Below are 57671 nucleotides of genomic sequence, written 5' to 3'. Positions count from 1 at the left end.
TCGCGGTCCGCGTCCTGGCAACAATCCCTTCTCTTCCAACGCGAGCGGCATGGGCCAGCGCCCGGCGCGTCCGCCCCGTGACGGTGGGGCTCCTCCCACCCGTGACGGAGCCCCTCGTGAAGGCGGTCCCCGCGAGCCGCGCCGTGAAGGCGCCGGTCCTCGTGAGCCCCGTCGTGAGGGCGGTCCCCGCGACGGCGCGATGCCGCGTCCCCCGGGCGCTCGTTCCGGTCCTCCCGGAGCGGCCGGTCCGCGTCCGGGTCCCGGTTCCGCGGGCCCGCGTCCCGGTCCCGGTGCGGGAGGCCCCCGTCCCGGTGGCCCGCGTCCCAACCCGATGATGATGCCCTCGCGCCCGTCCGGTCCCGGTCAGGGTGGCGGCGGTGGCGGCGGCGGTCGTCCCGGTGGCGGCGGTGGCCGTCCCGGTGGCGGCGGCGGTGGCGGTCGTCCCGGTGGCGGCGGCGGTGGCGCCGGTCGTCCCGGTGGCGGCGGCGGCTTCAGCGGTCCCCGCACGGGCACCGGTGGCCGTCCCGGCGGCGGTGCCGGAGCCGGTGCCGGTGGTGGCGGCGGCGGTTTCGCCGGTCGTCCCGGTGGTGGCGGCGGCCGTGGCCGCGGCGGCACGGCGGGTGCCTTCGGGCGTCCCGGCGGCCGTCCGACCCGTGGCCGCAAGTCCAAGCGCCAGAGGCGTCAAGAGTTCGACAACATGCAGGCCCCGTCGATCGGCGGCGTGCAGGTTCCCCGCGGCACGGGCCAGACCCTGCGCCTTCCGCGTGGAGCCTCGCTGTCCGACTTCGCCGACAAGATCGGTGCGAACCCCGCGTCGCTGGTGCAGATCATGCTGCACCTCGGCGAGATGGTGACCGCCACCCAGTCGGTGAACGAAGAGACCCTGCAGCTTCTCGGCGCCGAGCTCAACTACGCCATCCAGGTCGTCAGCCCGGAGGAGGAGGACCGCGAGCTTCTCGAGGCCTTCGACATCGAGTTCGGCGAGGACGAGGGCGACGAGACCGACCTCGCGGCGCGCCCGCCGGTCGTGACGGTCATGGGTCACGTCGACCACGGTAAGACCAAGCTGCTGGACGCCATCCGCAACACCAACGTGGTGGCCCGCGAGGCCGGCGGCATCACCCAGCACATCGGCGCCTACCAGGTCGCGACCGAGCACGAGGGTCAGGACCGCAAGATCACCTTCATCGACACCCCGGGTCACGAGGCGTTCACCGCCATGCGTGCCCGTGGTGCCCAGGCGACCGACATCGCCGTGCTGGTGGTCGCCGCCGACGACGGCGTGAAGCCGCAGACCATCGAGGCGCTCAACCACGCCCACGCGGCGAGCGTCCCCGTGGTCGTCGCGGTCAACAAGATCGACAAGGAGGGCGCGGACCCGACCAAGGTGCGGGCCCAGCTCACCGAGTACGGTCTGGTGGCCGAGGAGTACGGCGGCTCGACGATGTTCGTCGACATCTCCGCGAAGCAGGGGCTCGGCATCGACGACCTGCTCGAGGCGATCCTGCTGACGGCGGACGCGGAGCTCGACCTTCGCGCGAACCCGACGATGGACGCTCAGGGCATCGCGATCGAGGCGCACCTCGACAAGGGCCGCGGCCCCGTGGCGACCGTGCTCGTGCAGCGCGGCACCCTGCGGGTCGGCGACTCGATCGTCTGTGGCGAGGCCTTCGGCCGCGTCCGGGCGATGCTGGACGACAGCGGCGCGCAGGTCACCGAGGCCGACCCGTCGCGTCCGGTGATGGTGCTCGGTCTCACGGCCGTCCCGAGCGCCGGTGACAACTTCATCGTCGTCACCGACGACCGCATGGCCCGCCAGATCGCCCAGCAGCGGGCGGCCAGGCAGCGCATCGCCGACATGGCGAGGTCCAGCCGCAGGCGCACGCTCGAAGAGCTCTTCAGCGACATGGAGAAGGGCAAGGTCGACGAGCTCAAGCTCATCATCAAGGGTGACGTCTCCGGTTCCGTCGAGGCCCTGGAAGACGCGCTGCTCAAGATCGACGTCGGCGAGGAGGTGCGCCTCCGGGTGCTCCACCGGGCCGTCGGTGCGATCACCGAGTACGACGTCAACCTGGCGATCGCGGACGACAACGCCGTCATCATCGGCTTCAACGTGCGTCCCGAGGTCCGGGCGCGCGACCTGGCCGAGCGCGAGGGCGTCGACATCCGCTACTACTCGGTCATCTACCAGGCGATCGAGGAGATCGAGGCGGCCCTCAAGGGCATGCTGAAGCCGGAGTTCGAGGAGGCCCAGACCGGCACCGCCGAGGTCAGGGACGTCTTCAAGGTTCCGAAGATCGGCAACGTCGCGGGCTGTCTGGTCCGCTCGGGCACGATCACCCGCAACAGCAAGGCCCGCATCATCCGCGACGGTGTCGTCGTGGCCGACAACCTCACCGTTTCGTCGCTGCGCCGCTTCAAGGACGACGCGACCGAGGTCCGCGAGGGCTTCGAGTGCGGTATCGGTGTCGGGTACAACGACATCAAGATCGACGACGTCATCGAGACGTTCGAGATGCGGGAGAAGCCGCGCGCCTGACGTAGGGGAACACATGATGGCGGGTGTCCGTGGGTCCGCCCCACGGACACCCCCGTCTTCCTCCGTCACCAGATCGCGGCGACAGCCATGTACATAGGTGCTCTGACTCTGGACATCCTGCTCGGCGACGTTCATTCGCTGAAGCAGAAGCGCTCTGTGGTGCGTCCTCTCATCGCCGAGGTGCGACGCCGGTTCCCGGCGGTCGCGGTGGCCGAGACCGGTCACCTCGACCTCCACCGCCGTAGCGAGATCGGCGTCGCCGTGGTGTCCGCCACGGCCGCGAACTGCGGCGAGGTGCTTGAGGCCTGCGAGCGGTTGATCGCCTTTCACCCCGAGATCGAGCTGCTGTCCGCGCGGCAGCGGCTGATCAACGAGGACGAGGAGTAGGGCCCGGGGAAGCCACCCATCCCGTGGGCCGTTAAGCGAGTAAAGCGAGCAAAGAGGGGGAGCGCGATCGTGGACGCAGCACGCGCCCGTAAACTTGCGGACCGCATTCAGCAGATTGTCGCCGAGATGCTGGAGCGCCGGATCAAGGATCCACGCCTCGGTTTCGTGACGGTCACCGATACCAAGATCACCGGTGACCTCCGTGACGCGACGGTCTTCTACACGGTCTTCGGCTCGGAGGCCGAGCGGGCCGACACCGCCGCCGCCCTTGAGAGCGCGAAGGGGATCATCCGTTCGGAGGTGGGACGCCAGACCGGCGTACGGCACACGCCGACGCTGACCTTCAGCCACGACCCGCTCCCCGACAGCGCCCGGCACCTGGACGAGCTGCTCGCCGAGGCCAAGGCCCGCGACGAGGAGATCGCCAAGAAGGCCGAGGGCGCGGTGCACGCCGGCGAGGCGGACCCGTACCGCAAGCCCGGCGAGGACGACGACGAGGGCGAGGACGACCTGCGAGGGGAGCTCGGCGCCGAGCCGTCCGACCGCGCGGGGCGTTCAGCACTGTGATGTCCGGCGTACGAGCTCCGCAGGGGCCTCCCGCGCACGTCGTGCGGGAGGCCGACTGGCTGCGGGCCGTCGAGCTGGTGCGGGACGCCGGCGAGGTCGCGCTGGTCTGCCACGTGGCGCCCGACGGCGACGCGCTGGGCTCGATGCTCGGGCTCGGCATGGCGCTCCGCCGGGCCGGCAAGCGGGTGACGGCGTCCTTCGGTGACCGCAGCTTCGCGGTGCCCCGGCTGCTGCGCTTCCTGCCCGGCCAAGATCTGCTGGTCGAGCCGGCCGCGTACCCCGAGGAGCCGGAGCTGATGATCAGCTTCGACGTCCCCACGGTCGACCGCCTCGGCCTGCTCGCCCCGAACGCCGGCAAGGCCCGCGAGCTGATCGTGGTGGACCACCACCCCTCCAACACCGGGTTCGGCACCGTCCAGCTCGTCGACTCCTCGGCGGCCTCCACCTCCGTGCTGGTGGAGGAGCTGATGGCACGGCTCGGTCTCGACGTCGACCATGACATCGCCACCTGCCTCTACACCGGCCTGGTCACCGACACCGGGTCGTTCAGGCACTCCTCCACCACGCCCGCCGTGCACGAGATGGCGGCGCGGCTGGTCGCGACGGGCCTGCGCACCGACGAGATCGCCCGCGAGCTGTGGGACCGATCCCCGTTCGCCTACCTCAAGGTCCTCGCGGCCGCCCTCGACCGGGCGACGCTCGACCGGCACGCCGCGGGCGGGCTCGGCCTGGTGTGGACCTTCGTGACCAGGGCCGACCGCGCCGCGCACTGCCTGCCGTACGACGAGTGCGAGGGCATCATCGACGTGATCCGCCGCACCGACGAGCCCGATGTCGCCGTGGTGCTCAAGGAGGACGACGAAGGGGCCTGGCAGGTCTCCACGCGCTCCAAGGGCCAGGTGGACGTAGGCCGGGCCTGCACGGCACTCGGCGGCGGCGGCCACGTCCGCGCGGCGGGCTTCACCTCGCACGACTCGCCCGAGGAGACCATGGCGAGCTTCCGCTCGCTCATCGGACCTCCGGCGTCCCCGTCCACCTGACCTTTCCGTCCGGCGACGTGCCGGCGAGCTTTCCAAGGATGTTCCGATGACCACGGCGGGCAGCAGGACCGGCGAAACGGCGAGGGCGAAGCGGCCGGCGCCGCCGAGCGGGCTGGTGATCGTGGACAAGCCCGCCGACTGGACCTCCCACGACGTCGTCGGCAAGATGCGGCGCATCGCCGGCACGCGCAGGGTCGGCCACGCGGGCACCCTGGACCCCATGGCCACCGGCGTGCTGGTGATCGGCGTCGAGAAGGCCACCCGGCTGCTCGGCCACCTGGCGCTCACGGAGAAGGGCTACGACGCCACGATCCGGCTCGGGATGACCACCAACACCGACGACGCCGAGGGCGAGACCCTCACCGAGACCTCCGCCGCCCACGTGACCGACGAGGCCGTCCACGCGGGCGTGGCCACGCTCACCGGTCCGATCCAGCAGGTGCCGCCCCAGGTCAGCGCCATCAAGGTGAACGGCGAGCGCGCGTACAAGCGGGCGAGGGCGGGCGAGGAGGTCCAGCTCCAGGCGCGCCCGGTGACCGTACACGCCTTCGAGATCACCGAGATCCGCCGCCACGGGGACGTGGTCGAGGTGGACGCGTCGGTGAGCTGCTCCAGCGGCACCTACATCCGCTCGCTGGCCCGCGACCTCGGGGCGGCCCTCGGCGTCGGCGGCCACCTGACCCGGCTGCGCCGCACCCGCGTCGGGCCGTACGACCTGTCGGCGGCCCGCACGATCGAGCAGCTCGCGGAGGACTGCGTGATCCTGCCGATCGCCGACGCCGTGGCGGCGGCCTTCCCGCGCATGGACGTGTCGGAGGAGCAGGCCAACCTGGTCGCCCACGGCGGCCGCCTGCCCTCCGCGGGGCTCGGATCCGGGCCCATCGGCGTCTTCGCCCCCGACGGCACCCTCCTCGCCCTGGTCGAGGAGCACGGCAGGACGGCCAAACCCCTCGCCGTCTTCGTCCCCTAGGTCCGCCGCCCTGGCCGGCCGGGGCGGGGAACACGGAACGCCGGGGGCGGACGTGGTGTCCGGCCCCCGGCGGGCTACCGCCTGAGTGGAGTGCTGATCAGTATTCGACCTTGACTGATGCTCCGGCGAAGGCCTGGCTCGCGTACAGGCTGATGAAGTTGTAGCCGGCGGGCGGGTTGGTGATGGTCAGGGTCTCCGCGTTGCCCGCTCCGGTCGAGCGCCGGGTGTAGGACGAGGTGGTGGCCCAGGTGCCGGAGCCGTAGTAGAGGTCGGCGTTCCCCGTGCCGCCCGACGAGGTGATGGTCAGTGTCGTGACGCCGGCCGGGAGGTTCAGGTAGAGGTAGGCGTAGTTGCCGGCGGTCGCGGACAGGTTGCTCCGCTCGCAGTTCTTCCCGAGCTGCCGGGTATCGGCGCCGGTGCATTCGGGCATGGAGGACCCGCCCGTCGACACCCTGACCTGCTGTGCGGCCGTGGCGGTCGCGCCCCCGTCGTCGGTGACCGTCAGGCTGACCGTGTAGGTTCCTCCGGCGCCGTAGGTGTGCGAGGGGTTCGCCGAGGTGGACGAGGTCCCGTCGCCGAAGTTCCACTGGCGCGAGGCGATCGTGCCGTCGCTGTCGGTGGAGGTGTCGGCGAAGGTCACGGCGAGGCCGCTCGCGGTGGAGGTGAAGCTCGCGTCGGGCGCCTGGTTGCCACCGCCGGCGCAGCTCCCGGAGGCGCACGCCGCCAGCCACGTCCACCAGTCGCCGTCGTAGCGGCTGCCGATCGTGGAGGTCAGGAAGGTGCGGGCGGCGTTCCAGTTCCCGGTCCGGTAGTTTCCGAGGACGGTGGTGACGTCCGCGAGGTGCTTCTCGAACATGTACCGCACGGCCAGGTAGCCCCAGCGGTAGATGCGGGTGGTGTCGTGGGAGTAGGTGGTGTCCCACAGCGTGCTGAGGGCGTAGGTCCGCCTGGCCGCCTCGGTGATCGCCGCGTCGTAGACGACCTTGCGGTAGGAGTAGGACACGTACTCCGCGAAGCCCTCGATCCACCAGATGGTCGGGGTGGTGACCCCGGCGTCGAAGTCGCCGTACATGTCGTACCGGCCGTCGAGGTAGTGCGTGTACTCGTGGTTGAGGTTCCAGATCTGGAAGGCCGGACGCACCCATTCGGCCTCGTAGGCGATGAAGCGCGGCTGGTTGCCGGCCGCCGAAGGGTCGCCTTCGAGGTACATGCCGCCGTTGTTGGTGTCGATGCCGAACATCGCGCCGGCGTAGGTCTGGTAGTCGGTGCTGGAGTCGAAGACGCAGACCTCGATGGTGGTGTTGTCGTCGCCGGACACCGGGCGGTTGCCGTCCTTGACGAGGTTGTGGAAGTAGGCGTCCTGGTCGGTGAGGCTGCGGCAGCTCTCCGCGAGCTGCGCCGAGGTCATGTCCTGGGCGCGGATCCTGATGCTGGAGCTGCACGCGTAGGTGACCGTGAGGACGTTCTGCGCGAGCATCCGCGCGAGATCGCAGGTGCCGTACGAGGAGCAGTTGGCCTTGTCGTAGGAGTCGGTCATCTCCGCGACGCCGACCCACAGCGGCGCGGTGGCCCCGGTGATGCCGCTGCGCGAGAGCAGGTCCTTGGCCTTCGGCCTGACCTGGGGCTGGAGCGCGGTGTGCTGGAGGAAGCGGCCGAGCTCCCGGCCCGCGTTCGAGGTGAGGTAGCCGCGGTCGGTGCCGAGCAGGCCGAGGTGGTTCAGCGCGAAGGTGTAGAGGGTGGTCAGGATGCTCGGGTCGGCCTGCACCCTGGTGACGAACGCCGGCACCTGGTGGCCGCGGAAGAGCACCGTGTAGAGGTTGTTGACCGCGTTGAGCATCCACCAGGACGCGTCGTAGGAGCTGTTGTAGCCGGTGAGCATCCGCTTGACGACGTCCAGGTACCGGTCGTTCTCCTGGGCGCTGTCGATCAGGGTGACCGCCTCGGCCAGCACCTCGCCGTTGGCGTCGCTCACCGTGTAGGCGCGTGAGCCGCCGAAGAACGCGTCGAGGCCGGCCTCGATCGCGGTCTTCAGCGCGGGGCCGTAGGCGCCGACGGTCGAGGCGTTGTACCACTGCACGTAGTAGCCGGCCCGGAGGTAGAGCACGAGCTGCGCGGTGCTCGTGCTGTTGTCCCCGGGATAGCCGGCGGCGTTGTCACGCAGGGCGTACGCGACCGTGCTCATCTGCGCTTCGCGGAAGGCGGAGTAGGCGTCGCCGCCGGTCAGGTTGAAGAGCGTGTTGACGCAGTCCGTGGTCGAGGACTTGATCTGCTGGACGAGCGCGCTTCCTGAACGGCTCGTGAAGTCGCCGGGCGCGCACGCCGCGGCCGTGCTCTGGGCGGCGCCGCGCGCCATTGACGGCCTGCGGTGCCGCGGTGCCGCGGCGGGTTCGTCGTAGTCGCTGCGCAGCGCGTCCTTGGCCGCGGACAGCGGCGGGCGGTCCTTGGCCTTCAGCGGGGACCGCTGGATGTGCCCCGTCTCCTCTCCGGCTGAACGGGCCGGGGCGGGCGGGGGTTTCGGGGCCGCGCTCGCCGCCGCCGCCAGTGGCTGGAGGAGAAGGCTCAGGCCGATGGCGAGGGCGGTCAGCGCCGTACGGCGCCTCGCTGTCCCGCGTAAGCAGGGGGTGATCGTCACGTACAACCTCCGGGGGGTCTCCATGAGCAGGCGCGAGGTTGCGCTCGGCAGCCCGCAGTCTTATCGCCAAATCGGGCTTAGAGTCATAAAGCGCCCCATAAATCTCGGCTATGGATCTCGATCCCCGCAGGGCTCCGGAAGGGCGGGGGGAGGCGGCGGAGGCGGGCGCGCCGGGAGATTCGGCTGCGTGCGGTGGCCGGTGGTGGGCGTCACCCCACCAATCCCGACGAGGTCCAGTCAGTGAGGATGAACTACCAGATAATCCTGGATGTGGACCTTGAGATCAGGCATCTCCGCATGATCTCCGCGCTGGCGGAGACGGGCAGTGTCACCCGGGCGGCGGCCCGGCTGGGGCTGTCCCAGCCGGCCATAACGAACCAGCTCCATCAGGTCGAGAGCGTCGTCGGCGGTGAGCTCTTCGTCCGCAGTCGTTCCGGGGTCGAGCCGACACCCCTGGGGCGCCAGGTCGTCGCCCGCGCGCGGATCGTGCTGTCGGAGGTCGACGCGCTCTTCGGCGACCTGCGCCTGTCCACCGGCCCGGCCGGGGTGCTGCGCCTGGGATCGGTGCATTTGGCGTGCGTGGCGAGCATCGTCGGGCGGATGGGCGAGGCGCTCCCCGGAAGCGAGATCTCGCTGCGAATCGAGCCCTCCACGGTGCTGCTGGCCGAGGCGCTGACGCGCGGCCACCTCGACGCGGCGCTGCTCGGCGTCATCGAGGGCTTCGACGTCACACTCGCCGCGCCGGTCGTCAGCCGCACCCTGGTGCCCAGGTATCCGATATTCGTCGCGCTGTCGGCGGCGCACCCGCTGGCCGGTGAGGAGGAGATCCGGCTCGCCGATCTGAAGGACGAGGCATGGATCAGCCCGCCCGGCGCCGACGACGGGTCGCTCGCCGCGCTGCGGGCGTCCTGCCGCGCCGCGGGGTTCGAGCCCAGGGTGCTCTACGACGCCCCGAGCGGGGCGGCGCGCCCGCTGGTAGTCGAGGGCCGGGGCGTGCGGCTGGTCGACCCGTCCTGGCCCCCGGCGCCCGGCACGGTCGTCCGTCCGCTCGCCGGGGAGCCGCAGGTCGCCCGACTGGTGGTGGCGTGGCGCCGCGACAGGCTGAGCGGCGAGGAGGCCGCCGCGCTCTATCGTGGCCTGGCGGACGCCTACTCCGACCACGTGGACGGCAACCCGGCGTTCAGCCGCTGGTGGCACACGCACCCCGAGGTGCATCCGCTCACGTGAGGGGCCGGTCGCCCGTCCCGGAGTCTCGCGTTACCGCGGTGCTTCCCGCGACCAGTGGGACGCGACTCCCACAGGCGCCCAGCCGGCCCCTCCACACCCGGGGGCCGGCTTTTTACGTGCCCTCCCTTGCCCGCCGTGACCGTGGTGTGGTCGTGTTGTCGCACGTCAGAGGCGGGTGATCGCATGGCTCGCTGCCGAAACGCAACATTCCAGTAATAGATTAGAAACTTATAATCTTTAGCTTTCTCGCATGAGGTCGTCTGAGTCACCGGACTCTCCATCCCCCGAACTGCCGGTGGAGATCGATCGCGGATCTCCGGTCCCCTACCACGAGCAGATCTACCGGCTGCTGCTCGACCAGATCGTGTCCGGACGCCTCGCTCCCGGCCAGAAACTCATGCAGGAGAAGGAGTACGCGGCACGTCTCGGGGTCAGCCTGGCCCCCGTGCGGCAGGCGATCCTGGCGCTCGCCAAGGACGGCTACCTGACCAGGACGCGCGGGCGTGGCACCTACGTCCGCGAGGCCAAGGTCGGCGCCGAGATCCAGCTGCTGTCCAGCTTCACCGCCACGCTCAACGCGACCGGGCTGCCCGCCGCGATGCGGGTGCTGGCGGCGGAGACGGTCCCCGCGTCCGAGCCGGTCAGTACGGCGCTCAGGATCCCGCTCGGCGCGGAGGTCTTCCGCCTGCGACGGGTGGCGTTCCTGTCGGGCGAGCCGGTCGTGCTCCTCACGGCGTCGTTGCCGGTCTCGCTGTTCCCCGGGCTCGGCGCGGCGGATCTGAGCGGATCGCTCTACGAACTGCTGCACGAGCGGTACGGCACGGTGATGACCTCCGCGCGCAACGTCATCGAGGTGGTGCGCGCTCTTCCCGAGCACGCCGGCCACCTCCAGGTGCCGGTGGGCGAGGCCCTGCTCCGTGTCGAGGCCGTGACCCACGACCAGCACGGCGTCCCGGTGGAGTTCTCGCAGGTTCTCTACCAGGCCGACCGGTTCAGGTTCGAGATAGAGAGCCATCCCCAGCACGGTGTGGGCTTCCAGCCTGATCGAACACCCCCCACGACATCCCCGACGGCATAGCCGCGCGGCCCGGCGGTCCCACGGCCGGCTCCGCGGCTCCCTAGCTCCATAGCTCCACCGCTCGACAGAGAGGGGCCATTGCCGTGGCCACATCGAGTCAAATACCGGCGTCCTCCTCCGACAGGCAGGCCGGCGTCTTCGTCCGGAACGCCACCGGACTGATCCGCGAGGTGTCCTTCTTCGACGCCTTCGTGATGAACACCTTCGGGATGAACGTCGCGGTCGGCGGCGTCTTCCTCTTCCTCCAGGCGCAGACGGCGTTCTCCGGGGGCAACATGTTGCTCGCGGTGGTCATCGGCACCCTGCTGATGGCGTTCACGCTGCTCAGGGTGTACGCCGAGTTCTCCGCCGCGATGCCGCGCTCCGGCGGCGACTACGTGTTCGTCAGCCGCACCCTGCATCCCATCCTCGGATTCCTGCTCTCCTGGAGCCAGGGCCTCTGGATGATCTTCTTCTGGATCGGGTTCAACGCCTACTTCGCGCTCACCTTCGCGGTGCCCGCCGCGCTGGCCACGCTGACGTCGGTCACCGGCCAGCCGATCTGGCTCGACATGGGCAACGCGCTCCTGGCCAAGCACGACCTGCTCGGCATCACCACCCAGTGGTGGGTGCTCGGGCTCGGCACGATCATCACCGTCGGATTCGGCGTGCTCATCGTGCTGGGCGGTCAGCGGTACTGGCGGTGGCAGAAGTTCCTGTTCGCCATCGCGGGCGTCAGCCTCCTGGTGTCCTTCGCGCTGCTGCTCTTCAACGGCGGGCACATCTCCGCCGGCTGGAACGAGTTCGCGGGCAGGAACCACGGGCTGAGCTTCGACCAGATCATCCCGGCGGCGGAGAAGGCCGGCTACACGGGCAACGGCGCGCCGTTCAGCTTCGTCGACACCCTGCTGATGCTGCCGTGGGTGTTCTTCGTGGTCGGGTACGCGCAGGGCTCCGCGCAGATCGGCGGCGAGATCAAGCGGGCGTCCAAGACGCAGTACCGCGCCATGGTCGGCGGCGTGCTGGTCAACGGCCTCGTGCTCGCCCTGCTCACGATCGTGCTCACCAGCCATGTGAGCCCCCAGTGGCTCGGCAGCCTGGGCTACCTGGCCGGGGCCGCGCCCGACACCCTCGGCCTGCCCGCGGGGCTGCCGCCCGGCTTCAACTTCCTGGCGGCGCTGCTGACCCACAACGTCTTCCTGCTCCTCCTCATCGGCGTCGGCTTCGTGATCTGGGCGGTGATGGGCACCCCGCTGTCGACGATGCAGGCGACCCGCTACATGCTCGCCTGGTCCCTCGACCGCACGGTGCCGCAGAAGCTCGGCGACGTCAGCGAGCGGTTCCACACCCCGGTGAAGGCGATCGTGCTCTGCGTCATCACCGGTGAGCTGGCCCTGATCGCACTGGTCAACTGGTCGGACGCCAGCCTGCTCGGCGCGCTGCTCGCCCAGATCCTGGCGTTCATCATCGTGTCGCTGGCCGGGGTGGTGTTCCCGTACCGGCTGCGCAACGTCTGGGAGTCGGCGGGCGGCAAGCGGGTCTTCGGGATCCCCGCGGTCGCGCTGGCCGGCGCGGGCGGGGTGCTGTCCCTGGGCGCGCTGATGATCACGTTCATCGCGGACGACACGATCAACTCCATGTTCGCGGTGACCCGGCAGCTCTCGCTGTGGTTCATGTTCGGGGTCGTCGCGACCGGAGTGGTCTGGTACGTCGCGGCCCGCCTGATCAACCGCAGCAGGGGCGTCGACCTCAGCCTGGTCTACCGGGAGATCCCGCCGGAGTGACCGGCCCCGCCCCCGCCCACCGAAGATCATGAAGGAGTTGTGCAGATGCGTTCGACCAGTACCGCGGGCCCGCGGGGCGTGCTCGTCATCGGCAACCTGACCATCGACGACGTCGTACGGTCCGACGGCACGGCCCGCATGGCCAGCCCCGGTGGCAACGCCGTGTACGCGGTGCTGGCGGCGCGGCTGTGGAACCCGGCGGCCGGCATCGTCACCAGGCGTGGAGACGATCTCCCCGGCGGCATTCTGGACACCCTCGAACGGCTGGAGGTGGACACCTCGGGCGTGCGCACCGTCGAGGGCCCCACCGTCCGCAACTGGGTGGTCTACGAGGACGACGGGCGGCGGCACTGGCTGTACCGGACTCCAAGGGAACGATCACGTGAGGTCGCGGTGCGGCCCGAGGACATCCCGGACGGCAGGCTACGGGCCGACCCCGCGCCCGTGGTGCACATCGCGGCCATGCCGCTGTCCGCGGCGGCCGAGCTGGTCGACCACATCAGGGCGACCGCCCCCGGCGCGCTGATCACGCTGGACACCCACGAGGACTGGGCCGGCGACCCCGAGGCCGTCCTGCGGCTGGCCGAGCGGGCCGACGTGTTCGTCCCCAGCAGGGAGGAGCTGGCCGAGCTGGCCGGCTACGACGACCCGCCCCGGGCGGCGGCGATGCTCCGTGGGCGGGGCGTGCCCGCGGTGGTGGTGAAGCTGGGTGCCGAGGGCGCCCTGATCGACGCCGAGGGTACGGCCGCGCCCGAGATGGTCGAGGCGTACCCGGCGAACGCCGTCGACACCACCGGGGCCGGTGACACCTTCTGCGGGGCGCTGGCCGCCGCGCTCGCCTCCGGCCTCACCCTGCCTGAGGCCGTACGGCGCGGTGCGGCCAGCGCGGCGTGGGCGATCGAGGAGTACGGCTCGCTGGCCCTCGCCGGTCTCGATCCGGAGACCGCCCGGCGGCGGTTCGCGGCCCTGTCCGCCAGGGCCGAGGCCGTGCCGTCCCCGGAGCCGTCCGAGGCGCCCGGCGCTCATTCCGCCTCCGAGGAGCCCGCGTACGACATCGACGTGATGCGCCGCGAGATCGCCATGATCCCGGACGTGATCGCCCAGCACCTGGCCGACCCCGGTGGCCACGTGGAGCGGATCGCCCAGATCCTCACCGATCGCGGCATCGAGCACCTGTTCCTGGTCGGCTGCGGCGACTCCTACTTCGCCGGGCTGGCCACGGCGCTGGCGTTCCAGCGGCACACCGGGATCTCAGCCCGAGCCGTGCACGCCCTCGACTTCGCCCGCTACCAGGTGCGGTACCTGCCGGAGCGGAGCGCGGTCGTGTGCGTGTCGTTCTCGGGCAGGGTGGGCCGCACCACCGAGGCGGTGGTGCAGGCACGCAGGTTCGGGCACCTGGCGATCGCGCTGACCAACAACGAGAGCGGCGCGCTGGCCGAGGCCGCCGAGCTGGTGCTGCCGATCGCGGTGCCGACCCTGGGCTTCTCGCCCGGCACCAGCACCTACCTCGGCATGGTCGCCACCCTGGACGACCTGGCGCTGCGCTGGGCGCGGGCGCGCGGCCGGGACGCCGCCGCCGCGCGCGCCGCGCTCACGGCCGTACCCGCATTGGCCGAGCAGACCCTGCGGGCCAACGCCGGCCCGGCGGACAAGGCGGCGCGGGCACTGGCGGGGCACCAGTGGATCACCTTCCTGGGGGCCGGCCCCAACGAGTCCTCGGCGAAGTTCGGCGCGGCCAAGCTGTTCGAGGGCCCGCAGGTCGTCGGGGTGAGCACCAACATCGAGGAATGGGCCCACGAGGAGTACTTCGTGAGCTCGGCCGGCACGCCGGTGGTCATGGTCGCGCCGTCGGGAGCCGGGGCCGACCGGGCGGCGGAGATCCTCAGCGAGCTGGACTTCATCGGGGCCTTCCCCGTCGTCGTCAGCGACATCACCCCGGAGCCCTCCGCGCTGCACCTGCCGCTGGCCCCGGGCGTGCCGGAGGAGTTCTCGCCGCTGCTGGCGGCGCTCCCGCTGAGCCTGATCGGCTTCCACCTCGCCGAGGTGCTGGGCAAGAAGAGCTACAACTTCCCCAGCGAGGCGGCGAAGACCGAGCACTACGACACGATCCACCGCGTCGTGATCGGAGAACCGGCATGAGCACTCCCGTTCCCCTGGCCGACATCGAGGCCGAGGCCGCCCGGCTCACCTCCGCGTTCGCCGCGCGCGGCCTCACCGTACGGCTCATCGGCGGCCTCGCCGTCGCCCGGCACCGGCACCGCGACGTGCCCGCCACGCTGAGCAGGGAGTACGGCGACATCGACCTGGTGATCCTCCCCAAGGAGGGCAAGGCTTTCAGGTCGGCCATGGCCGAGCTCGGCTACGTCCCCAACGTGCGGTTCAACAACATGCGCGGCGACCGGCGGATGCTCTTCGCCGACGAGCCCAACGGGCGCAAGCTCGACGTGTTCGTGGGCGGGTTCCAGATGTGCCACAGCATGGACCTCGCCGACCGGCTCTCGCTGCACCCCGAGACGCTCTCGCCCGCCGACCTCCTGCTCACCAAGCTGCAGGTGGTGGAGGTCAACCGCAAGGACCTGACGGACGCGCTGACGATCCTGCTCACCCACGAGGTGGCGGCGCCGGACGCGCGGGGGGCAGAGCCCGACCACATCAGCTCCGACCGGCTCGTGCGGATCACGAGCATGGACTGGGGCTGGTACACCACCTTCACCGACAACCTGGCCAGGCTTCCCGGCCTGGCCGCCGAGCTGCTCGGCCCGGCCGAGGCCGAGGCGGTCGGCGGCCGGGCACGCGGGCTCGGCGACGTGCTCGCCGCCGCCCCGAAGTCGCTGAAGTGGCGGGCGCGCAACGCGGTGGGCCGCCGCGTGCCCTGGTACGACCTCCCCGACGAGATTGGAGGGCCGATCGATGCGCAGTCGTGACGTCAAGATCTTCTTCGCCACCGACATCCACGGTTCGGACCGCTGCTTCCGCAAGTTCGTCAACGCCGGCAGGTTCTACGGGGCCGACGTGCTGATCATGGGCGGCGACATCACCGGCAAGATGCTGGTGCCGATCGTCGAGGGCACCGGTGGGCGGTACCGCTCCCACCTGTTCGGCCGTGACCGGGAGGTCGGGGCCGAGGAGCTGCCCGCGCTGCGCAAGCTGATCGCGGACGCCGGCTTCTACGCCTACGACACCACCCCCGACGAGATCGCGGAGTTCCGCGAGCGCCCCGAGCTGGTCGAGGAGACCTTCCGCAAGCACATGCACGAGACGCTGTCCGCGTGGATGTCGCTCGCGGAGGAGCGGCTGGCGGGCACCGGCATCATGTGCCTGCTCGCGCCGGGCAACGACGACCCTCTCTTCGTCGACGACGTGCTCGGCTCCTCGGACATGCTGATCAACCCCGAGGGGCGGCTGGTCGAGCTGCCGGGCGGCTTCACGATGATCTCGGTCGGCTACTCCAACCCGACTCCCTGGGACTCCCCGAGGGAGCTGCCCGAGGACCAGCTGGCCGAGCGAATCAACCGCGAGGCCGCCAAGATCCCCGACCCGTCCAAAGCGATCTTCAACCTGCACGTACCGCCCAAGGACACCCCGATCGACCAGGCCATGGCCCTGGACGCCGAGTTCCGCCCGGTGCTGAAGTCGGGAAGCCCCGTGATCACCGGGGTCGGGTCGCAGGCCGTACGGGACGCGATGACCACCTACCAGCCGCTGCTCGGCCTGCACGGGCACATCCACGAGTCCCGGGGCGAGGCGGGCATCGGCCGCTCCCGCTCGATCAACCCGGGCAGCGAGTACTCCGAGGGCGTGCTGCGCGGAGCCCTGATCAGCCTCTCCACCAAGAAGGGGATCCGTGGGTACCAGCTCGTCGCGGGGTGAGGCGCCGGACGTGGCGCCGGACGTGGTGCCGGACGTGGTGCCGGACGACGCGCCGGGGGCGCCCACCGTGGCGGTCATCGGATCGGCCCGGCTGGAGGCGCCCGACCCGGCCTGGCACCAGGCCCTCGCCCTCGGCGCGGCGCTCGGCGGGCGGGGCTGGCGGGTGATGACCGGCGGGTACGGCGGGCTGATGGGCGCCGCCGCCCAGGGCGCGCGCGAGGCCGGCGCGGCGGTGGTCGGGCTGCCCATGAGGGGGTGGTCCGGGCTCACCCCGAGCCCGTGGTGCACCGAGCTGCGCTGGGCCGACGACTACTCCGGACGGCTGCGCCACCTGCTCGCCGCCGACGCGGTGGTGGCACTTCCCGGCGGGGTGGGCACGCTCGGCGAGGCCGCCGTGGTGTGGTCCGCCCTGCAGACCGAGCCGGGCGCGGCCCGGCTGGTGCTGCTCGGCACGCGCTGGCGCCGGCTGCGGGAGGCGTTCGCGGCCGAGCTGGTCATCGGCGCCGACGACCTGCGGCTCGCGCCCGTGGCGCGGGACGTCGGCGAAACCCTGTCCCTGCTGGAGCGGGCCCTCGCCCACGCTCCCGTCCCGCGTCCGAGGGGCTGAGCGTGGACCTGGTGATCCACGCCCTCCGGGCGGTCACCGGCGGCCGCGAGGCGCCGGCCACGGTGGCCGTGCGCGACGGCCGGATCGCCGCCGTCGAGCCGCACGGCACGGCCTTCCCCGGCGCCGCCGAGGTGGCCGAGCTGGGCGCGGACGTCGTGCTGCTGCCCGGCCTGGTGGACTCGCACGTGCACGTCAACGAGCCGGGCCACGCCGAGTGGGAGGGGTTCGCCAGCGCGACCCGCGCCGCCGCGGCGGGCGGGATCACGACGCTCGTCGACATGCCGGTGGACAGCGTCCCCGCCACGGTCGACGTCGCGGCGCTCGCGGCCAAGCGCGGCGCCGCCTCCGGGCGGTGCCACGTCGACGTCGGGTTCTGGGGCGGCGCCATCCCCGGCAACACCGGTGAGCTGGCCGCGCTGCACCGGGCCGGGGTCCTCGGCTTCAAGTGCTTCCTGGCGGACTCCGGCGCCCCGGACTTCCCGCCGCTCACGCCGGCCGGGCTGGCCGAGGCGATGTCGGCGGTGCGGGAGTTCGACGGCGTCCTGCTCGTGCACGCGGAGAGCGAGGCGGAGCTGGCCGGGTGCCCGCCGCCCAGGGGGCCGCGCTACGCGGGCTTCCTGGGCTCGCGGCCCGCCCGGGCCGAGGAGGCCGCCGTCGCCGCGGTGATCGACGCCGCCCGGCTGACCGGAGCGCGGGCCCACCTCGTGCACCTGTCCAGCGCCCGCGCGCTGCCCCTGATCGCCGCCGCCCGCCGTGAGGGCGTGCGGATCACCGCCGAGACCTGCCCCCACTACCTCTCGCTCTGCGCCGAGGAGATCCCCGACGGCGCCACCGAGTTCGCGTGCTGCCCGCCGATCAGGGAGGCCGCCAACCGCGAGCCGCTCTGGGCCGGGCTGGCCGACGGCACCATCGACCTGGTGGTCTCCGACCACTCGCCCTGCGCCGCCGAGCTCAAGCACCGCGACACCGGCGACTTCGGCGCGGCCTGGGGCGGCATCTCCTCGCTGCAGCTCGCGCTGCCGGTCGTGTGGACGGAGGCCCGCCGGCGCGGCGTCCCCCTGGCCGAGGTCGCCCGGTGGATGTGCGAGCGCCCGGCACGCCTCGCGGGCCTGGCGGGGAAGGGCGCGATCGCCACGGGATTCGACGCCGACCTGTGCGTCTTCGCTCCCGACGAGGGCTTCACCGTGCGGGTCGAGGATCTGCACCACCGCCAGCCGGTCAGCCCGTACACCGGCCGGCGCCTGTACGGGGCGGTGCGCCGCACCTGGCTGCGCGGGCGCGACGTCGACCCGCTCCACCCCGCCGGACGGCTGCTGACCCGTACGGCGTACCGTCTGGAGGGCACCCCATGAAGATCCTCGTCGTCAACCCCAACACCTCGGAGTCCATGACCGCCGCCATCGCCGCGACGGCGCGGCGCGCGGCCTCGCCGGGCACCGAGATCCTCGCCGTGCAGCCGCTCTACGGCGCGGAGGCGATCGACTGCGCGATGGAGAGCTACCTCTCCGCGGTCGCGGTGATGGACCGGATCACCACGATCGGCGAGCCGTACGACGCGGTGGTGATGGCCGGGTTCGGCGAGCACGGGCGTGAGGGGGTGCAGGAGATCGTCGACGTCCCTGTGCTGGACATCGCGGAGTGCTCCGCCCATGTCGCGCAGCTGATCGGCCGCAGCTACTCGGTGGTGACCACCCTCCAGCGCTCGGTCGGCGCGATCGAGGACCGCCTGAGACTCGCGGGCCTCGCCGACCGGTGCGCCTCGGTCCGCTCCTGCGGGCTGTCGACCCTGGACGTCGACCGCGACCCGGCCGCCGCCATGGAGGCGATCGTGGCCGAGGCGGAGCGCGCCGTCCGGGACGACCACGCCGAGGTGATCTGCCTCGGCTGCGGCGGCATGGCGGGGCTGGACGAGGCGATCACCGCGCGGCTCGGGGTGCCGGTCGTCGACGGCGTCGCCGCGGGCGTGCGCCTGGCCGAGGCGGTCGTCGGCCTCGGCCTGCGCACCAGCAAGGTCTGTACGTACGCACCGCCGGACCCGAAGGCCATCACCGGATGGCCCCTCTCCCGGCACCTCGGCATGGAGGCCTCGTGAACCCTACCGATCCCGCCCCTACCTCGCTGGAAACGACGGGAGCGACGGGCATGACCGGCGTCGACCTGGCGTCCCGATGGCTCGGCGGGGGCGTGGTCGCCGCCAGCGACGAGTCGTTCGGCCTCAAGGAGAACCTGCTGGTCCCTGGGCCCGCCGACTTCGTGCCGGGCCGCTACGACCACCGGGGGGAGATCGTCGACGGCTGGGAGACCAGGCGGCGGCGCGGCGAGCCCGGCCACGACTGGGCGATCATCCGGCTCGGCGCGCCCGGCGTGATCACCTGTGTGGACGTGGACACCAGCTTCTTCACCGGCAACTACCCCCCGTACTGCCGCGTGGAGGCCTGCGGGATGGAGGGATACCCCGGGGTGGACGAGCTCACCTCCCCGGACGCGGGATGGGCCGAGATCGTGCCGAGGAGTCCCCTGAAGGGGGACGGCCACAACCTGTTCGCCGTGTCCGACCCCCGGCGGTTCACCCATGTGCGGCTGTCGATCGATCCGGACGGGGGAGTGGCCCGGCTGCGGGTGCACGGCGAGGTGGTGCCCGATCCGAGGCACTGGGACGGGCTGACCTTCGACCTGGCAGGTCAGGACCAGGGCGGCCTGGTGGTGGCGAGCAGTGACGCCTTCTACACCTCCGCCGAGCTGCTCAACCGCCCGGACCGGGCCCGCACCATGGGAGAGGGCTGGGAGACGAGCCGCCGCAGGGACGGCGGCCACGACTTCGCGGTGATCAGGCTGGCCGCCACTGGGCGGCCGCGGCAGATCGAGATCGACACCACTCACTTCAAGTACAACGCCTCGGCCGAGGTCGAGCTGTACGGCTGCGCGCCCGGCGACGACGCGACGCTGCCGGGGACGGACTCGCCGCTGTGGTTCCCGGTGCTGCCGCGCACGAGGATCCGGCCCGACACCCGGCACCTGTTCACCCTGCGCGAGCCAGGCGAGGCGCTGACGGCCGTGCGCGTCGACGCGTTCCCCGACGGGGGCATCTCGCGGGTCCGGCTGGTCGGCACGGTCGAGCCGTCCGCCAGGCTCCGGGCCGGGCTGCGCTGGTTCAACGCGCTGCCGGAGGGCCAGGCCGCGTACTGCCTGGCGGAGGCGGGCATGCCGGCGGCGGACGTCGCGGGCGTGCTGGCCGCCCGGCCGCTCTCCGCCGACCTTCCCGGGGGGATCGCCGGGGACGTCCTCGCGTCCCTGATCACGGGAGGCTCGCGATGACGCCTGACCTCCCGGACTACGTGTGCTCGTGCGGGCGCTCCCATGCCCCCTCGGCCGAGCGGTGGAGGTGCGACTGCGGAGGGCTGCTCGATCTCGCGCCTGCCGCGCTGACCTTCCGCCCCCGGCACGGCGACCACTCCCTGTGGCGCTACGAGGACGCCATCCCCGTGCCCGGCCGCCACTTCAGCCTGGGCGAGGGCATGACACCGCTGATCGAGGCGTCCCTGGACGGGGAGGAGGGCGTGCGGCTCAAGCTGGAGTACGCCTCTCCCACGGGCTCCTTCAAGGACAGGGGCGCGGTCGTGCTCGTGGCCCTCGCCCGGGTCCTCGGCGCCACCCGGCTGGTCGCCGACAGCAGCGGCAACGCGGGCACGGCCGTCGCCGCGTACGCGGCCCGCGCGGGCGTGGCCGCCGAGATCTTCGTGCCCTCCGGCACCAGCGAGAAGAAGCTCCTGCAGATACGAGGCCACGGGGCGAAGGTCACGGTGGTCGACGGGTCGCGCGAGGACACGGCCGAGGCGGCGGCAGAGCGGGTGGAGGCGACCGGCGCCTTCTACGCCAGCCACGTCTACAACCCCTACTTCTACGAGGGCACCAAGACCTACGCCCTGGAGGTGTTCGAGCAGCTCGGTGGGACCGCTCCCGCCACGCTGGTCCTGCCCGCCGGCAACGGCACGCTCGTGCTGGGCGCCTACCGAGGATTCGCTGAGCTCCGCGCCGCCGGGCTCACCGACCGCCTCCCGCGCATCGTGGCCGTGCAGGCGGAGCGGTGCTCCCCGGTGGCCGCCGCCTTCGCGGCCAGGAGCGACGACGTCGAGCCGGTCACCCCGGGGCGGACGGTGGCCGAGGGCATCGCCATCGCCGCGCCCGCGCGGGGCGCCCGCATGCTGGAGATCGTCCGGGAGACCGGCGGAGCGGTCGTCACCGTGTCGGAGGACGAGATCGGCGCCGCGCACGCCGCTCTGGCCGCACGGGGGCTGTGGGCCGAGCCCACGGGCGCGGTCGCGTACGCCGCCGTGCGGCGGCTGCGCGCGGGCGGCTCCCCGTTCGGGGAGGGCACCGTCGTGGCCCCGCTCTGCGGCTCCGGGCTCAAGGCGTCCATGTGACCGTGCGCGTACGGCCGCGGGGCGTGCGCGGCCGTACGCGGGAGTCGGTGGCGGGCCGGGCCGGGCGATAGGGTTGGGAAGCGCCGAAGCAGGCCGGGCGGAGCCCGTTACAAGGAGTTCGCATGAGTCCACCGGTCCGCCGCACGCCCGAGAGGGCCGAGGCCGACGACCCGCAGGCGATGGTGCCTGGCGCGTGGCTCCTGCTGATCTACAAGGTGCCCTCCGAGCCCTCGCGGGTCCGCGTGGCCGTCTGGCGCGAGCTGAAGCGGCTGGGGGGTCTCTACCTGCAGCAGGCGGTCTGCGTCTTCCCGCAGCTGGGCGCGATCGAGGACGATCTGCTGCAGATCAGGCAACGGATCGAGTCGCTGGGCGGCATTTCGTACTATTTCCCGATCAAGACGGGTGACCGCGAGCAGGACATCACGCTGGTCCAGAGCTTCCGCGACATGGCGGCCAAGGAGTACGCCGAGATCATCGAGGAGTGCCAGACCAAGTTCGTCAAGGAGATCGAGTTCGAGCGGTTCCGCGAGAACTACACCTTCGAGGAGTCCGAGGAGATCCGGCAGGATCTCGACAAGATCAGGCGATGGTTCGAGAAGGTCGTGACCAGAGACTGGTTCGGCGGCCCAGGCCGCCAGGAGTGCGAGCGGTGGCTGGCCACCTGCGAGAGCCTCCTGGAAGACTTCGAGCAGGATGTCTACGAGCGCACGGGCGGCACCGGCCGGGCGGGGGAGTGAGGCGGGGGCGTCGCCCGCCGTCCGGTCCCGCTGGGCTACCCTCGTCCCCGTGCGGTCAAATCCGATCCGCATGGCAGGCTTGGGTGAGCGCGACCATCAGCAAAAGGAACGAGGTCGAGGTGCAGGGCTGGCACGGACTCGACGACGTGCCCGGAGACTGGGGCAGGTCTGTCATCACGATCGGGGTGTTCGACGGTGTGCACCAAGGTCACCAGCGCATGGTCGAACGTGCCGTCGCCATGGCGGCCGGCCTCGGCCTTCCCTCCGTGGTGATCACCTTCGACCCCCACCCCGACGAGGTGGTGCGGCCCGGCAGCCATCCGCCCCGGCTCACCACGGCGCGCCACCGCACCGAGCTGCTGGGCAGGCTCGGCGTCGACGCGGTGTGCGTCCTGCCGTTCACGCTGGAGTTCTCCCGCATGACCCCCGACGAGTTCGTCCAGGCGGTCCTCGTCGACCGGCTGCACGCCGCAGGGGTGGTGGTCGGGGAGAACTTCCGGTTCGGCCACAAGGCGGCGGGCGACGTCGAGACGCTCCGCGAGCTCGGCGAGAAGTACGACTTCGTGGCCGAGGCGGTCCCGCTGGTCAGCAACGGCGAGGCGATCTCCTCCAGCCTGGTCAGAGAGAGGCTGGCGGCGGGCGACGTCGCGGCGGCGGCCGACGCGCTCGGCCGGCCGCACCGGGTCGAGGGCGTGGTCGTCCGCGGCCACCAGCGGGGCAGGGCGCTGCTGGGCTTCCCCACGGCCAACGTCGAGTCCCCCCCGTTCACCGCCATCCCGGCCGACGGCGTCTACGCGGGCTGGCTCGAGTGCACGCAGTCCCCCTCGCCATACCAGGGTGAGCGGTGGCCGGCGGCGATCTCCATCGGCACCAACCCGACCTTCGAGGGGGTCGAGCGCACGGTCGAGGCCTACGCCCTCGACCACGATGATCTCGACCTCTACGGGGCCCACGTCGTCGTCGACTTCGCGGTGCGGCTCCGCGACACGCTGAAGTTCGACTCCGTCGACGCGCTGATCGAGCAGATGCGCCGCGACGTCGACGAGGCCCGCCGCCTGATCGGCGGCTGACCTACCGGAGCGGTCCGCACGATCGGCGGCCCTTCGCGAGGAGCACGGAGCTGTCCACGGTGATGGCGGGGCGATGGTAGCCTGACGTGTCGGCTCGGTTTCGGCGCGCTGCGCGCTGCCCGTCGACCGGTTACGGCGACTGTAGGCACACACGGTCGTTCGTTAGCAATCATCTGACGTGTGCCCGTAGACAGTTGAAGGAGAGCCGTGTCGCTCGACACCGCCGCCAAGAAGACGATCATCAGTGAGTACGGCACCGGAGACGGTGACACCGGGTCCCCCGAGGTGCAGATCGCGCTGCTGAGCAAGCGCATCAGCGAGCTCACCGAGCACCTCAAGACCCACAAGCACGACCACCACAGCCGCCGTGGGCTGCTGCTGCTGGTCGGCCGTCGCCGCCGCCTGCTGAAGTACCTCTCCAGCAAGGACATCGCGCGCTACCGCACCCTGATCGAGCGGCTCGGTCTGCGCCGATAGTGTAGAGGGGAGCGGCATCGTGTCGCTCCCTCTCTCATATCAGGGCAAAGGCATCCCTGATATGGAGAAATCCGGTCGGCGCGTCGCAGCGCGGCGCGCGGCCGCTTCCGAGCAAACTTGCCTCTAGCAAGACAACTGAAGAGCCGAGAAAGTGCCCCGCGTCCCGCACAGCACAAACGCGCGTTCCCGTGACGCCTGCGGGCCGGTCCTCGGTAGTGGCTTCCGGATGTCGACGGCGCGAACGCCGTACAGCCCGGGTGCTTCGATCGAAGACCGGCGCTGCACATGACGGGGAGCCGGCATAACGGAGCCAGGCACCAGCGAGCCGACCGCGACGATACCGGTCGGCCGGCGAGTGCCTGAGCGTGTGCGACCACAGCACGGACGCGGGCGACGACCCAAGGAGGTCCCCCGTGGAGGGTGTCCACAGCACGGAAGCCGTGATCGACAACGGCTCATTCGGTACGCGTACCATCCGGTTCGAGACCGGGCGGCTCGCGCGCCAGGCGGCGGGAAGCTCCGTCGTCTACCTGGACGACGACACGATGGTCCTGTCCGCCACCACCGCGTCCAAGCATCCCAAGGAGAGCCTGGACTTCTTCCCGCTCACCGTGGATGTCGAGGAGCGGATGTACGCCGCGGGCCGGATCCCCGGTTCGTTCTTCCGCCGTGAGGGCCGGCCGTCCGAGGACGCCATCCTCACCTGCCGCCTGATCGACCGTCCGCTGCGCCCGTCCTTCGTCAAGGGCCTGCGCAACGAGGTCCAGGTCGTGGCGACGATCATGGCGCTCAACCCCGACCACCTGTACGACGTCGTGGCCATCAACGCCGCGAGCCTGTCGACGCAGCTGGCCGGCCTGCCCTTCTCCGGCCCGATCGGCGGCGTCCGCGTCGCGCTGATCAGCGGCCAGTGGGTGGCGTTCCCGACCCACTCGGAGCTGGAGGGCGCGACCTTCGACATGGTCGTCGCCGGCCGGGTCCTGGAGGACGGCGACGTCGCGATCATGATGGTCGAGGCCGAGTCGACCCGCGACACGCTCAAGCTGGTCAACGAGGGCGCGGTCGCTCCGACCGAGGAGACCGTTGCCGAGGGCCTGGAGGCGGCGAAGCCGTTCATCAAGGTGCTCGTCGAGGCGCAGAACAAGATCGCTCAGGTCGCCGCCAAGGAGACCGCGCAGTTCCCCGTCTTCCTCGACTACCAGGAGGACGTGTACGAGGCCGTCGCGGGCGCGGTGCGCAGCGAGCTGGCCTCCGCGCTGACGATCGCCGGCAAGAAGGAGCGCGAGGCCGAGCTCGACCGGGTCAAGGCTCTCGCGCTGGAGAAGCTGGGCCCCGACTTCGAGGGCCGCGAGAAGGAGATCTCCGCCGCCTTCCGCTCGCTGACCAAGAAGCTCATGCGCGAGCGCGTGATCAGCGAGGGCGTCCGCATCGACGGCCGCGGCACCAAGGACATCCGGCAGCTCAGCGCCGAGGTCCAGGTGGTCCCGAGGGTTCACGGGTCGGCCCTGTTCGAGCGCGGCGAGACCCAGATCCTGGGCATCACCACGCTGAACATGCTCCGCATGGAGCAGATGATCGACACGCTCAACCCCGAGCGCACCAAGCGCTACATGCACAACTACAACTTCCCGCCTTACTCCACCGGTGAGACCGGCCGCGTGGGCTCGCCCAAGCGCCGCGAGATCGGCCACGGCGCGCTCGCCGAGCGGGCGCTCGTGCCGGTGCTCCCGAGCCGCGAGGAGTTCCCGTACGCCATCCGCCAGGTGTCGGAGGCGCTGAGCTCCAACGGTTCGACCAGCATGGGCTCGGTCTGCGCCTCGACCATGGCGCTCCTGGACGCGGGTGTCCCGCTCAAGGAGATGGTCGCGGGCATCGCGATGGGCCTCATCGGCGAGGGCGGCCAGTTCGTCACGCTGACCGACATCCTCGGTGCCGAGGACGCCATGGGCGACATGGACTTCAAGGTCGCCGGCACGCGTGACGTCATCACGGCGCTGCAGCTCGACACCAAGCTCGACGGCATCCCGGCGTCGGTCCTGGCGGGCGCGCTCAAGCAGGCCAAGGCCGCCCGGCTCGCGATCCTCGACGTGATGCAGGAGGCGATCGACTCCCCGGCGGAGATGAACCCGACCGCGCCGCGCATCATCACGATCAAGGTCCCGGTCGACAAGATCGGCGAGGTCATCGGCCCGAAGGGCAAGATGATCAACCAGATCCAGGACGACACCGGCGCCGAGATCACGATCGAGGACGACGGCACGATCTACATCGGCGCGACCGACGGCCCGTCGGCCGAGGCCGCGCGCACGACGATCAACTCGATCGCGAACCCGCACATGCCGGAGATCGGCGAGCGCTACCTGGGCACGGTCGTCAAGATCGCGGCCTTCGGCGCGTTCGTCAGCCTGCTCCCCGGCAAGGACGGCCTGCTGCACGTCTCCCAGATCCGCAAGCTGCACGGCGGCAAGCGCATCGAGAACGTCGAGGACGTCATGAACGTCGGCGACAAGATCCAGGTGGAGATCGCCGAGATCGACTCGCGCGGCAAGCTCTCCCTGGTCCCCGTCGAGGTCATCGAGAAGGAGGCCGCGGCCAAGGCCGAGGGCGGTTCCGAAGCCGAGGGCGCGAGCCAGGCCGACTCCGAGCCGCGCGACGACCGCGGCGAGCGGAGCGACCGCGGCGACCGAGGCGGCGAGCGGCCGCGCCGGTCGCGCACCCGCGGTGGACGGGACGACCGCAACTCGTGACGACCACCACTCTGCACCCCGGCAGGGACGGTGCCGGGGTAGTGCAGCGCACCGTCCTTCCCGGTGGTCTCCGGGTGGTGACCGAGACCATGCCGACCGTGCGTTCCGTCGCGGTCGGCATGTGGGTCGGCATCGGATCACGTGACGAGGCCTCCGAGCACACGGGGGCCACCCACTTCCTTGAGCACCTGCTGTTCAAGGGCACTCCCACCCGCGACGCCCTGGAGATCTCCGCGGCGATCGAGGGCATCGGCGGCGAGATCAACGCGTTCACCGCCAAGGAGTACACCTGCTACTACGCGCGGGTGCTCGACGAGGACCTGCCGCTGGCCATCGACGTGCTGGCCGACGTCGTGACCTCCTCCCTGATCACCGCCGAGGACGTCGAGTCCGAGCGCGGCGTGATCCTGGAGGAGATCGCCATGCACGACGACGACCCGTCGGACGTCGTGCACGAGCAGTTCTCCGCGGAGCTGTACGGCGACACTCCCGTCGGGCGGCCCATCCTCGGGTCGGTCGAGTCGATCAACGAGCTGTCGCGCGAGCGCATCGCCGAGTACTACAAGAGCTACTACCGGCCGCCGCACACCGTGGTCTCGGTGTGCGGCAACATCACCCACGAGCGGGTCGTCGAACTGGTGGCCTCGGCCTACCAGCGCGCGGGCGCGCTCGGCGGTTCGGCCGCCCCCGTCCCGCCGCGTCTGTCCGGCGAGGGCGCCTCGCCGCGCTCCGGCGTGCGCGTGGTCGACCGGCCGACCGAGCAGGCCAATCTGGTCCTCGGCACCACCGCGTTCTCGCGTACGGACGACCGGCGCTTCGCCCTGGGCGTGCTCAACGCCGCCCTGGGCGGGGGCATGTCGTCCCGGCTTTTCCAGGAGATCCGCGAGAAGCGCGGCCTGGCCTACTCCGCGTACAGCTTCACGGCCCAGTACGCGGACACCGGCCAGTTCGGGATCTACGTGGGGTGCCTTCCCGCCAAGGTCGACGAGGTGCTGAAGATCTGCCGCGAGGAGATCAGCCGGGTCGTCGCGGAGAGCATCACCGAGGACGAGATCGGGCGCGGCAAGGGCCAGATGCGCGGCGGCCTCGTGCTCGGCCTGGAGGACACCGGCTCCCGCATGTCGCGCATCGGCAAGAGCGAGCTGGTGTACGACACGCTGATGCCGGTCGACGAGGTGCTGGCGCGCATCGACGCCGTCACCCCGGAGGAGGTCGACTCCGTGGCCAGGGAGATCCTCTCCCAGCCGATGACGCTGGCCGTCATCGGCCCGTACGGCGACAAGGACTTCGGCGCCTACGTCGGCTGACGGCCGCGACGTGACCAGGCCCGGGCCCCGCGAGGGGTCCGGGCCTTTCGTTCGCGCTACGCTTGGACGTCGTGATCAGGGTTGGAGTTCTGGGCGCCCGCGGGCGCGTCGGTGTCGAAGTCTGTAAGGCCGTCCACGCGGCGGACGACATGGAGCTGGTGGCGGCCGTCGACGCCGGCGATCCCATCGAGTCGCTGACCCCCGCCGAGGTGGTGGTCGACTTCACCCACCCCGACGTGGTCATGGACAACCTGAAGTGGTGCATCGAGCACGGCATCCACCCGGTGGTGGGCACGACCGGGTTCGACGCCGGCCGCCTCGCGACCGTGCGCGGCTGGCTCGCCGCTCACCCGGGCGTCAACGCCCTGATCGCCCCCAACTTCGGCATCGCGGCCGTGCTGATGATGCACTTCGCCCAGCAGGCCGCGCGCTACTTCGAGTCCGTCGAGATCGTCGAGCTGCACCACCCGAACAAGGCCGACGCACCCTCGGGCACGGCCCGGCGCACGGCCGAGCTGGTGGCCGAGGCGCGGCGCAAGGCGGGCCTCGGCGCCATGCCGGACGCCACGTCCTCCGAGCTCGACGGTGCCCGCGGGGCCGACGTCGACGGCGTGCGGGTCCACGGGGTGCGCCTGGCGGGCCTGATCGCCCACCAGGAGGTGCTGCTGGGCGGCGACGGCGAGATCCTGACGATCCGCCACGACACGATGAACCGCTCGTCGTTCACCCCTGGCGTGCTCCTCGGCGTGCGCCGCGTCCGCGAGCTTCCCGGCCTCACCGTGGGCCTGGAGAACCTTCTCGACCTCTGAAGCCCTGCCAGGTAAGGCCGGGCGGGCCCTGGAGGGGCTTTCGGGGGCCCGGGAGGTCCCTCAGTGCGCCTGCGGCCTAACGAGGCGGGCAGAGGATTTCAGAGGGCCAGCCCGATCGTGAACAGCAGGCCGAAGGCGAGCTGCAGGCGCCCGGTCTGCTGGAGCGTCGTGATCAGGGCGCGCCCGTCGCCCCCGCCCTGCACGGCCCTCACCGGTCCGAGCGCGAGGGGCAGCGCGAGCACGGTCAGCAGCGTGAACGGCCGTACGAACGCCAGGGCCAGCGCGATGGCGAACGGCAGCAGCAGGCAGGTGCTGTAGAGCACGCGGGTGCGGGTGTCGCCGAGCACCACCGCGAGCGTGCGCTTGCCCGCCGGGCCGTCGGTCGCGATGTCGCGCAGGTTGTTCACCACGAGCAGCGCGCAGGCCAGCAGCCCGACCGGCACGGCGGCGGCCACGGCGGGCCACGGGAGGCTCTCAAGCTGCACGTACGTCGTGCCGGTCACGGCCACCAGGCCGAAGAACACGAACACCGAGATCTCGCCGAGCGCGCGGTAGCCGTACGGGCGGGAGCCTCCGGTGTAGAACCACGCGGCGGCGATCGCCAGCGCGCCCACGAGCAGCAGCCACCAGGCCCCGGTCACCAGGACGAGCACCAGCCCCGCGACCGCCGCCAGCAGGAAGCACCCGAGCGCGGCCGTCAGCACCGACCGGGGAGCGGCCACCCGGGAGCCCACGAGCCTGAGCGGGCCCACGCGGTCCTCGTCGGTGCCGCGCACGCCGTCGCTGTAGTCGTTGGCGTAGTTGACGCCCACCTGGAGGATCAGCGCCACGAACAGGGCCAGCAGCGCTCGCCACCAGACCGCTCCGCCGTACGAGATCGCCACGCCCGTGCCCACGGCGACGGGGACCACCGCCGCGGGAAGGGTGCGGGGCCGTGCCCCCGCGAGCCACTGAGCGGGTGTCGCCAACGTCGCCCCTCTTCGGAAGATTCGGTCCCCGGCCCGGCCGTGGAGCGCTCGCTCCACGCTCTCCCGGGGGATTCGCGTATGCAGGGTATTTCATGGCCCGCCCGTGGCGCGGCCCGGGGCGCGCCCACGCCGAGGGGGCGGCCGGGCACCGCTCAGGTCAGCTGATGTCGGTGGTGAGGCGGATCATGCGGATCGGGCGGCCCATGTCGAGGACGCGCTCGGCCTCGTCGGGCCCCCACCCGGCGGAGGTCAGGAACCCCACCATCGCCTCGTCGTCGGCGAAGACCCAGGTGACCACGGTGGCGAAGCCGTCCTCGCGGAGGTGGTCGACGGTGGCGTTGAGCAGGCGGCTGCCGTGGCCCCGCCGGACGTGGTCGGGGTCGACGAGCATGGTGAGCAGCTCGGCCGTGGTCGAGGGGTCGAGGTCGGGGTCCTCGGCGGGGGCGTGCGAGGCCATGCCGACCACCCGCTGGCCGCCCGGCTCGCCGTGCCCGCTCGCCAGGGAGCTCAGGGCGTCCTCGGTCTCGACGGCGACCAGGAGGCGGTGCCGCGGCGAGGGCGGGGCCGTGACGGCCTCCTCCCACTGGCGATTCCACAGCTCCTCGGCCGACGGGCCGGTCATCTGCTCCAGAGGCCCCTCGGGCAGCAGATGGCGGTATCCGCTCTTCCAGGCCCGGATCTGGGTGGCCGTCACCGCTGGGACGTCCTCGCGCCGCGCGGCGCGCACCCCCACGTCTGCCATGTCGGCCGGCCCCCTTTCGTCTGTCCCACACCGTATCGGGGTTCGTCGCCCCCGAGGACACAGAGCCCTCGCGCCGGCGAGCTGGAACCCCATGACGTCCCTCAGGACGGACGTGGCGTGTCCTGCTGGCGCCTGGCGCGGTAGGCGCGCGTCTTCGTGCGGTTGCCGCAGATACGCATCGAACACCACGAGCGTGAACGGTTCTTGGACGAGTCGATGAACGCCCACTGGCAACCGTCCTCCGCGCAGACCTTGAGACGTGGCCAGTCGCCCCGGGCGTGCGCGTCGAGGACGGCCGCGGCCAGGAGCCCGAGGCCTCTGGTGGCCCCGGTGCTCAGGGGGTCGGACGCGGGCGCCCCGCCGGCGAGCGTGACCCGCATCGGCAGCGCCGTCAGCGCGGCGTCCAGCCCGGCGGTCATGGCCTGGCGGTCATCGCCCCGGGAGTGGTTGTGGCGCAGCGCCGACCTGAGCCCCTCGCGCAGGCCGATGGCGAGTGCCCAGTCGTCGTCCACGGCGCGGTCGGTCTCGGAGATCAGCCCGCGCTCCCGCAGCCAGACGGCGAGCTCGGCGGGGGAGGCCAGCTCGTCGGTGTCGCCCTCGACGTCGTAGGTGTTCACGAAGTCGCGGAGCAGCTCCGCCGGCCCGTCCATGTCACCACTGTAAGACAGTTGAGGGTTGCTCCAGAATCAACGACCACCGGTTTCGCGTGGGAGTGCGGGTCAGCGGCCCCTCGCCGCGAGCTGAGTGTCAAGGGCGGAGCCGAGGCGGCGCACGCCCTCCGCCAGCTCGGCGACGTGGGCCGCCGCGATGTGCGTCACCCGGATGTGGGGCGCGGGGGACTCGGCGGAGTGGTAGATCGTGCCCGGGCTCACCAGGACCCCCGCACGCTGGGCGCTCTCCACCAGGGCGGTCTCGTCCACCTCGCCGGGCAGCCGCACCCACAGGTGCAGGCCTCCCTCGGGCACGAGCCCGACCCGCGCGGACGGGAGGTGGCGCGCCAGCGCCGCCGCCAGCGCCTCGCGCCGCACGGTGAGCTCCGCCGTCACCGACACGCGGTGGCGCCGCCAGGCGGGGGAGCCGAGGAACTCCAGCGCGGTCTCCTGCAGCGGGCGGGCGACGAAGAACGACTCCACGACCTGCCCGGCCCGGAGGCGCCGCGCCGCCGGGCCGCGAGCGATCACGGCGGCCACCCGCATGCTCGGTGCCGTGACCTTGCTGAGCGAGTTGATGTGGATCACCGTGCCGTGGGTGTCCAGCGTGACCAGGGACGGCGGCACGGCGCCTGTGGTGAGGTAGCGCGCGTAGTCGTCCTCGATCACGAAGGCGCCCGCGGCGCGGGCGATGGCGAGGACCTGCTCGCGGCGTGAAGCCGAGAGCACGGCTCCTGTGGGGTTGTGCAGGGTCGGCTGGCAGAAGAAGACCCGCGCGCCCGTGACGGCGAACGCCTCGGCCAGCAGCTCGGGCCGCACCCCGTCGCGGTCGACGGGCACGGCCACCGTGCGCAGCCCCGCGGCGCGGGCCGAGGAGAGCGCTCCCGGATAGGTCGGGGTCTCGACCAGCATCGGCTCGCCCGGGGCGGCCAGGGCCCGGAAGGCGTGGGTCAGCGCCGACTGGCCGCCGCTGACGATCAGGACGTCCGCCTGGGTGACGCCGCCGCCCACCTCGTTGGCGAACCAGCGCCGCAGCTCGGCCAGCCCGTTCAGCGGCGGAAGCGCCCAGGCGTCCGGACGGCGCACGGCCCGCGCGGCGGCGCTCGCCAGGGCCTTGGACGGCCGAAGCCCGGGGTTGAGGTAGCCGCCGGTGAGCGGGATGACCCCCTCGGGCGGCGGGGTGAGCAGCCCGCTCACGGCCGAGTCGTCGACCCAGCGGTCTCCGAGCGACACCGTCTGCCACGACAGGTCGGGGGCGTCGCCGGCGCCCGCGGCGGGCAGGGCGGCGACGAAGGCGCCGCTGCCCGGCCGGGTGACCACCCTGCCCTCGGCGGCGAGCGCGGCGATGGCCCGCGACACCGTCACCGGGCTCACCCCGTGGCGCCGCGTCAGCTCGCGGCTGGACGGCAGGCGGGCGCCGGGTCTGAGCCTCTCGGCCTCCTCCCGCAGCAGCCCGGTGATGCGGACGATACTGCTATCGTCGTTCATGAGAAGGAAGAGTAGCGCTATCGTCCCCTCGGCAGTAGCGGTCACCGCCCCGGCCGGCGACGGGAACGGGGCTCCTGGCGGCGACACCGGCGGCACAAGGGCGGGCACCGGGGGCGCGAGGATTCGTGGTGGCGGCGGCGCGAGCGTCCGAGGCGGGCCGCGGGCCGGCACTCCCTGGCGGGGGACGCTGCTGGCGGGGCTCGGGGTCCTGTTCTTCTCCGGCACCTTCCCGGCCACCGCCTTCGCGATGCGCGGCTTCGATCCGTACCTCGTCGCGATCGGCAGGGCGGCGGTGGCCGCGCTCGTCGCGGGTCTGTGCCTGGTGATGGCCGGCGCCCCGTTGCTGCCGCCGCGCTCCCAGCTGAAGTCGTACGCGGTCATCGCGGTCACCGTGGTCTTCGGGTTCGCGCTGCTCAGCGGGCTCGCCCTGGATTCGGGGGCGAGCGTGTCGCACGCGGCCGTCGTCATCGGGCTGCTGCCCGCCGCCACCGCGGTCTGCGCCGTCCTGCGAGCGGGCGAGCGGGCTCGGCCGCTGTTCTGGGTGGCCGGCGCGGGCGGCGCGGTCTCCGTCACGGTCTTCACGCTCAGCAGGGGCGGCGGGCGCCTCGCCGTGGCGGACCTGCTGCTGGTGGCGGCCCTGGTCTGCGCCGCGGTGGGGTACACCGAGGGCGGGCGGCTCGCGCGGCACACGCCGGGGTGGCGGGTCATCTCGCATGCGCTGGTGGTCGCCGCGCCCGTCGCCGTGCCGGTGACGGTGTTCCTCGCCATGACGACGCCGCTGCGGCCGACCGGCGAGGCGGTGGCTGGGTTCGCCTACGTCGCGCTGGTGTCGGCCTTCCTGGGCTTCATCCCGTGGTACGCCGGGCTCGCCATGGGGGGCATCGCCCGCGCCGGGCAGACGCAACTGCTCCAGCCGCTTGTCTCGTTGCTGTGGGCCTGGCTGCTCCTGGCGGAGAAGCTGGAGGTCGCCACGGTGGCCGGAGCGCTCGCCGTGCTGGTCTGCGTGGCCGTCACCCAGCGCGCCCGCTCCTGACGGCGGCGTACGCGGGCGTGCACGCCTGACGCGATGCCGACCCGTGCGGATGGACGCCGGACGGGACGGGGTGGGTCAGGCGCCGATCGGGGCCGGATCGGTCAGGCGCCGATGGGGACGGAGTAGACGAGGCGGAAGCGGTCGCCGGGGACCACGATGTCGCTGGTCTCCACCGGCCGGTCGCCCGACCAGTGGGTGCGCTCGACGTGGAGGACGTGCACTCCGGTGGGCAGGTCGAGCAGATCGCTCTCGGTCGGCTGCGGCACCCGGGTGTGCACGCTCTCGCGAATGTCGGTGATCTTGATGCCCGCGGCGGACATGCGGGCCACGAGGCTCTTGCGGCCGTTGGTGCCCTCCTCGGGGAAGGACTGCGCCCTGCCGAGGTCGGCCGGCTCGTAGGAGGTGGCGAGCTGCATCGGCTTGCCCTCGGTGCGGAAGACGTAACGCGTGCGGATGACGGGGTCGCCCTCCTCGACGCGCAGCCGCCGGGCGGTCTCGCGCCCGGCCTTGATCGCCTCGCTGCGCCAGTCCCAGGTGGCGCGGTGGCCGCCCGCCTGCATGTCGGCGGCGAACGGAGCGTCGTGGTCGATGTAGCGGCATCGCTGCAGGGGATAGAGCACGGACTTCTCGCGGACATAGTGCCCCGAGCCGACCCTGCCGATGATCAGGCCTTCCGCGGCCAGGACGCGCAGCGCGTGCCTGGCGGCGGTCTCGCCGACTCTGAAGCGCTGGGTGAGCTGCGCTCGAGACGGAATGGGCGCGCCCGGCGGCAGCGTGCCGTCGACTATCTGCGCCCGCAACTCTTCGACCACACGGAGGTACACCGGGTCGTTACCAGTCATCCGTCCATCCCTCAGGGCGTTCGAGATCGTTTTCCTATCTTGCCGTAATCAAAGGACAGCGGGGAGTAATGAGGGACACTTGGAGTTCCAACTTTACCAAACGTGATTCTGTGACTACTTGCCGTGTCGAGGGAGGGGGAACGGTCCGGGAAGCCTATGGCGTATGGGCTTTCCACCTGCGGGGAAGCTCCGGCGGAGGGTCGGCACCCCGCCCGCGAAGCCGCCCCGGGGGGACCTCGCAGCCGGGTGCCCGGGAACGATCGGAAAATTCTCCCCAGAACCGTGTAACGCCCCCGTAAGCGGCTCCGATTGCATGGGTAGAGGTCGTCGATGTGTGTACCCCCGAGCACATATCGGCGGCCTCTATCCATATCCGACCATCTTCGGCGCAAGCGGTACATGCCCTAATTGCGTCCCCTCGCGCCGCGAACCGGGGTGGCGGGGTCCACCGTCTCCCCGGATCCAGGTACCGTTCGGTCTATGGCATCGCCAACAGGAACCTCCGACGCGCCCTTCGGTCGCATGCTGACCGCGATGGTCACGCCGTTCACGGCCGACGGTGCCCTCGACCTCGAGGGCGTCCAGCGCCTGGCCACCTACCTCGTGGACGAGCAACAGAACGACGGCCTGGTCGTGAGCGGCACGACGGGAGAGTCCGCCACCACCACCGACGCCGAGAAGGACATGATCCTCCGCGCCGTGGTCGAGGCCGTCGGCGACAGGGCCACCGTCGTGGCCGGGGCGGGCACCAACGACACCCGCCACTCGGCCGAGCTGGCGAAGGCCGCCGAGCGCGCGGGGGCACACGGGCTGCTCCTGGTGACGCCTTATTACAACAAGCCTCCGCAGGAAGGCCTCTACCGGCACTTCACGGCCGTCGCGGACGCCACCGGCCTGCCTGTGATGCTGTACGACATTCCGGGGCGCACCGGCATGGCCATCGAGACCGAGACGCTGGTGCGCCTCGCCGCCCACCCGCGCATCGTGGCCGTGAAGGACGCCAAGGGCGATCTCTTCGCGGGCGCCCAGGTGATGGCCGCGACCGACCTGGTCTTCTACTCCGGGGACGACACCGTCAACCTGCCCTGGCTGTCGGTCGGCGCCGCCGGTTTCGTGAGCGTGGCGGGCCACGTGGTCGGGGCCGAGCTCGCCTCCATGATCCATATGTACACCTCGGGCCATGTCGAGGGGGCGCGAGCGGTCAACCGGCGCCTGCTCCCCGTGGTCACCGGCATCATGACCCGCACCCAGGGTGCGATCATGTCGAAGGCGGCACTCGGCCTGCTCGGCAGGCCGGTGGGCCCTATGCGCCTGCCCCTGGTGGACGCCACCCGCGAGCAGATAGCGGTCCTGAGAGAGGACCTCGTCGCGGGCGGCGTGAAGTTGTCCGACTGACGTGCCGCGCGCCGTGCGTACGGCGCGCGAGAATTGTCTGGCTTGCCCGTCGTCCGTGTGACGTGAACGGCGGAGAACGATCCGAATGAGTCGCCGCGGGCTGAACGCGGCGGGGAGGAAACAGAGAGTTTGAGAGAGAGACACAGCGATCTCGGCCCGCGACGTGCCGCACGGCTCGGCGAGGGAGCCGTGCGCGAGCGGCGGGCCGGCATTCACGGGGGTAGAGCATGAGTCATCCGCATCCCGAGCTCGGACCTCCTCCGGCCCTGCCGGAGCACGGCCTGCGCATCGTCGCACTGGGCGGGCTCGGTGAGATCGGCCGCAACATGGCGGTCTTCGAGTTCGACGGCCGCCTGCTGGTCGTCGACTGCGGAGTGCTGTTCCCGGAGCCCGACCAGCCGGGCGTGGACCTGATCCTGCCCGACTTCGACTACATCAGGGACCGTCTCGACGACATCGAGGCGGTAGTGCTGACGCACGCCCACGAGGACCACATCGGCGCCGTGCCGTACCTCCTGCGTGAGCGGGCCAATATCCCCCTGGTGGGGTCGCGGCTGACGCTCGGGCTGATCGAGAGCAAGCTCACCGAGCACCGCATCCAGCCGGTCAAGGTGGAGGTGGCCGAGGGGCAGAGGCAGCGGTTCGGGCCGTTCGAGTGCGAGTTCTTCGCGGTCAACCACTCCATTCCGGACGCCCTGGCCGTCGCGATCAGGACCGCGGCCGGCATCGTGCTGCACACCGGCGACTTCAAGATGGACCAGCTGCCGCTCGACGGCCGCCTCACCGACCTCGGCGGCTTCGCCAGGCTCGGCTCCGAGGGCGTCGACCTGCTGATGTCCGACTCGACCAACTCCGAGGTGCCCGGCTTCGTGCCGAGCGAGCGCACCATCAGCCCGGTGATCGACGAGGTCTTCCGCAGCGCGACCAAGCGCATCATCGTCGCGTGCTTCGCCTCGCACGTGCACCGCGTGCAGCAGATCTTCGACGCCGCCGAGGAGAACGGCCGCAAGGTCGCGCTCATCGGGCGCTCGATGGTCCGCAACATGGGCGTCGCCAGGGACCTCGGCTACCTCAGGGTGCCGCCGGGGATCCTCGTCGACTCCCGCGAGATCGAGGAGTGGCCGCCGGAGGACGTCGTGCTGATCTGCACGGGGTCGCAGGGCGAGCCCATGGCGGCGCTGTCGCGCATGGCCAACCGCGACCACCCGATCCGCGTCGCCGAGGGGGACACCGTCCTGCTGGCGTCCTCGCTGGTGCCCGGCAACGAGACGGCCGTCAACAAGGTCATCAACGGGCTCACCCGCTGGGGCGCCCGGGTGATCCACAAGGGCAACGCGCTGGTGCACGTCTCCGGCCACGCGGCCGCGGGCGAGCTTCTGTACGTCCTGAACCTCACGAAGCCGTCCAACTTCATGCCGGTGCACGGCGAGTGGCGTCACATGCGCGCCCACGCCAAGCTCGCGGCGATGACCGGCGTGCCCGACGACCACATCGTCATCGCCGAGGACGGCGTGGTGGTCGACCTGGTCGACGGCCGGGCGCGCATCGTGGGCGCGGTGCAGTGCGGCTACGTCTACGTCGACGGCTCCTCGGTGGGCGCCGTCACCGACGTCGCGCTGAAGGACCGGCGCATCCTCGGGGACGAGGGGTTCATCTCCGTCGTCGTCGTGGTCGACTCGACGACCGGCAAGGTGAGCGGCGGCCCGGAGGTCTACGCGCGCGGGTCCGGCATCGAGATCGAGGCGTTCGACGCGGTCATCCCGCTGATCGAGAAGGCGCTCCAGGAGGCCGGGGCCGACGGGGTGGCCGACCTCCAGCAGATGCGCCGGCTGACGCGCCGCATCGTCGGGCGCTGGGTCAGCGACACCTACCGCCGCCGGCCCATGATTATTCCGGTGGTCGTGGAGGTCTGACCGGGCGTAGGTTTCCGTGCTGGAGCACTTCAGCCACGCACGAGGAGCCGCATGCGCGCGAAACGAGCTGATCGCCGGTGAGCGTCCAGGCCCGCGGGGCGGACATCACCGGCACAGCGGTCGACATCGTCTACACCAAGTTCGACGGATCACTCCACTGGCACCACGGGGCACGGCTGCTGGGGGAGGACGAGCACGGCGTATGGACCGGCTGCCCGGCCGGCACCAGCGGCAGCAGGGGGAGCGAGCCGCCGGTCGTCTGGCAGCAGCCCTTCGTCATGCTGTTCCCGCGTGAGGTCTGGTGGACCGCCACCTTCAACGGCATGCCGAGCAAGGCGTCGGTCTACTGCGACATCACGACCGTCCCCCAGTGGCGGGACGGGCAGGTGACCATGGTCGACCTCGATCTCGACGTGATCCGGATGCGCGACGGGCGTGTCCTGCTCGACGACGAGGACGAGTTCGCCGAGCACCAGGTCCGCTACTCCTATCCCGCGGAGGTGATCGCCCAGGCGGAGCGGTCCGCCGCCTGGCTGATGACCGCCGTCCAGGATCACGCGCCCCCGTTCTCGGGGGCGCACGAGCGCTGGCTGGCCGAGGTCGGCTGAACCCCAGGTACGACTCCCGTGGACCGTCACGCCGTTCGCGGCGTGACGGTCCACGGGAGGGGTGTCAGCGCAGGCGTCCCGCGCCCGCCAGGAGCGGCACCGTGAGGGGCACCAGCACCGCCGGGTCGACCTTGGTGTGCAAGGTGGGGGTCCAGCCGACGTCGCCGGTGAGGTCGGGGTCGTGGGTGGCGTTGTGGGCCGAAAGGATGTCGACCCGGCGTGTGGTGGCCCCGCTGGTCACGAGCGTGCCGGTGGCGTGGATCGCGGTGCCGCCCCAGTTGTAGATGATCTGGTCCGCGCCGACGCCCTGGCCGAGGCGGAAGTAGTTCTCCTCGGCGTAGACCTTCGACTGCACGCCGACCCCGAAGCTGTAGACGTACCCGGCGCCCGCGGGGACGTTGTAGAAGTTGTCGTACACGTGCACCTGGCCGAACCTCACGCGCGGCGCCCGCTGGAGGATCGTGTCGAACACGTTGTGGTGCACGGTCACGTTGAGCTTGCCCGAGTCGGTGGCCGGGTTGTTGGTGGAGCCGATCAGCATGGTCTTGTCGTGGCCGGCGAAGCGGTTCCACGACACCGTGGCCAGGTTCGACCCATTGGTGATGTCCAGCTCGCCGTCGTGCACCTGGTACGGCCGCCCGAAGTACAGCGGCTGCGCGGAGTCGGGGTTGGCGCCGTCGTCGAAGCTGTTGTGGTCGGCCCAGACGTGCGTGGATCCGGTGACCGAGATGTTGTCGTAGAGCGAGTTCCAGTTGCCCTCGTCGCCGTCGGTGGGATCCCACTGGGGGAAGCAGTCGTAGGCGTCCTGGAACGCGATGTTCCTGATGATGACGTTGTCGGCCTTGTCGACGTGCAGGTTGAGGCCCTTGATCACGGCGTGGCCCAGCCCGGCGATGGTGGTGTTGGAGCCGACCTTCGGCCTGATGCGGGCGGTCTGCCTGGCGGACGAGGCGGCGCGCGCGTCCTCCAGCGGCCCGGAGGGCTCGGTGTCACGGCCCCACACCGCCGGGTCGTACGCCGCGAGGTAGGCCGGGAGGGTGTATCCGTCCACCGCGTAGTCGTCGCAGCCGAGCTTGGCGCCGGTGTCGTCGGTGTTGCCGTCGATGACGCCCTTCACATAGATGATCTTCGGCGTCGCGTCCCCTCCGGCGAGGGCGGCGACCAGCTCCTTGCGGTTCGTCACCGTGTAGACGTGGGCGTCGTCGGCCGCGGAGCCGCCGGTCGTGCCGGTGGTCGCGGCGGCCCATCCGTCGTTGGCGGGCAGCGTGCGCCGCCCCAGCGGCACCGCGCCCCCGGTCGAGGCCGAGGCCGGGACGGGGACGGTCGCGAGCGCCGCCGCGCACAGGCCTGAGGCGAGCACGGCCGTCGTTCTCAGAAGTGTTCTCATGGGGGGTACCTCCTGGGTCAGGGAGGCTCCCGCTCTGGCCGAGGGAGGGCCTCCAGGGGGTAGGGGCCCGTGCGGCGCGTCGCCGCAGGGTCCCGGTGGGCGCCTCCCCGAGGCGCGGCGCCCAGGTTCGTGGGTCAGCGTTCCTCGATCACCTCAAGGGCGCGCTCGATCAGCTCCGCGAGCCGCTTGACCTGTTCGGGGGCGGGCTCGGTGAGCGGGACGCGCGCGGGGCCCACGTCCAGGCCGCGCAGCCGCACGCCCGCCTTGACGAGCGACACGGCGAACCCGGAGCCCTGGCGGCGCAGCTCGACCAGCGGCCGGTAGAACTCGTCGATCAGCACGTCCACCGTCGCGTCGTCGCCGCCGAGCAGGGCCCGGTGGAAGGCCATCGCGACGGTGGGCACGAAGCAGAAGACCGCCGAGGAGTAGCGGGTGACGCCGAGCCCCCGGTAGGCGAGCGCCGACATCTCCGCCGTCGGCAGCCCGTTGAAGTAGAGCAGCTCGCCGGAGGCCGAGCGGACGGCGCTGATGGTGCGCTGGAGCAGGTCGAGGTCGCCGTACCCGTCCTTGAAGCCCACGATGCGGGGATGGCGGGCGAGGGCGGCCACGGTGTCCGGCTCGAAGACGGCGTTGTCGCGCTGGTAGAGGATGACGGGCAGCCCGGTGGCGTCGGCCAGCGTCTCGTAGTGGCGGCGCAGCCCCTCCTGGTCGGGCTGGACCAGGTAGGGCGGCAGGGCGAGCAGCCCGTCGGCCCCCGCGGCCTCGGCGGCGGCGGAGAACCGTGACGCCAGCGCCGTCCCGTACCCCGTGCCGGCCACGACGGGCACGCGCCCGGCGCTCTCCTCGACGGCGGCGGCGACGCAGGCCGTGTAGTCGTCCAGGTCCAGCGAGGGGAACTCGCCCGTGCCGCAGCAGGCGAACACCGCGCCGCACCCCGCGGCGACGCCGTCGCGCACGTGGCGGCGGAAGGCGTCGAGGTTCAGCCGCTCCCGGTCGTCGCACGGTGTGACGGGGAAGAACAGCAGCCCGTCGAGCCGATCCACCAGCGCAGTCATGCGGTCCTCTCTCGTGTACACATTCAAGAACTGTATTCACGTATATGAACACAAGGAACGTATGACCGAGAGACCCCGCCAGTCAAGGGAGCGGCGGAAACGCGCGGGCCACCCCTTCGAAATGCTTTGGTTACCTGGCGAAGGGTTGACAGTCCGCGTGCCCCGTTCCTACGTTGACGGCGCGTACACGAGTGTGAACGTCATTCAAGAATGTGTCACGTCGCCGATGGAACGGAGATCGAGGTGGCTCTGGCCAGGACACCCCAGGCGAGGGGGCGCCCACGGGCCCTGCGCTGGGCCCCGTACCTGCTGATCTCGCCGACTGTGCTGCTGATCGCGGTGTTCCTCGTCTACCCCATCGGCAGCGTCCTGTACTACAGCTTGCGGCACTACAACCTGACGAAACCATGGGCCAACGGCTTCGCCGGCCTGGACAACTTCAAGGAGATGCTGTTCCAGGACCCGCTGTTCTGGTCCAGCCTGGGCTTCACCGCCAAATGGGTGGTCGTGGAGATCGTTCTCCAGCTCCTCCTCGGCCTCGCCCTGGCGCTGATGGTGAATGAAAGTTTCATCGGCCGGGGCCTGGCACGCTCGATGGTCTTCTCGCCGTGGGCGGTCTCCGGAGTGCTCACCACGGGCATCTGGATCCTGCTCTACAACCCCACCACCGGCATCGTGCGCTACCTCGGCGCCCCCGAGGCGGCCGTGCTGGGCAATCCGGACACCGTCTTCGGCGCGGTGGTCATCACCGAGCTGTGGCGGGGCGTGCCGTTCTTCGCGATCCTGCTGCTCGCCGGCCTGCAGGGCATCCCCGGCGAGCTGTACGAGGCGGCGTCGGTCGACGGGGCCGGTCGTACGCGCCGCTTCTTCCACGTCACGCTCCCGCACCTGCGGGACGCCATCGTGCTCGCAACGCTGCTGCGCTCTGTCTGGGAGTTCAACAACGTCGACCTGATCTACACGCTGACGGGCGGCGGCCCGGCGCAGGTCACGACCACGCTGCCCCTGTACGTGGCCCAGCGCGCGATCGACTCCAAGGACTTCGGGTACGGCTCCGCGCTCACGACCGCCGGGTTCGTGATCCTGCTGTTCTGCTCGCTCCTCTACCTCCGGCTGAGCCGGTTCGGCGCGGACCACAAGGGATGAGGGAGGGTTCCATGGCAACCGAGGTCATCGCGCGGCGCCCCGCCCACGCGCGCGCCGGCGCCGCCCCCGGCTCGCGCCGCAAGGACCGGGGCAGGGTGCTCCGCCTGTACGTCCCGCTGGTGCTCTACCTGGTCTTCACGCTGATCCCGTTCTACTGGATGATCGTCTTCGCGCTGCGGCCCACGGGGTCCACCGCGCCGGTGCCGTGGCCGATCACCTTCGAGCACTTCGACACCGTCTGGAATGACATCGGCTACGCCGTCTTCTTCAAGAACAGCGTGATCGTCGGCGTGCTGTCGCTGTTCTTCACGACGGTGGTCGCCCTCATGGGCGGGTACGCGCTGGCGCGGTTCCGCTTCCGCGGCCGCACGTTCTTCATGATCGCCCTGCTGTGCACGCAGTTCATCCCCGGCGCCATGATGCTGATCCCCCTGTTCACCATCTTCAGGGGGCTTGGGCTCATCAACTCCCTGTGGAGCCTGGTGGTCGCCGACACGGTGTTCAACCTGCCGCTGTCGATCATCCTGATGAGCGGGTTCATCACCGCGGTGCCCTTCCAGGTGGAGGAGGCGGCGCTGGTCGACGGCTGCACACGGACCCGGGCGTTCTTCGCGGTCGTGCTCCCGCAGCTCCGGCCCGGGCTCATCGCCGTGGGCTCGTTCGCCTTCATCCACACCTGGAACAACTTCCTGTTCGCGCTGATGTTCATCAGCAGGCAGGACAACTTCACGATCCCCGTCGGCCTCAGCTACACCATCGGCGAGTACAGCGCCGACTTCGGGGCCCTGGCGGCGGGTGGCGTGGTAGCGGCCATACCCGTCGTCTGCGTGTTCGCAGTGATTCAGCGCTATCTGGTGTCCGGCATCAGCGCCGGCGCCGTGAAGGGATAGCACCCCCCGCCTGGAGGACACCACCCATGAGAACCATCACGAAGGTCCGCGCGGCCGGCCTCGCCGTCCTCGCCCTGTCCGTGACCGCGACGGCCTGCGGGTCGGACTCCGCGAGCGGGGGACCGGACAAGACGACGATCACCTTCTGGGACAACAACGGAGGCGTGCGCACGCCGGTCTACCAGGAGCTGATCAAGCGGTTCGAGAAGGCGAACCCCACGATCCACGTCGAGTACGTCGGCATCCCCATCGCCTCCGTGCAGCAGAAGTACGACACCTCGGTCGCGGGCGGCGAGACGCCCGACGTCGGCGGCGTGACCACCAGCTACCTCGCCAACCTCACCGGCCAGCAGGCGCTCGAACCCGCCGACGGCTGGCTGGCCAAGAGCCCCGTGAACGGCAAGCTGCTCGACAGCATGCTCACCTCCATCAGGCAGACCACCCCGGACGGCAAGCTCTACCTGGTGCCGGCGACCTCCAACCTCGACGTCGTCTGGTACCAGAAGGAGAAGCTGGCCGCGGCGGGGGTCGAGGCGCCGAAGACCTGGGATGAGTTCTTCACGGCCGTGGAGAAGCTGACCAAGGCCCCCGACCAGTACGGCTGGACGATCCGCGGCGGCGCGGGCTCGATCTTCCAGCTCCTGGCCGAGGCCTACGCGTACTCCGGGGTCACCGAGTTCTTCGACGCCTCGGGCAAGAGCACGGTGAACGACCCGAAGAACGTCGAGCTGGTCACCAAGATCGCCGCGCTGTACAAGAAGGACACCCCCGAGGCCGACGTCACCAACGACTTCCCGAAGATGGTGGCCCAGTTCACCAGCGGCAAGGTCGCGATGATGCACCACAACCTCGGGTCCTACAACGACCACGTGAAGGCGTTCGGCGCGGACAAGATCGACGCGTTCCCGATGCCCGTGGGGGCGTCGGGCAAGCGCACCATCGTGGCCAACCCGGTCGACGGCTTCGCCGTGTTCAAGAACAGCGAGCACAAGGACGCGGCCTGGAAGTTCGTGGACTTCCTGGTCTCCAAGGAGAGCAACGGCTACTGGAACCAGCAGACCGGCCAGATCCCGGCGAACAAGGACGCCCAGGCGGACTCGTGGCTCAGCGAGCGGCCGTACCTCAAGAACGCCGTCGAGGTGCTCAGCGACCCGGCCACGGCGGTCGTCTCCCCGCCGTACTACCTGCCGCAGTTCTCCTCGGTCACCAAGGCCGACACCGAGCCGCTGTTCCAGAAGGTGCTCCTCGGTCAGATGAAGCCGCAGGAGTTCCTGGACACGATGGCCCAGAAGCTCACCGAGGCGCAGGCCGAGTGGAAGCAGTCCCACTCCTAGCCGGCCGGGGGCCGGGGCCCGCGCGCACCACCTGACCGTGGGCGCCGGTCCCGGCCCCCGCCGGGCACGTACGGAAAGGCAGTCACCGAAGGAGAGGAGCGTCATGGCCGTCATCGAGCGGGTCACCGTCACGGTGTTCACGACCGTCACGAGGTCGGTGGTGGACGGGCACGGGCACCGGCATCCCGGGCCGCCCCGGGAGGTCACCGAGGCCCTGCTGGAGATCACCGACAGCGACGGCGCCAAGGGCTACTGCCTGGGGCAGGCCGAGACGCTCAGGGACAGCATGATCCAAGCCCATGTGCGCCCGGTGCTCACCGGGCAGGACGGCCTCGACCGCGAGCGCCTATGGCACGCGATCGCGCGGCGCCAGCGCGGCGCGCAGGGCAACCTCACCGACCGTCTGCTCAGCGCCGTGGACCAGGCGCTGTGGGACCTCGCGGGCCGCAAGCTGGGCCTCCCGGTCTGGAAGCTGCTCGGCGGCGCGCGTTCCACGATCCCCGCGTACGCCAGCACCATGTGCGGCGACGACATCCCGGGCGGCCTGGCGTCGTTCGCCGACTACGCGGACTTCGCCAAGGACCTGGTCGCGCGGGGCTACCGCGGCATCAAGCTGCATACCTGGATGCCCCCGATGCCGCACGGCGTCGACCTGGACATCAAGGCCTGCCAGGTCGTGCGCGAGGCGGTCGGCCCCGACGTCGCGCTGATGCTCGACAGCAACCACTGGTACAGCCGCACGGAGGCGCTCAGGCTCGGCCGGGCGCTCGACGAGCTGGACTTCGCCTGGTACGAGGAGCCGATGGAGGAGGCGTCGGTCCAGTCGTACAAATGGCTGGCCGACCAGCTCGCGACCCCGATCCTCGGCCCGGAGACCTCCTGGGGCAAGCACATGGCGCGGGGGGAGTGGGTGGCGGCGGGCGCGTGCGACATCCTTCGCGTCGGCGTGGTCGGCTCGGGCGGAGTCATCCCGGCGCTGAAGGCCGTGCACACGGCCGAGTCGTTCGGCATGGGTTGTGAGATCCACGGCAACGGCTCGGGGGCGCTGGCGGTCATCGGGGCGACCCTGTGCGGCCAGTGGTACGAGCGCGGTCTGCTCCACCCGCATTCGGACTACGACGATCCCCCGCCGCACCTCCGCTCGATCATCGACCCGCTGGACGAGTCGGGGAACGTCGCGCTGCCCACGCGGCCGGGACTCGGCGACGATCTTGACTTGGACCACATCGCCGCCCATACGGTGGCGACATGGTGAAAAACATTCTGGTGACCGGTGCCGCGGGGCGCATCGGCGCGTGCCTGACCAGTGGGCTCCCCGAGTACGGTCACACGCTGAGGCTGCTGGACAGGACTCCCATCAACAACACGGACAGCAGCCACCATGAAGTGATTTGTGGTGATATTTCGGACCCAGCGGTGCTGGAGCAGGCCATGAAGGGGATCACGGCCGTCGTCCACCTGGCCGGCATCCCCTCGACCTCCGCGACCTTCGAGGAGCTGCTCACGGCCAACATCGAGGGCACCTACCGCGTCTTCGAGGCCGCCAGGCGGGCCGGGGTCGAGCGCGTCGTCTACGCCAGCAGCAACCACTCCGTGGGCTTCACGCCGCGCGGGGAGCTCGTGCCGGCGGACACCCCCGTGGCCCCCGACTCGCACTACGGCGTCTCCAAGGCCTACGGCGAGGCGCTCGGCCGCTACTACTCCGACAGGTACGGCATGCGGGTGGCGGCCCTGCGCATCGGCACTTTCGACCGGCGCCCGCCGAACGCCCGCGCGCTGGCCACCTGGATCAGCCCGGGTGACATGGTGCGGCTCGTCCACGCGTGCCTGACGGCGCCGGACCTGACGTACGCCCCGGTCTGGGGCGTCTCGGCCAACACCCGCGCCTGGTGGGACCCCGCCCAGGGGGCGGCGCTCGGGTACGAGCCGAGGGACGACGCCGAGGTGTACGCGGCGGAGTTCCCCGAGCTGGACCACGCCGATCCGGAGTACGCCTGGGTGGGCGGTCGCGTCATCGAGGAATGACCGGCGACAATGGAGGTACCGTGCCGCAGGGAGGACGCACATGACCGAGCAGGGAACCGCGGTGCCGCACGTCAAGTCCGCCGTGCGGACCGTGGAGCTGCTCGACTTCTTCGCCCAATACCCTGGCCTGCACAGCCTCTCCGACCTGCAGGGCAAGCTCGGCTACCCCAAGAGCAGCCTCCACGCGCTGCTCCGCACGCTGGTGGGCCTCGGGTGGATCGAGACCGACGTCACGGGCACGCTCTACCGCATCGGCATGCGCGCGCTGCTGGTCGGCGCCACCTACATCGACGGCGACCCGGTGGTCCAGATCGCGCGCGACGCGCTCGACTGGCTCGCCGAGGTCACCGGCGAGACCGTCCACCTCGCCCGGCTCGACCACTTCGACGTCGTCTACCTCGCGACCCGGGCCTCCCGCCACTACCTGCGGCCCTTCACCAGGGTCGGCCGCCGCCTCCCCGCCAGCACAACCTCGCTCGGCAAGGCGATCCTCGCCACGCGCGACGACGCCGCGGTGTCGCGCCTGCTCCCCGCCGAGCTGCCGAGACTCACCAAGAACACCATCGTCGACCAGGGCCAGCTCATCGCCGACCTGCGCCGCATCCGCAAGCGGGGTTACTCCATCGACCGCGAGGAGAACACCGAGGGCCTGCGCTGCTTCGGCGTCGCGCTCGACATCGCCTACCCGCCCCGCGACGCCGTCAGCGTCTCGGTGCCCATCCCCCGGCTGACGGCCGGCCGCGACAAGGAGATCGCGGCCTGCCTGCTGGAGGCGCGCGACCGCATCGAGGTCGCCGCCCGCGGCGTCCGCCGCACGTACTGAAGACCCGTCCCGCCTCGGCTTGACCTCCCCATGCCTGAAGTTGTTCTATATAGCAATACTGCATTCTATGTAACGGAATAGGAGGCGTGGTGGAGGTACGGCACGCGACCGCACCGGACCAGGTGCCGGGCATGACGACCGACCGGCTCAGGAGCCGTTTCCTGGCGGAGGAGCTCTTCGTTCCCGGAGAGGTCCGCCTGGTGTACTCCCACGAGGACCGCATCGTGATCGGGGGAGCGGTCGCCGGTGACGCGCCGCTGGAGCTTCCGTGCCCCGGCCCGCTCCGGGCCGGGTACTTCCTCGAACGCCGGGAGCTCGGCGTGGTCAACGTGGGCGCCCCCGGCACGGTCACCGTCGACGGCACGGCGTACGAGCTGGGCGCCAAGGAGTGCCTGTACGTCGGCAGGGGAGCGCGTGAGGTGTCGTTCACCGGCGGCGCGTTCTACCTGGTCTCCACCCCCGCGCACGCCTCCCTTCCGACGGTCAAGGCGGGCCTCGAGGACGCGGACCCCGTGCGGCTCGGCTCGCAGGAGGGGTCGAACGACCGCACGATCAACAAGTACATCCACGCCAAGGGCATCCAGAGCTGCCAGCTCGTGCTCGGCGTCACCGTGCTGGAACCCGGCAGCATGTGGAACACCATGCCGTGCCACACCCACGAGCGGCGCACCGAGGTCTACCTCTACTTCGACCTCCCAGAGGACGGACGGGTGGTCCACCTCATGGGCGAGCCGGACCAGACGCGCAACCTGATCGTGGCCGACCGCCAGGCCGTGATCTCGCCCTCCTGGTCGGTGCACTGCGGCTTCGGCACCCGCAGCTACGCCTTCGTCTGGGCGATGGGCGGCGAGAACCAGGCCTACGACGACATGGAGCAGGTCGCGATCGGCGCGATGCGGTGATGTTCTCCCTCGAAGGCCGGACGGCGCTGGTCACCGGCACCCGCACCGGCATCGGCCGCGCGGTCGCGGCCGGCCTCGCGAGGGCGGGGGCCGACGTGGTCCTGCACGGCCATCGCGACGACCTGGAAGGGGTGGAGGCCGAGGTCCGCAAGGCGGGCAGGGAGGCCTGGCGATGGGTCCTCGACCTGTCGGACCTCGCCGGGCTTCCCCGGGCGGCCGAGGAGCTCCTCGCGCGGCACCGCGTGGACATCCTGGTCAACAACGCCGGCATCATCCGCAGGGCGCCCGCGGCCGAGCACACCTACGCCGACTGGAAGGCCGTGCTCGACGTCAACCTCGACGCGGCCTTCCTGCTCACCCAGGCCGTCGGCCGTTCCATGCTGGGCCGCGGCTCCGGCAAGATCATCATGATCGCGTCGATGCTGTCCTTCCAGGGCGGGATCAACGTGGCCGGGTACACCGCGGCCAAGCACGCCGTCGCGGGCCTCACCCGCGCCCTGGCCTGCGAGTGGGCCGCAGGCGGGGTGCAGGTCAACGCGATCGCCCCGGGCTACATCGCCACCGGCAACACCGAGGCGCTGCGCGAGGACCCCGGCCGCGAGCCGGCGATCAGGGCCAGGATCCCGGCGGGGCGCTGGGGCACGCCCGACGACCTCGTGGGCGCCTCGGTCTTCCTGTCCTCGCGCGCCTCCGACTACGTCAACGGCCACGTGCTGGCCGTCGACGGCGGCTGGCTCGCCAGGTGACGCCACCGGCGCGGACCGTACTACGGGGTGCCTGTTAGTAGGCTCGGGACGTGGTCAGGGAAGGCAGCTCCATCGACAAGGCGCTGGCGGTGCTCGAGGCGATCGCCGAGCACCACCGCGTGACCGACATCGCCGCGGCGACCGGCGTCTCCAAGTCGACCGTTCACCGCATCCTGCAGTCGCTCGTCGAGTGGGGGTTCGCCCGTCCCGACGGCGCCGGAGGGTACGAGCCCGGGCCGCGCATCCTCACCCTGGCGGGCAAGGTCATGAGCCGCTTCGACCCCGCGCGGCAGGCCTCGGCCGCCCTGCGCGCGCTGCACGAGAGCACCGGCTACACCACCCACTTCGGCATCCGCAGCGGCGACGAGGCGGTCTACGTCGACAAGCTGGAGGGCCGCAGGCCCTACCAGATGCCCTCCAGGGTGGGCATGAGCCTGCGCCTGCACAGCACCGCCATCGGCAAGGCGATCCTCGCCGAGCTGACCGACGAGGAGGTCCGCGGCGTCGCCGTGCGCACCGGCCTGCCAAGGCTGACCCCCGCGACCCTGACCGGGGTGGACGAGCTGCTGGCCCACCTCGGCAAGGTGCGGGCACGCGGCTACGCCATGGACGACGAGGAGAACGAGCCCGGCATCCGCTGCGTCGGCGCGGCCGTCTTCGACCACACGGGCCGGGTGCTGGGCGGCATCTCCATCTCCTCCCTCGCCATGGACATGGATCGCGAGGTGCTGGAGGAGCTGGCCCCCGTGGTCACCTCCGCCGCCCGCGACGTCTCGCTCGCCCTCGGCGCCCCGGCCGCGGCCGTCGCCCGCTGACCCGCCGGGGCGGTCGGAGCCGTCACGCCGAGGCCGTGTCCGACGTCCCCGAAAGCTCTCCGAGCAGCCGCTGGATGTCCTCCGGCGTCGCCACCCGCCCGGTGCCTCCCTGCCCTTCCAGGCTGACCGCCGCGGCGGCCGTGCCCGCCCGTACGGCCTCGCGGAGCGGGTCGCCGGCGGAGAGCCTGGCCGCGACCGTGCCGGCGAAGGCGTCGCCCGCCCCGGTCTGGTCCACGATCAGCCCCGCGGGCACGGCGGGGATCTCCACGGGCGGCCCGCCGTCCCGGTCGCCGAGCAGCACGCCGTCCGCCCCCCGCGTGACGGCCACGGCACCCGCGCCGAGCCCCAGGCACGCCCGTACGGCCTCGGCGGGGTCGCCGGTACCGAGGAGCGGGAGGCTGTCGCCGGGGCACGAGGGGGTGACCAGGGCGGCGTACGGGGCGATCTCCGCCAGCACGCCGGCCGCGGCCTCGGCGCCGGTCAGCCGCGACCGGTAGTTCGGGTCGTAGACGACCTTGCCCCCCGCCTCGCGCACGACCTCGGCGGCGTGGAGCACCGCGTGGGCGCAGGAGGCCGACAGGGCGGCGGTGACGCCGCTGACGAGCAGCACGGAGGTCTGCGCCAGGGGTGCCGCCGAGACGTCCGACGGGCCCATCCTGGAGGCCGCGCTGCACGCCCGCATGTAGCCGAAGGCGCGCTCCCCGCTCGGGTCGGCGCCGACGGCGTAGGCGCCGGTGGAGCCGGGGCCCCTGCGCATCCAGCGGGTGTCGACGCCGTGGGCGGCGGCGAAGCGGATCAGCCGCTCCCCGAACTCGTCCTCTCCGACCAGCGTCACCAGGGCGACGTGCGCGCCGGTCGCCGCCGCCGCGACGGCCGCGTTCAGCGCGTCACCGGAGAAGGACAGGTGAAAGGTGTCCGCCTCGGTCAGGGGAGCGGACGCCGAGAACTCGACCAGCGGCTCACCGATCACCATCACGTCCACGACGAACTCCTTCTTGGTTCATGTAGTGGAATTTGGTTTCATGTGATGCAACAGATGCCGAATCGGAGGACATCATGCCAAACATCACCGTGGAAATGCTGTCGGGGCGGACCATGGACCAGCGCCGCGACTTCGTGGCCGCCGTGACGGAAGCCGCCGTCGACATCCTCAAGGCGCGCAAGGAGTCCGTCCGCATCGTCTTCTGGGAGATCGAGAAGTCCGACGTGGCCAACGGCGGCACCATGGAGTCCGATAAGTAACTATAAAAGCCGCTAAATGGGGTGGGGGAGGTGGTCACCTCTCCCACCCCATCCGGGCGAACGGTGCGGGCGCCCAACTACGCGGTCACCGTGGCGCGGTCGGGCGCGGGGTCGGTGCCGAGCGAGTCGACCAGCTCGTCGCGGTCGGGGCGGTTCTCCGGCTTGAGCAGGCCGATGAGCACGTACAGGACCAGGGACGTCACCAGCGGCGCGGCGACCACCAGCGTCTGGTTCGCCGAGGCGATCACCCACTTGACCACGGCCCAGACGCCGAGGCCGGCCGCCCAGGAGACGATCGCCGCCGTGGGGCCGCTGCGCTTGAACCACGGGAGCAGGCCGAGCATCAGCGGGATCGAGATCGGCCCCATCGTGGCCGCCACGACGTCCACGACGATCTTCAGCACCACCCCCTGGCCCTGGGTGGCGATCGCGATCGTCATGCTGACCGCCACGAACAGGAACGTCGTGACCCTGGCCAGCCTGAGCGCGCCCCCGGCCGTCAGCGTCCTGACCCGCCGCACGAAGACGGGCAGGATGTCACGGGTGATCACCGCGGAGATCACGTTGGCGTCCGAGGACACCATCGCCATCGTGTGCGAGAAGAACCCCGCGAGCACCAGGCCGATGAGGCCCGCCGGGAGCAGCTCCTGCGCCAGCCGCACGTAGGACTGGTCGGAGTTGGTGAGTCCCGGCACGATCAGCGGGGCCGCGAACATCGGGATGAACAGGACCAGCGGCCAGAGCAGCCACAGGGCGCTGGACAGCAGCGCGGCCTTCCTGGCCTGCGAGCCGGACGGCGCCCCCATGTAGCGCTGGGCGAGGTTCCACATGCCGCCGTTGTACTCGAACGTCTTGATCAGCAGGAACGCGAAGAAATACGTGGTGGTGTAGGGCCCGGTCAGCGGGTCGCCGTGCCCGGGGGGAAGCTCGCCCCACATGGTCCAGAGCGCTGACACGCCCCCGAGGTGCCCGAGCACGGCCACGAACATGACGACGCCCGCGACGGCCTGGATCACGAACTGCCCGAAGTCGGTCAGCACGTCGGCCCACAGGCCGCCCACCGTCACGTAGATCACGGTTACCGCGCCGGTGATCGCGATGCCGTACTGGATGGGGATGCCGGTGAAGCCCTTGAGCAGCACCGAGATGGCGACCCACTTGGCGGCGATGTCCACGACCTTGAGCAGCGCGCCGCTGTAGGCCATGACCTGCTGGGTGGGCAGGTTGTAGCGCCGGGTCAGGTACTCCAGCGGCGAGACCACGCCGTGCTTGGACCTGAGCCGGTTCCACCGGGCGGCGAACAGGAAGGCCCCGATGCCGACGCCGATGCCGATCGTCATCGCCCACCAGACGTAGACGGTCAGCCCGTAGTCGTAGGCGACGGCCGCGAACGCCACGAACATGACCGCGCTGTAGCCCGACATGTGGTGGGAGATCCCCGAGAGCCACCAGGGGATCCTGCCCCCGGCCGTGAAGTAGTCGATGACCGTCCTGATGCGGTTCTTCGACCACACCCCGATGGCGACCATGACCACGAAGTAGGCGCCCAGCACGGACCAGTCGAGTGCGGACATCAGTCCTCCTTCCAACTTCCCATTGGATGGAGATTCCATTACATGAAACATGATGTCAATACATAGAACACAATCCTGTGAAGGCTCGGCGCGCCCACGCGCGTCAAGGCCACCTCATGCGTACCCTCGGTACCATGGCCACCCGTACGTCGAAAAGCACCCCAAAGGGGTCGGCGAAGCGGTCCACGTCGTCGCGTACGTCCCCCGCCAAGCGGCCGACCGGCACGCGGGCCTCAGGCGCACGGGCGGGCGGCCGCCCGCCCGCCCGCCGCCCGGCATCCGCGCCTCCCGACCCGATCAGCTGGGTCTTCCTGGCGATCGGCAAGCTGTTCATCGGCGTGTGGCTGCTCTTCGCGAACGGCATCGGCACCGCCGCGCGCGCCTTCGGGCAGCAGGCGCGCGAGCTCGACCCGGCCCACCGCCGCGACGGCCTCGGCCTCGCGGTGCTGGGCGGGGCGATCGTCCTCGCCGCGATGACCTGGCGCACCACCCACGGGACGGTCGCGACGGTGGTCGACGCCGTCATGCGCGGCGCCCTCGGGTCCCTGGCCTGGTCGGTGCCCATCCTGCTCGCGCTGGTCGCGTGGCGCCTGCTGAGGCATCCCGACCAGAACGCCGACACCGGGCGCATGATGATCGGCTGGACCGCGCTGCTGGCCGGCCTGCTCGGCATCATCCACGTCGCGCACGCCACGCCGTACCCGTCGGGCCCGGCCAAGACCGACGGCATGGACAAGGTCTCGGCCGCCGGGGGCATGATCGGGTTCATCGTCTCCGCGCCGCCCGCCAGCATCCTGCCGTCGTTCATCACGATCCCGCTGCTCCTGCTGCTCTCGGGGTTCGGGATCCTGGTGATCACCGCCACCCCGGTCCACCGGGTGCCCGAGCGCCTGGCCGAGATCCAGCACATGCTGTTCCAGAAGAGCGGGGGAGAGACCCCGGCCAAGACCGGCGGGCGCGTCAGGCGCCCCCGCAAGCCGCGCGGCTCCTCCTCCGGCACGGGCAAGGATGGCGAGCCCGAGCTCGGCGAGCACATCAAGCCCTACGACACCCCGCTCATCGCCGACGCCCCTGGCAAGGCCTCCGACCACTCCCCGGAGATCGTGCCCGGCCTGGTGGACGAGGACGAGCCGCCGGAGCCGCCGCGCGTCACCGAGCCTCCCCACCCCTCACCGGCGCCGCGCAAGGTCGAGCAGCTCGTGCTCTCGCCGCAGGCCGGCCCGTACGCCCTGCCTGACCTGCAGGTGCTGCGCCCGGGCAGTGCGCCGAAGCCGCAGACCAAGGCGAACACCATCGTCGTCAACGCGCTGAGCAGCGTCCTGGAGCAGTTCACCATCGACGCCCAGGTCATCGGGTTCACCCGGGGCCCGACGGTCACGCGGTACGAGATCGAGCTGGGGCCGGCGGTCAAGGTCGAGAAGGTCACGGCCCTCACCAAGAACATCGCCTATGCCGTTAAATCGGCGGATGTCCGCATCCTGTCCCCGATCCCCGGCAAGTCGGCGATCGGGGTCGAGATCCCCAACACCGACAAGGACCTGGTCAGCCTGGGCGACGTGCTCCGCTCCCAGGTGGCCCAGGCCGACCACCACCCGATGATCGTGGGGCTCGGCAAGGACGTCGAGGGCCGCACGATAGTGGCCAACCTCGCCAAGATGCCCCACCTGCTCATCGCGGGCGCCACCGGCGCGGGCAAGTCGGTGTGCGTCAACGGGCTCATCACCTCGATCCTCATGCGGGCCACGCCCGACGAGGTGCGCATGGTGCTCGTCGACCCCAAGCGGGTCGAGCTGAACACCTACGAGGGCATCCCCCACCTGATCACGCCCATCATCACCAACCCGAAGAAGGCCGCGGAGGCCCTCGAATGGGTCGTCGGCGAGATGGACCGCCGCTATGACGACCTGGCCGCGAGCGGCTTCCGGCACGTGGACGAGTTCAACAAGGCGGTGCGCGCGGGCAAGCTCGTGCCCCCGCCCGGCAGTGAGCGGGTCTACCAGCCGTATCCCTACCTGCTCGTCATCATCGACGAGCTGGCCGACCTGATGATGGTCGCCCCCCGTGACGTCGAGGACTCCATCGTCCGCATCACCCAGCTCGCGCGCGCCGCGGGCATCCACCTGGTCATCGCCACCCAGCGCCCGTCGGTCGACGTCGTGACCGGCCTGATCAAGGCCAACGTGCCCTCCAGGCTGGCGTTCGCGACCTCCTCGCTCGCCGACTCCCGGGTCATCCTCGACCAGCCGGGCGCCGAGAAGCTCGTCGGGCAGGGCGACGCGCTCTTCCTGCCGATGGGCGCCAGCAAGCCCATGCGCCTGCAGAACGCCTTCCTGTCGGAAAAAGAGATCAACGACATCGTCGCCCACTGCAAGGCGCAGATGCAGGTGGAGTACCGCGACGACGTGGCCGCCGTGGCGACGGCCAAGCGCGAGATCGACGAGGACATCGGCGACGACCTCGACCTGCTCGTGCAGGCCGCCGAGCTGATCGTCTCCACGCAGTTCGGCTCCACCTCGATGCTCCAGCGCAAGCTGCGCGTGGGCTTCGCCAAGGCCGGCCGCCTGATGGACCTGCTGGAGAGCAGGAACGTCGTGGGCCCGAGCGAGGGCTCCAAGGCCCGCGAGGTCATAGTGAAACCCGATGATCTGCCCGGTCTGCTCGCCGACTTGCGGGGAGAGTGACCCCTCCGCGACCGTCCCCCTCGATAACTGGTTGAATGTGAATGACTACGCATCGTCGGAATACGGGCGCAGCGCAGGTGCACGGCGAGGGGGACGTATGAGCATTGGAGTGACGCTGGCCGCGGCACGCAACGCGGCAGGCATGACGGTCGCTCAGCTGAGCGGCCGCACGCGGATCAGGGAAACGGTCATATACGCCATAGAGCGAGATGACTTCTCGCTCTGCGGGGGCGACTTCTACGCGAGAGGTCACGTCCGCAACATCGCCAAGACGCTCGGGCTCGATCCCGACGTCATCGTGCACCAGTTCGACGAGGAACACGGTGGTGTGCCGCGTCCGGTGCGCGCCGCGGCGGTCTTCCAGGCCGAGAGCACGATCAAGCTTCGCGACCGCCGCAGCCCCAACTGGTCGACCGCGATGGCGATAGCCCTCGCCATCGTCGCGGTCTTCGGGGTGACCCGGGTGATGAGCGGCTCGGGGGAGCCGCTCGCCACGGGCGCGGACAAGCCGACGCCCACCCCGAAGGGGTCCACCACGGCCAGGCCCTCCACCAACTCCAAGGCGGCCAAGCCGGCGAGCGACCTGGTGACGCTCCAAGTGAAGGCCAACAAACCGTCGTGGGTGGAGGTCAGCGACAGCAAGGGCAAGCAGATGTTCCGCGGCACCATGCCCGCGGGGCAGACGTCCACCTGGAAGACGCACAAGGAGATGCGGGTCACCATCGGCAACGCCGGGGGCGTCGACCTGCAGGTGAACGGCAAGCACGTCGGCGTTCCCGGCAAGGTCGGGCAGCTCGTGCGCAGGTCGTTCGGCCCGGAGGAGCCCGGCTCCAGATGATCCCGGGGCGCGGCCGGGCCTGACCCCGGTCGCCTCCCGGCGGCGCCGCTCGGCATGGGCCGGGGGCGCCGCTCACGGCGGCCGGGGGCGGAAGAACGGGGGGAGTGCGCCAGGCGGTGGCCAACTCCCGATACCGTAGAGCCATCATGTCTTCCCGCCGAACCGCATCGCTGATCACACTGGGCTGCGCGCGCAACGAAGTCGACTCCGAGGAGCTCGCCGCGCGCATGGAGGCCGCCGGGTGGCAGCTCGATGACGACAACCCCGATGTCGTCGTCGTCAACACCTGTGGCTTCATCGACTCGGCGAAGAAGGACTCCATCGACACGCTGCTCGCCGCGTCGGACTCCGGCGCCAAGGTGGTGGCGGCCGGCTGCATGGCCGAGCGCTACGGCAAGGAGCTGGCGGAGGCGCTTCCCGAGGCCTCCGCCGTCATCTCCTTCGACGACTACACCGACATCGGCGCGCGTCTCGACGACGTCCTCGACGGCCGGCCGCTCAAGCCGCACAGCCCACGCGACCGCCGCACGCTGCTGCCCATCAGCCCCGTCGAGCGCTCCACCGGAGCCTCCCACGCCCACATCCCCGGCCACGGCGAGCTGCCCGAGGGCCTCGCGCCCGCGAGCGGCCCGCGCACCCTGCGCAAGCGCCTGTCCGGCGGCCCCGTCGCCTCGCTGAAGCTCGCCTCCGGGTGCGACCGTCGCTGCACCTTCTGCGCCATCCCCGCCTTCCGCGGCGCCTACGTCTCGCGCCGTCCCGACGAGCTGCTGGCCGAGGCCGCCTGGCTCGCCGGTCAGGGCGTCAAGGAGCTGGTGCTCGTCAGCGAGAACTCCACCTCCTACGGCAAGGACCTCGGCGACCTGCGCGCCCTGGAGAAGCTCCTGCCCGAGCTCGCCGCCACCGACGGCATCGAGCGCGTCCGCGTCAGCTACCTCCAGCCGGCCGAGCTCCGCCCCGGCCTCATCGACGTGATCGCGGGCACCGAGGGCATCGCGCCCTACTTCGACCTGTCCTTCCAGCACGCCAGCGGGCCCGTCCTGCGCCGCATGCGCCGCTTCGGCGACCCGCGCCGGTTCCTCGACCTGCTGGAGACGGTCCGCGACCGCGCCCCCGAGGCCGGCGTGCGCTCCAACTTCATCGTCGGCTTCCCGGGGGAGACCGAGGCCGAGTTCGCCGAGCTGGTCGGGTTCCTCGACGAGGCCCGCCTCGACGTCATCGGCGTCTTCGGCTACTCCGACGAGGACGGCACCGAGGCCGCGCGCCTCGGCGCAAAGCTCGACCAGGACACCATCGACGAGCGGGTGGCGGCGCTCACCGAGCTCGCCGAGGAGCTCACCGCCCAGCGCGCCGAGGAGCGCATCGGCACCGAGATCGAGGTGCTCGTCGAGGAGGACCTGGGCGACGGCGGCTACGAGGGCCGTGCCGCCCACCAGGGCCCCGAGGTCGACGGTTCCGTGACCGTCCAGGGCATCGGCCTGCTGCCCGGCCAGATCGTGCGCGCCACGGTCGTCGACGCCGAGGGGGTCGACCTGATCGCCCGCATCAAGGCCGGACCATGACCAACCCGCCGGAGATCGGCACCGAGCCGATGGTGGAGTCCGTGGCTCGGCAGGTCAGCCCGTGGAACATCGCCAACGTGCTGACCGTCCTCCGGCTGGTGGTCGTCCCGTTCTTCGTCGCCTGCTTGTTCGTCGAGGGCGCCGGCTGGCGCACCGCGGCTCTCATCGTCTTCCTGCTCGCCTCCCTCACCGACCAGCTCGACGGCTGGCTGGCCCGGCGGTACGGGCTGATCACCGACTTCGGCAAGATCGCCGATCCCATCGCCGACAAGGCTCTGATCGGCGCGGCCCTGGTCACGCTGTCGGTGCTCGGCGAGCTGCCCTGGTGGATCACCGTCGTGATCGTCGTCAGAGAGATCGGCGTCACCGCCCTGCGTTTCGCGGTGATCCGCCACGGCATCATCCCCGCCAGCTACGGCGGCAAGGTCAAGACCGTGCTGCAGATCGCGGCGATCGCGCTCTACATCTTCCCCGGCGTCCCCGGCCCGTTCAGGTGGGTCACCATGGGGCTCGCCCTGGCCGTCACCGTGGTCACCGGGCTCGACTACGTCATCCGTGCCCTGCGGCTGCGCAAGGTCGCACAGAAGGCGCGCGGCGGATGACCTCGGCCGCCGCCGACGTGCTGTCCCTCCTGGTTCGCGGGAAGGCCACGGTCGCGGTGGCCGAGTCCCTCACGGCCGGGCTCATCGGCGCCACGCTCACCACGCCCAGCGGGGCCTCCGCCGCCTTCCGGGGCGGGGTCATCGCCTACGCCACCGACCTGAAGG

51 protein-coding genes (2 of these 51 cut by a window edge) are annotated in these 57671 nt (G+C 71.2%); 41 read left to right on the top strand and 10 right to left on the bottom strand.

Annotation, left to right across the window (positions count from 1 at the left end; all coding sequences use genetic code 11):
• From infB to truB, 5 genes are all read left to right on the top strand, one after another.
• Positions 1-2539: the 3' portion of a translation initiation factor IF-2 gene (infB, locus tag OG589_RS26200; protein WP_405140436.1), read on the top strand. Its footprint begins 758 nt before the window's first position; the window shows 2539 of its 3297 coding nt (coding positions 759-3297); the start codon falls outside the window, past its left edge; it ends in the stop codon at positions 2537-2539.
• An 87-nt stretch (positions 2540-2626) separates the two neighbouring features.
• The gene (locus OG589_RS26195) at positions 2627-2926 is read left to right on the top strand and encodes a DUF503 domain-containing protein (protein WP_405140435.1); all 300 of its coding nucleotides are present in this window, start codon (positions 2627-2629) and stop codon (positions 2924-2926) included.
• Positions 2927-2992: 66 nt separating this feature from the next.
• Positions 2993-3493 carry a 30S ribosome-binding factor RbfA gene (gene rbfA / locus OG589_RS26190; RefSeq protein WP_405152127.1) on the top strand — a complete coding sequence of 167 codons (501 nt, stop codon included), beginning with the start codon at positions 2993-2995 and terminating at the stop codon, positions 3491-3493.
• Complete coding sequence (locus OG589_RS26185; protein ID WP_405140434.1) at positions 3493-4533, top strand: bifunctional oligoribonuclease/PAP phosphatase NrnA; 1041 nt, start codon at positions 3493-3495, stop codon at positions 4531-4533. The genes rbfA and OG589_RS26185 overlap by 1 nt, the downstream gene beginning before the upstream one ends.
• Before the next feature lie 46 nt (positions 4534-4579).
• Positions 4580-5503, top strand: coding sequence for a tRNA pseudouridine(55) synthase TruB (gene truB, locus OG589_RS26180; protein WP_405140433.1), 924 nt, complete (start codon positions 4580-4582; stop codon positions 5501-5503).
• 97 nt (positions 5504-5600) lie between these two features.
• Here truB and OG589_RS26175 read toward each other — a convergent pair whose 3' ends face one another.
• A complete protein-coding gene (locus tag OG589_RS26175; protein WP_405140432.1) occupies positions 5601-8135 on the bottom strand; it encodes a collagenase in 2535 nt (844 codons plus the stop codon).
• A gap of 246 nt (positions 8136-8381) precedes the next feature.
• On the opposite strand from OG589_RS26175, the gene OG589_RS26170 reads away from it, so the two are divergent.
• From OG589_RS26170 to dapB, 17 genes are all read left to right on the top strand, one after another.
• A complete protein-coding gene (locus OG589_RS26170) occupies positions 8382-9362 on the top strand; it encodes a LysR family transcriptional regulator (RefSeq protein WP_405140431.1) in 981 nt (326 codons plus the stop codon).
• Positions 9363-9612: 250 nt separating this feature from the next.
• A complete protein-coding gene (locus OG589_RS26165; RefSeq protein ID WP_405140430.1) occupies positions 9613-10440 on the top strand; it encodes a GntR family transcriptional regulator in 828 nt (275 codons plus the stop codon).
• An 83-nt stretch (positions 10441-10523) separates the two neighbouring features.
• Complete coding sequence (locus OG589_RS26160; RefSeq protein ID WP_405140429.1) at positions 10524-12203, top strand: APC family permease; 1680 nt, start codon at positions 10524-10526, stop codon at positions 12201-12203.
• A 45-nt stretch (positions 12204-12248) separates the two neighbouring features.
• Positions 12249-14342 carry a PfkB family carbohydrate kinase gene (locus OG589_RS26155; RefSeq protein ID WP_405140428.1) on the top strand — a complete coding sequence of 698 codons (2094 nt, stop codon included), beginning with the start codon at positions 12249-12251 and terminating at the stop codon, positions 14340-14342.
• The gene (locus OG589_RS26150; protein ID WP_405140427.1) at positions 14339-15127 is read left to right on the top strand and encodes a hypothetical protein; all 789 of its coding nucleotides are present in this window, start codon (positions 14339-14341) and stop codon (positions 15125-15127) included. The genes OG589_RS26155 and OG589_RS26150 overlap by 4 nt, the downstream gene beginning before the upstream one ends.
• Positions 15114-16073 (top strand): hypothetical protein, encoded by a 960-nt coding sequence (locus OG589_RS26145; protein WP_405140426.1) that lies wholly within the window; start codon positions 15114-15116, stop codon positions 16071-16073. Before OG589_RS26150 ends, OG589_RS26145 begins: the two co-directional genes overlap by 14 nt.
• Positions 16048-16680: an LOG family protein gene (locus OG589_RS26140; protein WP_405140425.1), complete on the top strand. Its 633-nt coding sequence runs from the start codon at positions 16048-16050 to the stop codon at positions 16678-16680. Before OG589_RS26145 ends, OG589_RS26140 begins: the two co-directional genes overlap by 26 nt.
• A 2-nt stretch (positions 16681-16682) precedes the next feature.
• A complete protein-coding gene (gene allB, locus OG589_RS26135; protein ID WP_405140424.1) occupies positions 16683-18032 on the top strand; it encodes an allantoinase AllB in 1350 nt (449 codons plus the stop codon).
• Entirely contained in the window at positions 18029-18772 is a 744-nt protein-coding gene (locus OG589_RS26130) for an aspartate/glutamate racemase family protein (RefSeq protein ID WP_405140423.1), read from the top strand. The genes allB and OG589_RS26130 overlap by 4 nt, the downstream gene beginning before the upstream one ends.
• Complete coding sequence (gene alc / locus OG589_RS26125) at positions 18769-19995, top strand: allantoicase (protein ID WP_405140422.1); 1227 nt, start codon at positions 18769-18771, stop codon at positions 19993-19995. The genes OG589_RS26130 and alc overlap by 4 nt, the downstream gene beginning before the upstream one ends.
• Positions 19992-21101, top strand: a complete 1110-nt coding sequence (locus OG589_RS26120) for a threonine synthase (RefSeq protein WP_405140420.1) — start codon at positions 19992-19994, stop codon at positions 21099-21101. The genes alc and OG589_RS26120 overlap by 4 nt, the downstream gene beginning before the upstream one ends.
• Positions 21102-21223: 122 nt before the next feature.
• A complete protein-coding gene (locus tag OG589_RS26115) occupies positions 21224-21838 on the top strand; it encodes a Chromate resistance protein ChrB (RefSeq protein ID WP_405140419.1) in 615 nt (204 codons plus the stop codon).
• Between the two features lie 119 nt (positions 21839-21957).
• Complete coding sequence (locus OG589_RS26110; RefSeq protein WP_405152126.1) at positions 21958-22908, top strand: bifunctional riboflavin kinase/FAD synthetase; 951 nt, start codon at positions 21958-21960, stop codon at positions 22906-22908.
• A 207-nt stretch (positions 22909-23115) separates the two neighbouring features.
• Positions 23116-23385: a 30S ribosomal protein S15 gene (rpsO, locus tag OG589_RS26105; RefSeq protein WP_363912228.1), complete on the top strand. Its 270-nt coding sequence runs from the start codon at positions 23116-23118 to the stop codon at positions 23383-23385.
• Positions 23386-23798: 413 nt separating this feature from the next.
• Positions 23799-26132: a polyribonucleotide nucleotidyltransferase gene (locus OG589_RS26100; RefSeq protein ID WP_405140416.1), complete on the top strand. Its 2334-nt coding sequence runs from the start codon at positions 23799-23801 to the stop codon at positions 26130-26132.
• Entirely contained in the window at positions 26129-27439 is a 1311-nt protein-coding gene (locus tag OG589_RS26095; protein ID WP_405140415.1) for a M16 family metallopeptidase, read from the top strand. The genes OG589_RS26100 and OG589_RS26095 overlap by 4 nt, the downstream gene beginning before the upstream one ends.
• A gap of 71 nt (positions 27440-27510) precedes the next feature.
• Positions 27511-28248: a 4-hydroxy-tetrahydrodipicolinate reductase gene (dapB, locus tag OG589_RS26090; RefSeq protein WP_405140413.1), complete on the top strand. Its 738-nt coding sequence runs from the start codon at positions 27511-27513 to the stop codon at positions 28246-28248.
• 98 nt (positions 28249-28346) lie between these two features.
• Here dapB and OG589_RS26085 read toward each other — a convergent pair whose 3' ends face one another.
• From OG589_RS26085 to OG589_RS26070, 4 genes are all read right to left on the bottom strand, one after another.
• A complete protein-coding gene (locus OG589_RS26085; protein WP_405140412.1) occupies positions 28347-29216 on the bottom strand; it encodes a 1,4-dihydroxy-2-naphthoate polyprenyltransferase in 870 nt (289 codons plus the stop codon).
• Between the two features lie 157 nt (positions 29217-29373).
• A complete protein-coding gene (locus tag OG589_RS26080) occupies positions 29374-29958 on the bottom strand; it encodes a GNAT family N-acetyltransferase (RefSeq protein ID WP_405140410.1) in 585 nt (194 codons plus the stop codon).
• Positions 29959-30059: 101 nt separating this feature from the next.
• On the bottom strand, positions 30060-30608 hold the full coding sequence (locus OG589_RS26075) for a CGNR zinc finger domain-containing protein (RefSeq protein WP_405140409.1): 549 nt from the start codon (positions 30606-30608) through the stop codon (positions 30060-30062).
• 69 nt (positions 30609-30677) lie between these two features.
• On the bottom strand, positions 30678-32096 hold the full coding sequence (locus tag OG589_RS26070; RefSeq protein WP_405140408.1) for a PLP-dependent aminotransferase family protein: 1419 nt from the start codon (positions 32094-32096) through the stop codon (positions 30678-30680).
• On the opposite strand from OG589_RS26070, the gene OG589_RS26065 reads away from it, so the two are divergent.
• The gene (locus OG589_RS26065) at positions 32095-33129 is read left to right on the top strand and encodes a DMT family transporter (protein ID WP_405140407.1); all 1035 of its coding nucleotides are present in this window, start codon (positions 32095-32097) and stop codon (positions 33127-33129) included. The two genes, OG589_RS26070 and OG589_RS26065, sit on opposite strands and share 2 nt — an antisense overlap.
• Before the next feature lie 101 nt (positions 33130-33230).
• On the opposite strand, the gene OG589_RS26060 is transcribed toward OG589_RS26065, so the two are convergent.
• The gene (locus OG589_RS26060; protein WP_405140405.1) at positions 33231-33971 is read right to left on the bottom strand and encodes a GntR family transcriptional regulator; all 741 of its coding nucleotides are present in this window, start codon (positions 33969-33971) and stop codon (positions 33231-33233) included.
• Between the two features lie 480 nt (positions 33972-34451).
• Between OG589_RS26060 and dapA the strand changes: the two genes are divergently transcribed.
• The 3 genes from dapA (at position 34452) to OG589_RS26045 (ending at position 37887) form a co-directional block, all read left to right on the top strand.
• On the top strand, positions 34452-35366 hold the full coding sequence (gene dapA, locus OG589_RS26055) for a 4-hydroxy-tetrahydrodipicolinate synthase (RefSeq protein WP_405140404.1): 915 nt from the start codon (positions 34452-34454) through the stop codon (positions 35364-35366).
• 227 nt (positions 35367-35593) lie between these two features.
• A complete protein-coding gene (locus OG589_RS26050) occupies positions 35594-37279 on the top strand; it encodes a ribonuclease J (RefSeq protein WP_405140403.1) in 1686 nt (561 codons plus the stop codon).
• 77 nt (positions 37280-37356) lie between these two features.
• On the top strand, positions 37357-37887 hold the full coding sequence (locus OG589_RS26045) for a DUF402 domain-containing protein (RefSeq protein WP_405140401.1): 531 nt from the start codon (positions 37357-37359) through the stop codon (positions 37885-37887).
• Positions 37888-37951: 64 nt separating this feature from the next.
• Here the strand turns inward: OG589_RS26045 and OG589_RS26040 are convergent, their stop codons facing one another.
• Both OG589_RS26040 and OG589_RS26035 read right to left on the bottom strand, forming a co-directional pair.
• Positions 37952-39274, bottom strand: a complete 1323-nt coding sequence (locus OG589_RS26040) for a polysaccharide lyase family 1 protein (RefSeq protein ID WP_405140400.1) — start codon at positions 39272-39274, stop codon at positions 37952-37954.
• A gap of 134 nt (positions 39275-39408) precedes the next feature.
• A complete protein-coding gene (locus OG589_RS26035; RefSeq protein ID WP_405140399.1) occupies positions 39409-40329 on the bottom strand; it encodes a 5-dehydro-4-deoxyglucarate dehydratase in 921 nt (306 codons plus the stop codon).
• A 243-nt stretch (positions 40330-40572) separates the two neighbouring features.
• Here OG589_RS26035 and OG589_RS26030 point away from each other — a divergent pair, with 243 nt between their 5' ends.
• The 9 genes from OG589_RS26030 (at position 40573) to OG589_RS25990 (ending at position 49010) form a co-directional block, all read left to right on the top strand.
• Entirely contained in the window at positions 40573-41475 is a 903-nt protein-coding gene (locus OG589_RS26030) for a carbohydrate ABC transporter permease (RefSeq protein ID WP_405140397.1), read from the top strand.
• Positions 41476-41486: 11 nt separating this feature from the next.
• Positions 41487-42365: a carbohydrate ABC transporter permease gene (locus OG589_RS26025; protein ID WP_405140395.1), complete on the top strand. Its 879-nt coding sequence runs from the start codon at positions 41487-41489 to the stop codon at positions 42363-42365.
• Positions 42366-42391: 26 nt separating this feature from the next.
• A complete protein-coding gene (locus OG589_RS26020) occupies positions 42392-43699 on the top strand; it encodes an ABC transporter substrate-binding protein (protein WP_405140394.1) in 1308 nt (435 codons plus the stop codon).
• Positions 43700-43802: 103 nt separating this feature from the next.
• A complete protein-coding gene (locus tag OG589_RS26015; protein ID WP_405140393.1) occupies positions 43803-44954 on the top strand; it encodes an enolase C-terminal domain-like protein in 1152 nt (383 codons plus the stop codon).
• Positions 44948-45724, top strand: a complete 777-nt coding sequence (locus OG589_RS26010) for an NAD-dependent epimerase/dehydratase family protein (RefSeq protein WP_405140391.1) — start codon at positions 44948-44950, stop codon at positions 45722-45724. Before OG589_RS26015 ends, OG589_RS26010 begins: the two co-directional genes overlap by 7 nt.
• A 40-nt stretch (positions 45725-45764) precedes the next feature.
• A complete protein-coding gene (locus OG589_RS26005; RefSeq protein WP_405140389.1) occupies positions 45765-46547 on the top strand; it encodes an IclR family transcriptional regulator in 783 nt (260 codons plus the stop codon).
• Between the two features lie 89 nt (positions 46548-46636).
• Positions 46637-47449, top strand: a complete 813-nt coding sequence (gene kduI, locus OG589_RS26000) for a 5-dehydro-4-deoxy-D-glucuronate isomerase (RefSeq protein WP_405140388.1) — start codon at positions 46637-46639, stop codon at positions 47447-47449.
• Positions 47449-48195, top strand: coding sequence for an SDR family oxidoreductase (locus OG589_RS25995; protein WP_405140386.1), 747 nt, complete (start codon positions 47449-47451; stop codon positions 48193-48195). The genes kduI and OG589_RS25995 overlap by 1 nt, the downstream gene beginning before the upstream one ends.
• A 50-nt stretch (positions 48196-48245) precedes the next feature.
• Positions 48246-49010 (top strand): IclR family transcriptional regulator, encoded by a 765-nt coding sequence (locus OG589_RS25990; RefSeq protein ID WP_405140384.1) that lies wholly within the window; start codon positions 48246-48248, stop codon positions 49008-49010.
• Between the two features lie 22 nt (positions 49011-49032).
• Here OG589_RS25990 and OG589_RS25985 read toward each other — a convergent pair whose 3' ends face one another.
• Positions 49033-49983, bottom strand: a complete 951-nt coding sequence (locus OG589_RS25985) for a sugar kinase (protein WP_405152125.1) — start codon at positions 49981-49983, stop codon at positions 49033-49035.
• 83 nt (positions 49984-50066) lie between these two features.
• Between OG589_RS25985 and OG589_RS25980 the strand changes: the two genes are divergently transcribed.
• Positions 50067-50252 (top strand): tautomerase family protein, encoded by a 186-nt coding sequence (locus OG589_RS25980; protein ID WP_405140382.1) that lies wholly within the window; start codon positions 50067-50069, stop codon positions 50250-50252.
• 77 nt (positions 50253-50329) lie between these two features.
• Here OG589_RS25980 and OG589_RS25975 read toward each other — a convergent pair whose 3' ends face one another.
• Entirely contained in the window at positions 50330-51826 is a 1497-nt protein-coding gene (locus tag OG589_RS25975) for a sodium:solute symporter family protein (RefSeq protein WP_405140381.1), read from the bottom strand.
• A gap of 134 nt (positions 51827-51960) precedes the next feature.
• Here OG589_RS25975 and OG589_RS25970 point away from each other — a divergent pair, with 134 nt between their 5' ends.
• The 5 genes from OG589_RS25970 to OG589_RS25950 all read left to right on the top strand — a co-directional run.
• Positions 51961-54507: a DNA translocase FtsK 4TM domain-containing protein gene (locus tag OG589_RS25970; RefSeq protein WP_405140379.1), complete on the top strand. Its 2547-nt coding sequence runs from the start codon at positions 51961-51963 to the stop codon at positions 54505-54507.
• A 97-nt stretch (positions 54508-54604) separates the two neighbouring features.
• Positions 54605-55345: a helix-turn-helix domain-containing protein gene (locus OG589_RS25965; RefSeq protein ID WP_405140378.1), complete on the top strand. Its 741-nt coding sequence runs from the start codon at positions 54605-54607 to the stop codon at positions 55343-55345.
• A 146-nt stretch (positions 55346-55491) separates the two neighbouring features.
• Entirely contained in the window at positions 55492-56904 is a 1413-nt protein-coding gene (gene rimO, locus OG589_RS25960; RefSeq protein WP_405140376.1) for a 30S ribosomal protein S12 methylthiotransferase RimO, read from the top strand.
• The gene (pgsA, locus tag OG589_RS25955; RefSeq protein ID WP_405140375.1) at positions 56901-57506 is read left to right on the top strand and encodes a CDP-diacylglycerol--glycerol-3-phosphate 3-phosphatidyltransferase; all 606 of its coding nucleotides are present in this window, start codon (positions 56901-56903) and stop codon (positions 57504-57506) included. Before rimO ends, pgsA begins: the two co-directional genes overlap by 4 nt.
• Positions 57503-57671 carry the start of a CinA family protein gene (locus tag OG589_RS25950; protein WP_405140374.1) on the top strand. 326 nt of this gene lie beyond the right edge of the window, so only the first 169 of its 495 coding nucleotides appear in the window; it begins with the start codon at positions 57503-57505; its stop codon lies beyond the right edge, outside the window. Before pgsA ends, OG589_RS25950 begins: the two co-directional genes overlap by 4 nt.

The sequence above is a fragment of the Sphaerisporangium sp. NBC_01403 genome (assembly GCF_045040145.1).
Taxonomy (GTDB): Bacteria; Actinomycetota; Actinomycetes; order Streptosporangiales; family Streptosporangiaceae; genus Sphaerisporangium; species Sphaerisporangium viridialbum.
This window is presented reverse-complemented; position numbering and strand designations above follow the sequence as displayed.

Excerpts from the sequence above, each read along its gene's own strand:
- OG589_RS26115 (WP_405140419.1), top strand. The coding sequence starts at position 21,224 with ATGAGTCCACCGGTCCGCCGCACGCCCGAGAGGGCCGAGGCCGACGAC.
- OG589_RS26040 (WP_405140400.1), bottom strand. The coding sequence starts at position 39,274 with ATGAGAACACTTCTGAGAACGACGGCCGTGCTCGCCTCAGGCCTGTGC.
- OG589_RS26050 (WP_405140403.1), top strand. The coding sequence starts at position 35,594 with ATGAGTCATCCGCATCCCGAGCTCGGACCTCCTCCGGCCCTGCCGGAG.
- OG589_RS26025 (WP_405140395.1), top strand. The coding sequence starts at position 41,487 with ATGGCAACCGAGGTCATCGCGCGGCGCCCCGCCCACGCGCGCGCCGGC.
- OG589_RS25975 (WP_405140381.1), bottom strand. The coding sequence starts at position 51,826 with ATGTCCGCACTCGACTGGTCCGTGCTGGGCGCCTACTTCGTGGTCATG.
- dapA (WP_405140404.1), top strand. The coding sequence starts at position 34,452 with ATGGCATCGCCAACAGGAACCTCCGACGCGCCCTTCGGTCGCATGCTG.
- OG589_RS26155 (WP_405140428.1), top strand. The coding sequence starts at position 12,249 with ATGCGTTCGACCAGTACCGCGGGCCCGCGGGGCGTGCTCGTCATCGGC.
- OG589_RS26035 (WP_405140399.1), bottom strand. The coding sequence starts at position 40,329 with ATGACTGCGCTGGTGGATCGGCTCGACGGGCTGCTGTTCTTCCCCGTC.
- OG589_RS25995 (WP_405140386.1), top strand. The coding sequence starts at position 47,449 with ATGTTCTCCCTCGAAGGCCGGACGGCGCTGGTCACCGGCACCCGCACC.
- OG589_RS26195 (WP_405140435.1), top strand. The coding sequence starts at position 2,627 with ATGTACATAGGTGCTCTGACTCTGGACATCCTGCTCGGCGACGTTCAT.
- OG589_RS25965 (WP_405140378.1), top strand. The coding sequence starts at position 54,605 with ATGAGCATTGGAGTGACGCTGGCCGCGGCACGCAACGCGGCAGGCATG.
- OG589_RS26010 (WP_405140391.1), top strand. The coding sequence starts at position 44,948 with ATGGTGAAAAACATTCTGGTGACCGGTGCCGCGGGGCGCATCGGCGCG.
- OG589_RS26015 (WP_405140393.1), top strand. The coding sequence starts at position 43,803 with ATGGCCGTCATCGAGCGGGTCACCGTCACGGTGTTCACGACCGTCACG.
- OG589_RS25980 (WP_405140382.1), top strand. The coding sequence starts at position 50,067 with ATGCCAAACATCACCGTGGAAATGCTGTCGGGGCGGACCATGGACCAG.
- OG589_RS26150 (WP_405140427.1), top strand. The coding sequence starts at position 14,339 with ATGAGCACTCCCGTTCCCCTGGCCGACATCGAGGCCGAGGCCGCCCGG.
- OG589_RS26165 (WP_405140430.1), top strand. The coding sequence starts at position 9,613 with ATGAGGTCGTCTGAGTCACCGGACTCTCCATCCCCCGAACTGCCGGTG.
- OG589_RS26130 (WP_405140423.1), top strand. The coding sequence starts at position 18,029 with ATGAAGATCCTCGTCGTCAACCCCAACACCTCGGAGTCCATGACCGCC.
- OG589_RS26075 (WP_405140409.1), bottom strand. The coding sequence starts at position 30,608 with ATGGACGGGCCGGCGGAGCTGCTCCGCGACTTCGTGAACACCTACGAC.
- OG589_RS25970 (WP_405140379.1), top strand. The coding sequence starts at position 51,961 with ATGGCCACCCGTACGTCGAAAAGCACCCCAAAGGGGTCGGCGAAGCGG.
- truB (WP_405140433.1), top strand. The coding sequence starts at position 4,580 with ATGACCACGGCGGGCAGCAGGACCGGCGAAACGGCGAGGGCGAAGCGG.
- OG589_RS26185 (WP_405140434.1), top strand. The coding sequence starts at position 3,493 with ATGTCCGGCGTACGAGCTCCGCAGGGGCCTCCCGCGCACGTCGTGCGG.
- OG589_RS26080 (WP_405140410.1), bottom strand. The coding sequence starts at position 29,958 with ATGGCAGACGTGGGGGTGCGCGCCGCGCGGCGCGAGGACGTCCCAGCG.
- OG589_RS26020 (WP_405140394.1), top strand. The coding sequence starts at position 42,392 with ATGAGAACCATCACGAAGGTCCGCGCGGCCGGCCTCGCCGTCCTCGCC.
- OG589_RS26065 (WP_405140407.1), top strand. The coding sequence starts at position 32,095 with ATGAGAAGGAAGAGTAGCGCTATCGTCCCCTCGGCAGTAGCGGTCACC.
- OG589_RS26005 (WP_405140389.1), top strand. The coding sequence starts at position 45,765 with ATGACCGAGCAGGGAACCGCGGTGCCGCACGTCAAGTCCGCCGTGCGG.
- OG589_RS26060 (WP_405140405.1), bottom strand. The coding sequence starts at position 33,971 with ATGACTGGTAACGACCCGGTGTACCTCCGTGTGGTCGAAGAGTTGCGG.
- OG589_RS26070 (WP_405140408.1), bottom strand. The coding sequence starts at position 32,096 with ATGAACGACGATAGCAGTATCGTCCGCATCACCGGGCTGCTGCGGGAG.
- OG589_RS26145 (WP_405140426.1), top strand. The coding sequence starts at position 15,114 with ATGCGCAGTCGTGACGTCAAGATCTTCTTCGCCACCGACATCCACGGT.
- OG589_RS25985 (WP_405152125.1), bottom strand. The coding sequence starts at position 49,983 with ATGGTGATCGGTGAGCCGCTGGTCGAGTTCTCGGCGTCCGCTCCCCTG.
- rimO (WP_405140376.1), top strand. The coding sequence starts at position 55,492 with ATGTCTTCCCGCCGAACCGCATCGCTGATCACACTGGGCTGCGCGCGC.
- OG589_RS26170 (WP_405140431.1), top strand. The coding sequence starts at position 8,382 with ATGAACTACCAGATAATCCTGGATGTGGACCTTGAGATCAGGCATCTC.
- OG589_RS26120 (WP_405140420.1), top strand. The coding sequence starts at position 19,992 with ATGACGCCTGACCTCCCGGACTACGTGTGCTCGTGCGGGCGCTCCCAT.
- pgsA (WP_405140375.1), top strand. The coding sequence starts at position 56,901 with ATGACCAACCCGCCGGAGATCGGCACCGAGCCGATGGTGGAGTCCGTG.